Below are 56723 nucleotides of genomic sequence, written 5' to 3'. Positions count from 1 at the left end.
GCGGTGCCCAGGTTCACCCGCGCGCAGCCCGTGGACAGCGCCCGCTCCAACGAGGCGTCGTCGCGGATGCCGCCCGACAGCTCCACCGCCACGTCGAGCTCGCCGACCACCCCGGCCAGCAGCTCGGCGTTGGAGCCCCGCCCGAACGCGGCGTCGAGGTCGACCAGGTGGATCCACTCGGCGCCGTCGCGCTGCCACTGCAGCGCCGCCTCGCGGGGGGCGCCGTAACCGGTCTCGGTGCCGGCCTCGCCCTGCACCAGCCGGACGGCCTGGCCGTCGGCGACGTCGACGGCGGGAAGCAGCGTGAAACTCACAGGTAGAGCCTACAGAGCGTACGCAGGGAGTTTCGCGGCGCGGCGGGCAGCGGAGCGTTCGCGCTGGACGAGCGGCACACCCGTACGTACCTATCGGACAAGGGTGCCGTTCGTCCGATGCGGACGGCTACCCGACGACGTCGCGCAGCCAGTTGCGCAGCACCGTGGCGCCCGCGTCGCCGGACTTCTCCGGGTGGAACTGGGTGGCCGCGAGCGCGCCGTTCTCGACCGCCGCCACGAAGTCCTCCCCGTGGTGGGCCCAGGTGACGAGCGGTGGCTTCAGCACGTCCGACTCGTCGAGCTCCCAGCGCCGCACGCCGAACGAGTGCACGAAGTAGAAGCGCGCGTCGGCGTCGAGCCCGGCGAACAGGGTGGTGCCGGCCGGGGCGCGCACGGTGTTCCAGCCCATGTGCGGGAGCACGTCGGCCTTGATCTGCTCCACCGTGCCCGGCCACTGCCCGCACCCCTCGGTGCGCTCGCCCCACTCCACGCCCAGGTCGAAGAGCACCTGCATGCCCACGCAGATGCCCAGCACCGGGCGCCCGCCCGCGAGGCGGCGCTCGATCAGGCGCGGGCCGTCGACCGCCTTCAGCCCGGCCATGCAGGCGGCGAAGGCACCCACCCCGGGGACGACGAGCCCGTCGGCCTCCAGCGCGGCATGCGGATCAGCCGTGACCGTGACGTCGGCACCCACGCGCTGCAGCGCACGCTCCGCGGAGCGCAGGTTGCCCGATCCGTAGTCCAGCACGACGATCCTCGACACGCCGTCCAGGGTACGGCGTGCCCGCCCCCGGTTCAGGAACGCCACGTTCCTGTCCTGCAGGTTCAGGAACGTGGCGTTCCTGAACCCGGCGAGCGGGACCAGAGCTGCACCGGGTCGCCGCCCGGCCGGAAGCCGCAGTCGCGCGCCACCCGCGCCGCATCCGCGAAGCCGTTGGCCAGGTCGCGGGGGCGGTGGGCGTCGCTGCCGAACGAGACCGCGTCACCCCCGGCGTCGGCCCACCACCGCACCAGCTCGGGCGCGAGCGGCACCTTGGTGTTGATCTCCAGTGCCCGGCCGCCCGCCGCGAGCACCCTGAGGACCTCACGGAACTCCTCGGCGAAGTCGGCCGGCCGGAACGGGCGGGCGCGGCGAGGCCAGTGCCGCACCGGGTAGTCGATGTGGGCGAGCACCGCGAACGGGGCGTCCGAGGCGGCCATCGCCGCGGCCTCCGCCAGGTAGGCGCGCACGACGTCGGCGGCCGCGGTGTCGCGCATCGCGTGGTCGACCAGGCGCGGCTCGGCCCGCCCGCCCACCGAGTGCACCGACCCGAGGACCCGGTGGAACCGGCCCCGCGCCAGCAGGGCCGCCGTCTCCTCCGGGTGCCAGTGCGGCTCCGACAGCTCCACCCCCGACAGCACCTGCAGCCCCGGGTACCGCGCGCGGCAGCGCTCCAGGCAATCCAGGTAGCCCTCGACGTCGAGCGGCCGCGGCGCCACCCGCCCGTCCGGGCCCAGCCAGCGCTCCAGCACCTCCGACATCGTGTCGCCGGGCCGCACCACCCACGGCGTCAGGTCGGCGTGCTCGGTGAACGCCACCGACGGCAGCCGCAGCTGCTCCGCCCGGGCGCACGTGGCGTCCATCGCGCCCTCGACGGCGTCCCAGGACCACTCGGTGTGGACGTGGTTGTCGCCGGGGAGACCTGCTGCCTCGCTCAGAGCGTGCCCTTCGTCGACGCGATCCCGGTGATCCGGGTGTCCGGCTCCACGGCGGCCCGCAGCGCCCGCGCGATCGCCTTGAACTCGGCCTCGGTGACGTGGTGCGGGTCGCGCCCGTCGGCGACGCGCACGTGCAGCGCGAGGTGGCCGTGGAACGCGAGCGACTCGAACACGTGCCGGTTGAGCACCGTGGGGTAGTGCCCGCCCACCACGAAGCCCTGCATGACGTCCGGCTCGCCGGTGTGCACCGTGTACGGGCGGCCCGATACGTCGACGACGGCCTGGGCGAGCGCCTCGTCCATCGGGATCCAGGCGTCGCCGAAGCGGCGGATGCCCTTCTTCTCCCCCAGCGCCTGCCGGAGCGCCTGCCCGAGCACGATCGCGACGTCCTCGACGGTGTGGTGCACGTCGACCTCGACGTCGCCCTCGGCGCGCACCGTGAGGTCGAACGCCCCGTGCTTGCCGAAGGCGTCGAGCATGTGGTCGTAGAACGGCACGCCCGTGGCGATCTCGGTGGTGCCGGTGCCGTCGAGGTCGATCTCGACGAGCACCTTCGACTCCTTGGTGATCCGCTCCACGCGCCCGACTCGGGTCATCGGCTCAGCTCCTGCTCAACCACGTCCGCTGCGATCTGCAGGAACGCGTCGTTCTCCTCCGGCGTGCCGATCGTGACACGCAGGTGTTCCGGGATCCCGACGTCGCGGATCAGCACTCCGCGGTCGAGGAAGGCCCGCCACGCGCGCGGCGCGTCGGCGAAGCGGCCGAACAGCACGAAGTTGGAGTCGCTCGGCACCACCGAGTAGCCGGCGGCGGCCAGTGCGGGCACCACGCGGTCGCGTTCGGCCCGCAGCAGCGCAACCGAGCCGAGCGTGGCGTCGGCGTGCCGCAGCGCCGCGCGCGCCGCGGCCTGCGTGAGCGCCGACAGGTGGTAGGGCAGCCGAACCAGCTGCAGCGCGTCGACCACGGCGGGCGCGGCCGCGAGGTAGCCCAGGCGCCCTCCCGCGAACGCGAACGCCTTGCTCATCGTGCGGCAGACCACGAGCTTGTGGCCGTGGGTGGCGAGCAGCGAGATCGCGCTGGACCGGTCGGAGAACTCGGCGTACGCCTCGTCGACCACCACCATCCCCGGCGCGGCGTCGACGAGCAGCGCGAGCTCGTCGGGCTCGATGCTCTGCCCGGTGGGGTTGTTGGGGCTGGTCAGGAACGTCAGGTCCGGGCTGTGCTCACGCAGCACCGATGCGGCCTCGCGGACGTCGAGCGAGAAGTCCGACCGCCGCGGCGCGGGCAGCCACTCCGTGCGCGTGCCCGCCGCGATGATCGGGTGCATGGAGTAGGACGGCTCGAACCCGACCGCGACCCGCCCCGGCCCGCCGAACGCCTGCATCAGCTGCTGCAGTACCTCGTTGGAACCGTTGGCGGCCCACACGTTCGCGCAGGTGAGCGGCACCCCGGTGGAGCCGCTCAGGTACGCGGCGAGGTCGGTGCGCAGCCCCACCGCGTTGCGGTCCGGGTAGCGGTGCAGCTCCTCGGCGGCCGTGTGCACGGCCCTGGTGATGTCAGCGACGAGCTCGGGCGGCGGCGGGTAGGGGTTCTCGTTGGTGTTGAGCCGCACCGGCACGTCCAGCTGCGGCGCGCCGTACGGGCTGCGGCCGCGCAGGTCCTCGCGCAGCGGCAGGTCGTCGAGGGAGACCCCACCGCCGACCACGTCGTTCTGCACCGCCGTCATCGGGCGAACCTCGCCGAGACCGCCTCGCCGTGCGCAGGCAGGTCCTCCGCCCCGGCGAGCGTGACCACCTGGTCGGCCACCTCCCGCAGCGCCTCCTCCGAGTACTCGACCACGTGCACGCCCTTCAGGAACGTCTGCACCGACAGGCCCGCGGAGTGGTGCGCGCAGCCGCCGGTGGGCAGCACGTGGTTGGAACCGGCGCAGTAGTCGCCCAGCGACACCGGGGCGTACGGGCCCACGAAGATCGCGCCCGCGTTGCGGACGCGCAGGGCGGTGTCCCGCGCGTCGCGGGTCTGGATCTCCAGGTGCTCGGCGGCGTACGCGTCGACCACGGCGAGCCCGGCGTCGATGTCGTCGACGAGCACGGCGCCCGACTGCGGCCCGGTGAGCGCGGTGCGGATGCGCTCGCTGTGCTTGGTGGCCCCGACGCGCACCTCGAGCTCCCGCTCCACCGCCTCGACGAGCTCCTCGGACGTGGTGACCAGCACCGACGCCGCGGCCGTGTCGTGCTCGGCCTGGCTGATCAGGTCGACGGCGACGTGGGCGGGGTCGGCGGTGTCGTCGGCGAGCACGGCGATCTCGGTGGGCCCGGCCTCGGCGTCGATCCCGATCAGGCCGCGCAGCAGCCGCTTGGCGGCCGTGACGTAGATGTTGCCGGGCCCGGTGACCATGTCCACCGGCTCCAGCTCGGCGCCGTCGGTGTCGGTGCCGCCGTACGCGAGCAACGCGACGGCCTGCGCGCCCCCGACGGCCCACACCTCCTCGACGCCCAGCAGCGCGGCCGCCGCCAGCACCGTGGGGTGGGGCAGGCCGCCGTGCTCGGCCTGCGGCGGCGAGGCCAGCACGATCGACTCGACACCCGCGGCCTGCGCGGGCACCACGTTCATCACCACGCTCGACGGGTAGACCGCCAGCCCGCCCGGGGCGTAGAGGCCCACCCGCTGCACCGGCAGGAACCGCTCCGTGACCGTGCCGCCCGGCGACACCCGGGTGACGATGTCGCTGCGCCGCTGGTCGGCGTGCACGAGGCGGGCCCGCTCGATCGACGTCTCCAGGGCCGCCCGCACGGCCGGGTCGAGCGCGGCCAGCGCACCCTGGAGCGTCTGCGCCGGCACCCGCACGGCGCTCGGGCGCACCCGCTCGAACCGCTCCGCGAACTCCAACGCGGCCTCCGCCCCGCGCTCGCGCACCGCGTCGACGATCGGCCGCACCTGGTGCAGCGCCGCGTCGACGTCCTGCTCGGCCCGCGGCAGCAGGGAGCGCAGCGAAGCGGTCCGGGGCAGGGGTGCACCACGCAGGTCGAGTCGCCGAAGCATGGGTACCAGCGTAATCCGGCGCCGCTACCGGGCCGTGCCGACGTGCGCGCGCGCACGTCCGGCTACGCGACCGGCATCCCGAGCGCTGCGGCTGAGCCGCCTCCGAAGTTCAGGAAAGCCACATTCAGGGCCGTAGAGGCCTTGAAAGTGGCTTTCCTGAACTCCCCGCCGGGGCTGCACGTTCCGTGGCGCGCCGGTCGGGTACGTAGGCGTCATGAAGGCGATGGCGTACCGGCGGTACGGCGGCCCGGAGGTGCTCGAGCCCATGGAGCTCCCCGAACCGAAGGTCGGCCCGGACTGGGTGCTGATCCGCGCGAAGGCGGCCTCGATCAACCCGGTGGACTGGAAGGCCCGCCGGGGCGGGCTCGACGCCCTCATCCCGGCGGACTTCCCGGTGATCCCGGGCTGGGACGTCGCCGGGGTCGTCGAGCGGGTCGGTCCCGCGGTGACGGGGGTGCGGCCGGGCGAGGAGGTGATCGCCTACAACCGCCAGGACCACCTGCAGTGGGGGACCTACGCCGAGCTGGTGGCTGCGCCGCTGCGCACGGTGGGCCCTTCGCCGTCGGCGGCCACGTGGGAGCAGGCGGGGGCGCTCCCGCTGGCCGGCCTCACCGCCTACCAGGCACTCGTCGAGCGACTCGAGGTGCGGCCCGGCGAGACCGTGCTCGTGCACGCCGCGTCCGGCGGCGTCGGGCGGATGGCGGTGCAGATCGCGCGCGTCCTCGGCGCCGAGGTGATCGGGACGGCCGGTGAGCGCAACCACGAACGGCTGCGCGAGCTGGGCGCCACCCCGGTGACGTACGGCGACGGCCTCGTCGACCGCGTGCGGGCGCTGAGTCCCGGCGGCGTGGACGCCGTGCTCGACCTCGCAGGCGGCCAGGCCCTCGACGACAGCCCGGAGCTGGTGCGCGACCGCTTCCGGATCACCTCGATCGTCGATCCGCGCGTGCTCGAGATGGGCGGGCAGTACCTGTTCGTGCGACCCGACCGCGAGCACCTGACCCGGCTGGCCGGCTGGGTCGACGAGGGCCGCCTGGAGCTCGACGTCGGCGCCGCCCTCCCGCTCGCCGAGGCCGCGGAGGCGCAGCGGAGGCAGGAGGCGGGCGAGGTGCCGGGCAAGATCGTGCTGACGATCTGAGCGCAGCTCCGCAGGTTCAGGAAAGCCACATTCAGGGCTCTACAGGCCCTGAATGTGGCTTTCCTGAACTTCCCCGGAGCCCCGGCCGCGCCCTCAGCCGGCCTGCAGGTCCAAGCCCAGGTCCAGCGCGCGCACGGAGTGCGTGAGCGCGCCGACCGACAGGTAGTCCACCCCCGTCTCGGCGTAGGCGCGGGCGTTGGCCAGCGCCAGCCCGCCGGATGACTCCAGCAGCGTCGGCCGCTCCCCCCGCCGCCGCACGGCCTCGCGCGTGCGCTCGACGTCGAAGTTGTCCAGCAGCACCAGCTCGGCCCCGAGCTCGAGCACCTCGTCGAGCTGCTCGAGGGTGTCGACCTCCACCTCGTAGGGGAGGTCGGGCGCGGCCGCCCGGGCGGCGGCGAGCGCGGCGCCCACCGAGCCGGCGGCGGCCACGTGGTTGTCCTTGATCAGGACGGCGTCGCCGAGGCCGAGCCGGTGGTTGACGCCGCCGCCGCAGCGCACGGCGTACTTCTCCAGGAGCCGCAGGCCGGGCAGGGTCTTGCGGGTGTCGCGGATGCGGGCGCCGGTGCCGGCCACCGCGTCCACCCACGCCGCGGTCGCGGTGGCGACGCCGGAGAGGTGGCAGAGCAGGTTGAGCGCGGTGCGTTCGGCGGTGAGCAGCCCGCGCACCGGGGCGCGGACGGTCAGCGCGGCTTCGCCCGCGGCGAGCCGGTCGCCGTCGGCGCGGGAGTCGAGCACCTCGTGGTCGGCCACCACCGCGTCGAGCACGGCGCGCACCGCGGGCAGGCCGGCCAGCACGCCCGGCTCGCGGGCGGCGAAGACGGCCACGGCCACGGCGTCGGCGGGCACGGTGGCCGCGGTGGTGGCGTCCGGGCCGTAGCGCAGGTCCTCCTCCAGGGCGGTGGCCACGACCCGCCGCAGGTCGGCGAGGTCGGGTCCGAGCAGGGTCCTGGTCATGCCGCCACCGCCGTTCCGGTCCGCACGACCGGCTGTCCGGTCGCGTCGAGGGTGATCTCCAGGCCGGCGCGCTGCCAGCGGTCGTCGCGCTCGGGGAAGTCGGTGCGCACGTGGCAGCCGCGGGTCTCGGTGCGGTTGCCCGCCGCGGCGAGCACGGCCTGGGCGAGCAGGGTGAGCGCGGCGTCCTCGACGCCGGCGCGGCCCGTGGGCACCGCCACCGCGGTGGCGCACTCGATCCGGTCGGACGCGGCGGCGAGTCCCGCGGCGTCGCGGCCGATCCCCGCCGCGGCGGTCATCGCGCGCTGCACGACGTCGCGGGGCGCGAGCGGCACGGCGGGCGACGCGGCGAGCGGTTCCCCCGCCGCCGGCCGGAGCGCCTCCCGGTCGGCCGCGGCGGCGCGGGCCGCCCTGGCCCCGAGCACGAGCCCCTCGAGCAGCGAGTTTGACGCGAGGCGGTTGGCGCCGTGCAGCCCCGTGCGGGCCACCTCGCCCGCGGCGTAGAGGCCGGGGACGCCGGTGCGCCCGTGCAGGTCGGTGACCACGCCGCCGCACGCGTAGTGGGCGGCGGGCGTGACCGGGATGGGCTCGCGCGCCGGGTCGATCCCGGCCTCGCGGCACGCGGCGTGCACGGTGGGGAACCGGCGGGCGAAGCCGGTGATCGACGTGGCGTCGAGGTGCACGCAGTCGGCGCCGGTGGCGGCGAGGGTGCGGGTGATGGCCGCGGCCACGACGTCGCGCGGGGCGAGGTCGGCGAGCGGGTGCACGCCGGTCATGAACCGGCGGCCGGCCCGGTCGAGCAGCACCGCGCCCTCCCCCCGCACGGCCTCGGTGACGAGCGGGCGTTGCCCCACCGCCGGCCCGGTGTAGAGGACCGTGGGGTGGAACTGCACGAATTCCAGGTCGGCCGCGGCAGCGCCCGCGCGCAGCGCGAGCGCCACGCCGTCGCCGGTGGCGGTGGCCGGGTTGGTGGTGCTCGCGTACAGCTGCCCGTAGCCGCCGCTGGCCAGGAGCACCGCGGGCGCGCGCAGCACCCCGGGCCGACCCGCGTCGTCGAGCAAGGCGAGGCCCGCGACGGCCCCGGCCTCGTCGCGCAGCACGTCGGTGGCGACGTGGCCGGCGAGCAGCGGGAGCCGCCGGTCGGTGGCCGCGACGACGAGGGCGCGCTCGACCTCGGCCCCGGTGGCGTCGCCGCCCGCGTGCACCACCCGGAACGCCGAGTGGCCGCCCTCGCGCGCCCGCTGCGGCCTGCCGTCGGGCGCGAGGTCGAAGGCGGCCCCGCGGGCCCGCAGCCGCGCCACCGCGGCGGGTCCCTCCTCGAGGATCGCGGCCACGGCGACCGGATCGGACAGGCCTGCACCCGCGGTGAGCGTGTCGGCCACGTGCGCGTCGACGCTGTCGCCCGCCACGTCGCCCAGCACCACGGCGACGCCGCCCTGCGCGTAGCGGGTGGAGCCGGAGTCGACGTCCTCCTTGGTGACGACGACGACGCGCAGGCCGAGCTCGGCGGCGTCGAGCGCCGCGGTGAGCCCGGCGACCCCGGACCCGACGACGACGAGGTCGGCCCGTGCCTCCCAGAGCGCGCTCACTCGCCACCTCCGGGCTTCCCGATCTCGATCATCCGCTGGACGGCGGCGCGGCCGCGGGCGGCGAGTTCGGGGTCGACGTGCACCTCGTCGCGGCCCTCGCGCAGCGCGCGCAGCAGCTTCTCCGGCGTGATCATCTTCATGTAGCGGCAGGACGCGCGGTCGTTCACCGCGCGGAAGTCGATCTCGGGCGCGGCCCGCCGGAGCTGGTGCAGCATGCCCACCTCGGTGGCGACGAGCACCGACGAGGCGCGCGACTCGCGGGCGGCGTCCAGCATCCCGCCGGTCGAGAGGATCTTGACCCGGTCGGCGGGCACCGCGCCCGAGCCGGCGAGGTAGAGCGCGGAGGTGGCGCAGCCGCACTCCGGGTGGACGAAGAGCTCGGCGTCCGGGTTGGCCTGCGCCTGCGCGGTGAGGGTGGCGCCGTTGATGCCGGCGTGCACGTGGCACTCCCCGGCCCAGACGTGCATGTTCTCCCGGCCCAGGACGCGGCGGACGTGCGCGCCGAGGAACTGGTCGGGCAGGAACAGCACCTCCCGTTCCTCCGGGATCGAGGCCACGACCTCGACCGCGTTGGAGGAGGTGCAGCAGATGTCGGTCTCCGCCTTGACCGCGGCGGTGGTGTTCACGTAGGAGACGACCACAGCGTCGGCGTGTTCCGCCTTCCAGGCCCGCAGCTGGTCGACGGTGATCGAGTCGGCAAGGGAGCACCCAGCGGCGGCGTCCGGGATCAGCACGGTCTTGTCCGGGCTGAGGATCTTCGCGGTCTCCGCCATGAAGTGCACGCCGCAGAACACGATCGTCGAGGCCTGCGACTCGGCGGCGATCCGCGAGAGCGCCAGCGAGTCGCCGGTGTGGTCGGCGACGTCCTGGATCTCCGGCAGCTGGTAGTTGTGCGCGAGCAGCACGGCGTCGCGGCGGCGGGCCAGCGCGCGCACCTCGTCCGCCCATCCGGGTTCGAGCGGCTCGCAGGGTCGGTCCCCGGCGAGCATCGGGCTTGCGGTCATGACCCCTCCTGGTTTTCGACTATGAGTCGGAAACAGGATGGATCGTAACAGGCGAACGGCGCGGCGAACCCTGCTCGTGACCGGGACCTCACCCCGGCGCAACCCGGCGTTCACGCCGGGTGCCGGGGCCGACACCCTACGATCCGAATCATGGCGAGCCCGACCGAACACGAGGTGCTCGCCGCCGTGCTCCAGATCCGGGGCGGCACCCTCCAGGTGCTCGCCTGGCAGCGGGCGCTCCCGCCCGACTCGGGCCGCTGGGCACTCCCCGGCGGGCTCCTCGGCGACGACGAGGACGTCGAGCAGTCGGTGCGCCGCCAGCTCGCGGAGAAGGTCGACCTGCGCGAGGTCACCCACGTCGAGCAGCTCGGCGTGTTCAGCCGGCCGGACCGCGTGCCCGGCGTGCGCCGGATCGCCACCGCGTTCCTCGGCCTCGTGCCCTCCGACGCCGACCCCGCGGTGCCCCCGGACACGCACTGGCACGTCCTCGCCGCGCCCGCACCGGTGCTCGCGAACGCGGCGTTCGACCACGCCGACATCGTCGCCGCGGCCCGCGACCGCCTGCGCGCGAAGCTCTCCTACACCAACCTCGGGTTCGCGCTCGCGCCACGCGAGTTCACGATCTCGGCGCTGCGCGACCTGTACGTCGCCGCACTCGGCCACCCCGTCTCGGCCACCAACCTCCAGCGCGTGCTCACCCGCCGCGCCGTGCTCGAACCCACCGGCGCGGTGGCCCCACCCGGGCCCGCGGGGGGACGTCCGGCGGCACTGTTCCGCTTCACCGACCGCACCCTGCGCGTCACCGACGCCTCGGCGGTGCTGAGAGCTCCCAGCGGATCACCCGGCGAAGGAACCCGCGGCGCCGTACCGTAACGGCGTGGCCGAGACGCTCCCGCTGTTCCCCCTGAACACGGTGTTACTCCCTGGAGCCACGCTGCCACTGCACGTCTTCGAACCTCGGTACCGGCAGCTCACCGTCGACCTCGTCACGGGCGCGGTGCCGGACCGCGAGTTCGGGGTGGTCGCGGTCCGCGAGGGCTGGGCGCCCGACGACGACGGCATCGCCGGGCTGCACACCGTGGGCTGCACCGCGGTGCTGCGCGACGTCCAGCGGCTGCCCGACGGCCGCTTCGACCTCGTCACGCGCGGCGCGCGCCGGTTCCGGCTGATCGACCTGGACGCCGACTCGAAGCCCTACCTGGTGGGCTCGATCGAGCCGCTGCCCGACGCCCCGGAGGGCGACGCCGCGGCGGCCGAGGTCGTCCGCATGCTGTCCGCCGCCGCCCGCGCGGCCCACCGCCGCTACTGCGCCGCGGCGTGGAAGGCGGGCGAGTGGGCCGAGCCGGAGGCCGACGTCGAGCCGGGCCAGCTGCCGCACGTCCTCGCCTCCGACTGCCTGCTCCCCATCGCCGACCGCCAGCGGCTGCTGGAGCTCACCTCACCGGTCGAGCGGCTGCGCCTCGTGCGCGCGCTGCTGGCCCGCGAGACCGGGCTGCTCTCCGAGCTCGGGGCCGTGCCCGCCCCCATCACGACCTACGCGGTGGACCACAGCGTCAACTGAGGCCACGTCGCCGGGCGTGCCGACGTCGACGAGCGTGCCGACGCCGGTCACTCAGTGGTCGAGCCGGTCGTCGCCGAAGATCGCGTCGTCCGCCTCACGATCACGGCGCCACTGCTCCACGTCGATCGGCGGCAGCTCGCGTGCCATCTCCTGGAATTCCCGCACGGTCGTGCGCCGTCGCGGTGTGCGCGAGCTGCTCGCGAGCTCCCCGTGCCGGCTGCAGCGGGCCGTCCAGCCGGTGGGCGTCACCTGCACCACCATGCGCCGGGCGCAGTCGACGCAGAACCGCGGAGGTTCGAGCGTGCGCCGGTCGGCGCACCGCGCGTGCTCACCCTCCGCCGCGGGCTTCCCGCACTGGTCGCAGAACACGGCTCAGATCGTCTCGTTCAGTGCCTTGATCGGCATCTGCAGCTCGCCGAGCAGATCGATGTCCGACTCCGCAGGGCGGCCGAGCGTGGTGAGGTAGTTCCCGACGATCACGGCGTTGATCCCGCCGAGCAGGCCCTGCCGCGCGCCGAGGTCGCCGAGGGTGATCTCCCGCCCGCCCGCGAACCGCAGCACGGTGCGGGGCAGGGCCAGCCGGAAGGCGGCCACCGCGCGCAGCGCGTCGCGCGCGTCGAGGGGCTCCAGGTCGCCGAAGGGCGTGCCCGGGCGCGGGTTCAGGAAGTTCAGCGGCACCTCGTCCGGGGTGAGCGCGGCGAGCTGGGCGGCGAACTCCGCGCGCTGCTCCACGGTCTCCCCCATGCCGAGGATCCCGCCGCAGCAGACCTCCATGCCGGCCTCGCGCACGAGCCGCAGCGTCTCCCAGCGCTCCTCCCACGTGTGCGTGGTGACGACGTTCGGGAAGTGTGAGCGGGCGGTCTCGAGGTTGTGGTTGTAGCGGTGCACGCCCATGGCCGCGAGTTGCTCGACCTGCTCGGGCGTGAGCATGCCGAGCGAGCAGGCGATGTTGATGTCGACCTCGTCCTTGATGGCGGCGATGCCGGCCGCCACCTGCGCCATCAGCCGCTCGTTGGGGCCGCGGACGGCCGCGACGATGCAGAACTCGGTGGCCCCGGTCTTCGCGGTCTGCTTGGCCGCCTCCACCAGCGACGGCACGTCCAGCCACGCCGAGCGCACCGGCGAGTCGAACAGGCCCGACTGCGAGCAGAAGTGGCAGTCCTCGGGGCAGCCGCCGGTCTTGAGCGAGATGATCCCCTCGACCTCGACCTCCGGCCCGCACCAGCGCATCCGCACCTCGTGGGCCAGCTCGAGCAGGGGTTCGAGCGCGTCGTCGGGGAGCCCCAGCACCTCGAGCGCCTGCTCCTGCGTGAGGCCGACGCCCTCCTCCAGGACCTGGGCGCGGGCGATGTCGAGGATGGAGAACTGCGTCGTCGTCACGCGTCGGGAGTCTGCCACCCGCCGCCCAGTTCGGCCGCCAGACTGTGACGCGCGACCGTGACGAACTCTCCGGGCGCGAGCGCGCCCGCCCCCTCCGGCACAGCGCCGAGCAGCCGGGCCCCGGTGACGACGGGCAGGTCGTGGAGGTTGCAGCGCTCCGCGAGACCGGGCTCGGCGGGCCAGCTGCCGACCACGAAGCCGAGGCAGTCCAGCCCGCGTCGGGCCAGCGCCTCGGCGGTCAGCTCGGAGGTGTTGAGCGTGCCCAGGCCCGCGGCCGTCACGACGAGCACCGGCGCGCGCAGCGCCGCGGCGACGTCGGCAAGGGTGTCGCCGTCGTCGGTGAACCGCACCAGCAGCCCGCCCGCCCCTTCGACGAGCACGAGGTCGGCGTCGGCCTCGAGTTCCCGCGCTGCCGCGGCGGCGGCGGCGGCGCAGACCGGTGCCGCGCCGGCCCGGCGCGCCGCCGTGGCCGGGGCGAGCGGGTCGGGGAAGCGCCCCAGCTCGCGGGTCGCGACCCCCGGGACGAGCCGGGTGACGTCGGCGAGGTCGCCGGGCTCGTCCGGGCCGACGCCGGTCTGCGCGGGCTTCAGCACGGCCACCCGCGCGCCGCCGGCCGCGGCCAGCGCGGCGACGGCCGCCGTGACGACGGTCTTGCCGACATCGGTCCCCGTACCGGTGACGACCAGGATCATGCGGTGACCGGTGCGAGCACGTCGGCCAGCACGGCCCGGACGTGCGCGAGCTGCGCGTCGGTGATGGTGGCCCGCGCGGTGAGCCGCAGGCGGCTGGTGCCCTCGGGCACCGAGGGTGGACGGAAGCACCCGACGCGCAGGCCCCGCTCGGCGCACCGGCGCGCCGCGGCCACGGCGACGTCGGGCTCACCGAGCACGACGGCCACCACCGCGGAGGGCGGCGCGGGCACCCCGGCGGCATCGGCGAGCGCGGCCGCGACCCGCAGCACGGCGGCGGGCCGGTCCGGCTCGGCGCGCAGCACGTCGAGGGCCGCCCGTGCCGCGCCGACGGCCGACGGCGCGAGCCCGGTGTCGAAGATGAACGTGCGGGCGGTGTCCACCAGGTGCGCGGTGACCGCGGCCGGCCCGAGCACCGCCCCGCCCTGCGACCCGAGCGACTTGGACAAGGTGGCGGTGACCACGACGTCGTCGGCACCGGCCAGCCCGGCGTCCGCGAGCAGGCCGCGCCCGCCCGGGCCCACCACGCCGATCCCGTGTGCCTCGTCCACCACGAGCAGCGCGCCGCGGCGGCGGCAGACCTCATGGAGGCGCGCGAGCGGGGCGAGCCCGCCGTCCACGCTGTTCACGCTCTCGGTGACGACGATCGCGCGCTGCTGCGTGCGGGCGGCGAGCACGGCGTCCACCGCCTCGGGGTCGTCGTGGGGCACGATCTCGACGTGCGCACGGGAGAGGCGGGAGGCGTCCACGAGCGAGGCGTGGTTGGCCGCGTCGGACACCACGAGCGTGTCCCGGCCGGAGAGCGCCGTGACCACGCCCAGGTTGGCGGCGTACCCCGAGGAGAACACGAGCGCGGACTCGGTGCCGCAGAACGCCGCGAGCTCCGCCTCCAGTTCGGCGTGCAGCGCGGTGGTGCCGCTCACCAGCCGCGAGCCGGTGGAGCCCGCCCCCCAGGTCCGCAGCGCCCGCACGCCCCCCTCGACCACCCGCGGGTCGCAGGCGAGCCCGAGGTAGTCGTTGCCTGCGAGGTCGAGCAGCGGCTCGTCCGGGGTGCGCGGGCGCAGCTCGCGGCGCAGCCCCTGCGCACGCCTGCGGGCTGCGTGCGGTTCGAGCCAGGCGAGCGGGTGCACGGGGTCGGGGGACGTCACGAGGGCAGACCGTAACCCGCGGACCAGGATGATCGGGACGAAGGGAGAGCACGATGACAGCGATCCGCCGGGTGGCCCCGCAGGGGGTCCGGCCGTGAACGCGCAGCCGGGGATCTTCGCGCTGGGCACCCCGGAGCACGGCTACCTGGAGTTCGACCTCGCGCCCGGCGCCGAGCCGGTGGACCTCGTCGCTGCGGCGGCGGGGCTCGTCGGCCCGCTGTCGACCACCGGCGGGGTGAACCTCGTCGTCGGGTTCCGGCCGCAGCTGTGGGCCCGGGTCGCCGACCCGGCCGACGTGCCCGCGTCGGCCCGCGGATTCGACGAGCCCCTCGTCGGTGCGGACGGCTGGACGATGCCCGCCACGCAGCACGACGCGTGGCTGTGGGTGGCGGGCGGCGACCGCACGGCCGTGTTCGACAACGGGCGCGCCGTCGTGGCGGGCCTCGCGCCGGTGGCGCGCCTGCGCCGGGAGATGACCGGGTGGCTGTACCGCCACGACCGTGACCTCACCGGCTTCATCGACGGCACCGAGAACCCGTCGCTGCTGGAGGCGCCGGAGGTGGCGCTCGTGCCCGCGGGCGAGCCGGGCGCGGGCAGCAGCGTGGTGCTGGTCCAGATGTGGGACCACGACGGCGACGCCTGGGAGGGCCTCTCCACGCAGGCGCAGGAGCTGGTCATGGGGCGCACCAAGCCCGACAGCGTGGAGCTGGACGACGCCACCAAGCCCCCCGACAGCCACGTGGCCCGCACCGCGCTCGAGGTCGACCGAGGTGAGGGAGAACGCGAGGAGCTGCCGATCTTCCGCCGCAACGTGGCCTTCGGCGGGGTGGCGCACCACGGCACCGCGTTCGTGGGCTTCAGCCGCGACCAGTGGCGGCTGGAGGAGATGCTGCGGCGGATGGCCGGGGTGGGCGACGGCGTGCGCGACGCGCTGACCCGCTACACCCGGCCGGTGACGGGCGCCTACTACACCGTGCCCTCCGTCGACGCGCTGGCCCGCTTCGCGCCGCCCGAGGAGGACTGAGCGTCCAGGCTGCGGAACTCCTGGGCCTCCTCGTCGAGCACGAGCACCCGCGCCGCCGGGATGTCGAAGAACAGGCCGGTCAGCGCGGCGCCGACGCCCTGGTGGCGCAGCGCCACGAGCTGCTCGGCCACGTTGACCATCGCCAGTGCCTCGACCTCGCCGTACCCGGCCGCGAGCGCGGCCCGGCCCACGGGGTGCCCGGCCCGCAGCGCCTCCAGGCTGGGCACGCCCGCGGCGAGCCAGTCGCCGAGCGGGTCGCCGGGCTGCTGCACACCGTCGAGCAGGCCGCGCATGGCACCGCACCCCGAGTGGCCGCACACCGCGATGAGCGGCACGCGCAGCACCTCGGTGGCGTAGTGCAGCGCGGCGCGCATCGACGTGCCGGCCACCAGGTTCCCGACGTTCTGCACGGTGAACAGGTCGCCCGGCCCGCTGCGGGTGATCAGGCCGGGCTGCACCCGGGAGTCGGCGCAGCACAGCAGCAGCCCCCGGGGTGCCTGGCCGTGGGCGAGCTCCTGCAGCGTCGGGCGGATCAGCTCGGCGGCCTGGGCGTGGAAGGCGGCCACCCCGGCGAGCAGCGGGGCGTGCGGCCCGTGGTCGCCGTCGTGCCCCGGCGTGCGCTGCCACTGCGACCAGGTCGCGTAGCCGTGCCGGGGCCGGTCGCCGTGCACCCGCGCGCCCGGCTCGGTGACGACGACCTCGGCGCCCGTGGCCCGCCGCATCGCGGTCCACCCGTCGAGGTGGTCGAATGCGGTGTGGTCGAGGTAGTCGACCACCAGCTCGAGCCGCACCGGCTTCCCCGGGGGCACGGTGGCGAGGGTGCGGGAGAGCGCGGGCACGGCGAGGAAGCTCAGCGTGCCCTCGACGACGACGCGCCACGGTCCGGCGGGGGCGGGGCCGTCGGGTTCCACCACCCGCACCCGGGCGCGCACGGCGCGGCGCAGCATCACGAGGCCCGCGAGCACGAGGCCGATGGCCACACCCTCGAGGAGGTTCAGCACGAGGACGCCCGCGACCGTGCCCGCGTAGACGAGGTGCTCGCCGTGCGAGCGGGCCGCGCGGATGTCGGCGGGCCGCACCAGCTGCGACCCGACCACCACGAGCAGCCCGGCGAGCGCGGCGAGCGGGATCATCTCGACGACGCCGACCAGCGCGATCCCGAACACGGCGACCCACAGGCCGTGCAGCACCGCCGCCGCCCGCGTGCGCGCCCCGGCCTCGACGTTGGCGGAGCTGCGCACGATGACGCCGGTGATCGGCAGCCCGCCGAGCAGGCCGGAGATCGTGTTCGCGGCTCCCTGGCCGATCAGCTCGCGGTCGGGGTTCGACCGCGCGGCGCCGCGGCGCATGCGGTCGACCGCCACCGCCGAGAGCAGGCTCTCGACGCTCGCCACCAGCGCGATCGTCAGCACGCCCCCGGCGATCCCCGCCCAGGGCAGGTCGGGCAGCACCGTCGGCAGGGTGATCGCCTGGAGGAGGTTGCCGGGCAGCTCCACCCGTGGGACGGCGGGCAGCAGCAGCGCGAGCAGGGTGGCGGTGATGACGGCGACGAGCGCGCCCGGCAGCACGCGCACCCGGCGCGGCAGCCGCGGCCAGAGCAGCAGCAGGCCCACGGTGGCGGCGCCGACGAGCACGGCGTCCGGGTGTGCCTGGGCCACCCGCCCGGGGAGTTCGACGAGCGCGTTCACCGCCCCGGAGGGCGGGCTCCCGCCGAGCACGACGTGCAGCTGCGAGAGCGCGATCGTGATGCCGATGCCGGCGAGCATCCCGTGCACGACGGCCGGCGGGATGGCCTGGCTGAACCGCGCCACGCGGGCGCAGCCGAACGCGATCTGCACCAGGCCGGCGCCCGCGGTGATGAGGCACGTGGTCTGCCAGCCGAAGCGGCCCACCAGCTCGGCCACCACCACGGTGAGCCCGGCGGCGGGCCCGCTGACCTGCAGCGGGGCACCGCCGAGCAGGCCGGCCACCACGCCGCCCACGACCGCGGCCACCAGGCCGGCCATGAGCGGGGCGCCCGAGGCGAGGGCGATGCCCAACGAGAGGGGCACCGCGACGAGGAAGACGACGAGGGAGGCCGGCACGTCGGCGCGCAGGGCGCTCCGGCGGCGAGCCGGGGTGTGCGCGGCGGAACAGGACGGGGACGTGGTCACTACGGGTCTCCGGGTGGTCGACGTCGGGCAGTGCAGCGACGGGGATCGGCGGTCGGGGAACGACCTCCTCCTGGTGTCCGTTCCGCCGGTTTCGTCCGGTCGGAGACCGCACGGCCCGGCTTAACCCGGCATTCATGTTCATCTGCAGGCGCCTGCTCCATACTGGTCAGGGACTCGCCCGTTCGGACCACTCGACGCCTGTTTTGCCCCATTCAGGCGAATTGCCGGTCCATCCGATGAGGTGATCCCACGCCGCGCTGCGCGGCTGGGCCCGACCGGATCGGCCCCATTACCCTCGGCCGCCATGAGCACCACCGCCGACACCGGTCATCCGGCGCTCTCGCGGCGCCGCGAGCTGGGCGCCACCAGCGCCCGCTCGCTGCTGCTCACCGTGCTCGGCGAGTTCGTGCTCCCCCGCGCCGACGCCGTCTGGACGCAGACGCTCATCGACGTGCTCGGGCAGCTCGACATCGAGGCCAAGTCGGCCCGCCAGGCCCTCGCCCGCACCGCGGCGGAGGGCCTGCTCGTGTCCGACCGCGCAGGCAGGCGGGTGCGCTGGTCGCTCACCGAGCAGGGCCGCAGGCTGCTGTCCGACGGCGCCGCCCGCATCTACGGCTTCGGCCACCCCGTGCCCCCCTGGGACGGGCGCTGGCTCGTGCTGCTCGTCAGCGTGCCGGAGGCCCGCCGCCAGCTGCGCCACCGGCTGCGCACCCGGCTCGCCTGGGCCGGCCTCGGCTCCCCCGCGCCCGGCGTCTGGCTCACCCCGGACCCGGGCAAGCAGGAGGAGGCCGCCGAAGTGATCGCCGACCTCGGTCTCACCGCAGCCACCAGCTCCTTCGTCGGCCCGTTCGGGGAGATCGGCACCCCGCGGCAGGTGGTGGAGCAGGCCTGGGACCTCGCCGAGGTGGAGGCCGCCTACGAGGAGTTCCTCGCCACGTTCGCCGACGCCGCCCCCGACGGGCCGGCCGAGGTCCTCGCCCACCAGATCCACCTCGTGCACGCGTGGCGCCGGTTCCCGTTCCTCGACCCGAAGCTGCCCGGCGAGCTCCTCCCCGAGGAGTGGGCCGGAGCCCGGGCCGCTGCGCTCTTCGAACGGTTGCACGAGAAGTGGGGCCCCGTGGCGCAGCAGGAGTGGATCCGCCTGACGGGCACGTGACCCGCGACGCCGTACCCGCACGTCATTAGCAAGGCTAAGGTCGGGGGCGTCCCGGCACCCGACCACGGAGCGCCCGCGCATGACGTCAGCACCCGGCACCACCGCGGCCGCGGACGCCCGCCGCTGGGTGATCCTGGCGATCGGGGTGTGCGCGCAGACCTCGGCCTGCGCGTACGTCTACGGCGCCCCGTTCCTCGTGCCGCAGCTGCGCGACACGCTGGGGCTCTCGCTCGCCACCGTCGGCCGGTACGTCGCGGCGCCCGTCGTCGGGCTGCTGCTCGCGCTCGTGGCCTGGGGCGCGGCGGCCGACCGGTTCGGCGAGCGCCGCGTGATGTCCACCGGGCTGCTGCTCGGCTCGGTGGCGATGGGCGTGGCGGCGCTCGCCCCGGTGGGCCACTCCACCCTGCGGCTGGTCCTGCTCGCGCTCGGCGGCGCGCTGGCGGCGTCGGTGTTCGCGGCCAGCGGGCGGCTGGTCATGGGCTGGTTCCCCCGCCACGAGCGCGGCGTCGCGATGGGCGTGCGGCAGACAGCGCAGCCACTGGGCGTCGCCCTCGCCGGGTTCACGCTGCCCTCGCTCGCGGCGACGGCCGGGACATTCGCCGCGCTGGCGCTCCCGGCCGCGCTCTGCCTGGTGATGGGCGTGCTCGTCGCGGCGTTCGCCGCCGACCCCCCGCGTGCACAGCTCACCGGCACGGCCGCCACCGGGTCGCCGTACCGCGCGGCTCTGCTGTGGCGCGTGCACGCGGCGAGCGCGCTGCTGGTGATGCCCCAGTTCGCGGTCAGCGCCTTCAGCGTGGAGTACCTGGTGCGCGAGCGCGGGTTCACCGCGGCCGCCGCCGGGCTGCTCGTGGGCGCGGTGCAGTTCGTCGGCGCCGCGGGCCGGATCGGCGTCGGCTGGTGGTCCGACCGCGTGGGCTCGCGCATGCGCCCGATGCGCCAGGTCTCCGTGGCCACCGTGGTCGTGCTGGTCGCGTTCGCCGTCGGCGACCTGTACGCGCCCTGGCTCGCCGTCGCGGCGCTGGTGGCGGGCGGGCTCGTCACGGTGGCGCACAACGGGCTGGGCTACACGGCCACGGCCGAGATCGCGGGACCCGCCTGGTCGGGCCGGGCGCTGGGCGTGCAGAACACCGGCCAGAACGTGGTCTCCGCGCTCACGCCGCCCGTGCTCGGGGCCGTGATCGGCACGGTCGGCTACGCCGCGGGGTTCCTGCTCGCCACGGTCGCGCCCGTGGTCGCGGTGCTGGTGACGCCCGTGCGCCAGGAGCCCTCGTCGCGCTGGTAGTCCTTGCCAACAGGATTGTGAACAATCTGGTGAACGGTTAGGCTCCCTACGCGACCCGTTCCACGGCCACCGGGGTCGTCCCGTACAGCGCGGTATCGGACATCCAGCGAGGTCGCGTGCACACCTCCGCCAGCACCTCCCAAGCCCTGCGGGCGCTCGCCGGGGCGCTCCTGCTGGCCATCGCGGCCTGCGGCACAGCGGGCCCGGCGGGCGGGGAGGCGCCCACCCCGCTCGACGTCTCGCAGCCGTTCGGCGGCGACCCCGCCACCGAGGGCACCCCCGTCCCCGGCGGCACGCTGCGGGTCGGGATGTACACCGAGGCGCGCTCGTTCGACCCGACGATAGGGTCGAACCTCATCGCCTCCGCCGTCTACGACTCGCTGCTGAAGATGGACGCGGCCGGCGAGCCGCAGCCCCACCTCGCGGCGTCGATGACCACGCCCGACGGCGGCACCACCTGGCTCCTGGGCCTGCGCCCGGGCGTCACCTTCCACGACGGCACGCCGCTGGACGCGGAGGCGGTGCTGTTCAACGTCGCCCGCCAGCGCGACGACCCCACCGCGCTCGGGCACCTCTACACCGAGCCGATCGCCGCGATGCGCGCGCTCGACCCGCTCACCGTCGAGTTCGCGCTGAAGCGGCCCACCGGGTCGTTCCCGGTGGCCTTCGCGCTGCCGTTCTCCTCCGGCAACCTCGGCACGATCGCCTCCCCTACCGCCGTGCGGCAGTGGGGTGGGGACTACGGGCGCCACCCGGTGGGTGCCGGGCCGTTCGCGTTCGTCGAGTGGATCCCGAACAACAAGATCGTGGTGAAGCGGTTCGACCGCTACTGGCAGCAGGGCATGCCCTACCTCGACGGCATCGAGTTCCGTCCCCTCCCCGACACCGAGACCCGCTACGCGTCCGTGGCGAACGGCGACGTCGACCTCGACATCGCCGGGTTCCACACCGAGGTGCACCGCTCCTCGCAGGACCCCGGCCTCGCCACCTACTACGGCCCCGGCGGCGACGGCGAGTTCCTCTACCTCAACGTCACCCGCCCGCCGTTCGACGACCCGCGGATGCGCGAGGCCGTGATCCGCGCGATCGACCCGGCCGCGTTGTCCGCCACGCAGTACCGGGGCGCGATGGACGGGGCGCGGACCGCGTTCGCCGAGGGCGACCCCCACTACAGCGCCGAGGCGGCGCAGATCTACCCCTCGCACGACCCCGAGCGGGCCCGGCAGCTGATCGCCGGGTACCGCGCCTCCGGCGGCGACCCGACGTTCACCTTCCACGACGCCAACGCCCCCAACAACATCCAGTACGCCACGTTCCTGCAGGCGCAGTGGGCGGCGGTCGGCCTGGACGTGCAACTGCGGTTCGACGACATCGCCACCCTCATCACCCAGGTCGTGCAGGGCGGTGACTTCCAGGCGCTGCACTGGATCAGCGGGCCGTACGAGAACCCCTACCCGTTCATGTACAACCAGTTCCACACGGGCGGGATCAACAACTACGGCCGCTACTCCGACCCGCAGGTGGACGCCGCTCTCGACGAGGCCGCGAGCACCACCGACCCGGCCCGGCGCACCGCCGCCTACCAGCGCGCCCAGGTGCTGCTCAACCAGGACCGCGCCGTCGTCTGGCTGGCCCGCGCCGCGAAAGCCGCCATCGCCCGCCCGCACGTCAAGGGCGTCTCCCGGTACCTGTCCAGCGAGCTGTTCTGGGGAGGCACCTGGATCGCCCGCTGACCCCCGTCCCCGCCCGGTCACCTCGAGGAGAAATGTGGACCCTTCGACGGACAAGGTCTACCCGTCGCCCGCCGACGCCGTCGCCGACATCCCCGACGGCGCGAGCGTCGCGATCTCCGGGTTCGGCGTCACCCACCGGTTCCCGTCCAGCCTGATCACCGCCCTGCGCGACCAGGGCGCCAAGGGCCTCACGGTCTACTGCAACGGGCTCGGGCAGCCCGGGCACCCCACCGCCCAGATGCTGGCGGAGAACAACCAGATCGCGCGGCTCGTGGCCTCGTTCTCGTCGCGGCCGGGCCCGCCCACCATCTCCGAGGAGCAGATCCTGGCCGGCACGCTGGAGTTCGAGATCGTGCCGCAGGGCACGCTCGTCGAGCGGATGCGGGCGGGCGGCGCCGGCATCGCGGCGTTCTACACCCCGGTGGGGGCGGGCACGGCGGTCGGCGACGGCAAGGAGGTGCGGGAGTTCGACGGGGTCCCGCACATCCTCGAGCACGGCATCCGCACCGACTACGCCCTCCTGCGGGCACACCGGGCCGACCGGGCGGGCAACGTGTCGTTCCGCGGGGCGAGCCGCAACTTCAACGACAGCTTTGCGAAGGCGGCGCGGGTGGCGATCGTCGAGGTCGACGAGATCGTGGAGGTCGGCGAGATCGCGCCGGAGGACGTCGACCTGCCGGCCGCGTTCGTGGCCCGCCTCGCGCCGAGCACGGTGCACATCGACGTCGCCTCCCTCCCCCGCCGCGCTGCCCGCCCGGCCGACACGGGCCGCGAGTACGGGGGCAAGCCCGCGCTCACCCGCCAGGAGATCGGCCGCCGCGTGGCGATGCTGCTGCCGACCGGCGGGCTCGTGAACCTCGGCGCGGGCCTGCCCAACCTCGCCGCCAACTTCCTGGGCGGGCGCGGCGTCGTGCTGCACGGCGAGAACGGCGTGCTGGGCTACGGCGGCTTCGTCACCGACGGCGAGCGCGACCCCGACCTGCACGACGCGGGCGGCAACTTCATCGCGCTGGAGCCGGGCGCCTCGTTCTTCGACAGCGTCACCTCCTTCGAGATCGCGCGCGGCGGGCGGCTCGACGCCGTGGTGCTGGGCGCCTACCAGGTGGGCGGGAGCGGCGACCTCGCGAACTGGTCGGTGCCCGGGCGCCCCGGCGGGGGTATCGGCGGCGCCATGGACCTCGCGGTCGGCGCCAAGCAGGTGATCGCGATGCTGGAGCACCTCGACAGCGCCGGGCGCCCCAAGCTCGTCGAGACCTGCAGCTACCCGATCACCGCGCCGGGCTGCGTCGACGTCGTCGTCACCGACCTCGCGCTGCTGCGGCGCACCCCGCAGGGCCGCTTCCGGCTCGACGAGGTGGCGCGCGGTTTCACCCCGGAGGAGGTGCTGGCGCTCACCGACATGCGGGTGGAGGTGGCCGAGCACGTCGCAACGATGCAGGAGGCCTGGTGAACGGCACGACCGAACACGGCGAGGTCCGGTTCATCGACACCACGTTCCGCGACGGCTCGCAGAGCCTGTGGGCGATGGGGATCCGTCACGGGATGATGGAGGCCCTGGGCGGTGACCTCGACCGGGCCGGCTTCGACGTGATCGAGGTGCCGGCCAACCCGATCTTCTTCAAGAAGATGGTGCGGGACCTCAAGGAGGACCCGTGGGAGACCATGCGCATGCTCGCGCGCACGATCACCCGCACGCCGACGACGTGCATGGGCGGGGCGGGCGGCAGCCTCAACGGGTTCGGCACCCCGACGCCCCCCGTGCTGAACCGGCTGTACTCGCGGCGCCTCGCCGAGATCGGCGTGATCAACCGGGCCCAGCTCATGGCCAACACCGGCGACCAGATCACCCGGATGCTGCCCACCGCCGTGCCGTTCGCGCGGGAGCTCGGGCTGAGGGTCGCGATCGCCGTGGCCTACACGATCTCCCCGCGCCACACCGACGCGCACTTCGCCGAGACCACCCGGCAGTGCAGGCAGTTCCGGCCCGACTCCATCTACCTCAAGGACCAGGGCGGGCTGCTCACCGTCGACCGGCTCCGCACGCTGCTGCCCGCGATGCTCGAGGCCGCCGGGGACATCCCGGTGGAGCTGCACTCGCACTGCACCACCGGCCTCGCCCCGCTCGTCTACCTGGAGGCGCTGGAGCTGGGCGTGCGCACCGTGCACTGCGGCGTGCCGCCGCTGGCCAACGGCTCGGCCCAGCCGTCCGTGCTGGAGGTGGCGCGCAACGCGCGGCTGATGGGCTTCACCCCGCTCGTCGACGAGGAGCTGCTCGCGTCGGTGTCGCAGCGCCTCGCCGGGTTCGCCGCCGCCGACGGCCTGCCCGTGGGCGCACCGCTCCCCCACGACCTCGACCACTACCGCCACCAGATCCCCGGCGGCGTGATCTCCAACCTGCGGTTCCAGCTCGCCGAGATCCGCATGGAGCACCGCCTCGCCGAGGTGCTCGAGGAGTGCGTGCAGGTGCGGGCCGACCTGGGCTACCCGATCATGATCACGCCGTACTCGCAGTACGTGGCCACGCAGGCCGCGCTCAACGTCGCGTCCGGGCAGCGGTACGGCGTGGTGATCGACGAGCTCATCCGCCTCGCCCGCGGCTTCTACGGCGAGGACTCCGGCTACACGTGGATGGACCAGAACCTGCGCGACCGGTTCCTGTCCCTGCCGCGGGCCCGGGAGCTGGAGGAGCTCGACCGGCGCGGGGTCGACGACATGACGCTCGAGCAGGCCCGGCAGGTCTACGGCGCCCCCGGCATCAGCGACGACGAGCTGCTGCTGCGGGCGATCATGCAGGGCACCAGCGAGATCGACACGATGCGCGCGGCCGGACCGCCGCGCCGCTACAGCTCGGCCGGGATCCCGCTGCTCACCCTCGTGGAGCGGCTACGGGAGACCTCGGCGATCCGGTACGTGCGCGTGCAGCGCGGCAACGACTCGGTGCTCGTGGGCAACCGGGCCGCGACGACAGGGGGCAGCTGACATGACCGACCCGACCGCAGCGACGACGGCAGCGACCAACGGCGCCGTGCACGGCGCGCTGAGCGATGCCGACGTCGAGCAGGTGATCCGTCTCGTCGAGAGCCTCGACCGCTCCGGCTTCGACTTCCTGGAGGTGCAGGTCGGGGAGCTGAAGGTGACGATCGGCAAGGGCGACCCGCCCGGGCCGGCCACCGCGGCCCCCGCGGCCGGCGCTCCGCCCGCAGCGGTGCCCGCGCCGCAGGTGGCGCCCGCACCCGCGCCTACGGCCGTCCCGCAGCAGGTCGCGCCGGCGCCCACCCCGCCGCCTCCCGCACCGGAACCCGCGGCCGTCGAGCTGGTGGAGATCACCTCCCCGACGATGGGGATCTACTACGCCCAGCCGGAACCGGGGAAGCCCACCTTCGTGACCCTCGGGGCACCGGTCGAGGAGTCGACGACCGTGGCCCTCGTGGAGGTCATGAAGACCTTCCACGCGGTGGCCGCAGGCGTGCGCGGCACCATCGTCGAGATCTGCGTGGACGACACCGACCTCGTCGAGCAGGGGCAGGTGCTCTTCCGCGTGGAGCCGCAGCCCGGGGACTGACCCCGGGGCCGGGGCCGCCTGGGGTCAGCCCAGGCAGCCCGGCCCCAGCAGCGCCTTCAGATCGCCCATCAGCGCCGACGAGTGGGTGACCTTGAGCCCGTCGTCGAGCTTCCACGTGGTGGTCTTGCTGCCGTAGACGAGGTTGAGGTGCACCTCGGACGTGCCCGGGTGGTGGGTGAGCACCTCCTTGAGCTTCGACACCCGCTGCGGGGTGACGAGCTCGGTGCGGATGCTCACCTTCACCGGGGCGCCGGCGCCCCCCGCACCCGCCGACAGGTCGGGCACCGCGAGGTCGTTGACGATCAGCGAGACGCGGTCGTCGCGCTTGTTGACCCGCGCCTTCACCAGCACGATCGCGTCCTCGGCCACGTCGACCCCGACCACCTGGTAGCACCGCGGGAAGAACAGCACCTCGATGCCACCCGCGAGGTCCTCCAGCTGCGCCGACGCCCACGGCTCGCCGTTCTTGTTCACCCGCCGGTTCACGCCCGTGAGGATGCCGCCGATGGTGACCTGGTGGCCGTCGGAGATCCGCCCGTCGGAGGCACCCTCCAGGATCGCCGAGATCGACATGTCGGACTTCGACAGCAGCACCTGCTCCAGCCCCTGCAGCGGGTGGCCGGACACGTACAGGCCCAGCATCTCCCGCTCGACGGCCAGCCGGTGCTTCTTGTCCCACTCGTCGTCGGGCACCTTGACGTCGAACACCGCGTCGAGCTCCGAGGGCGCCGACCCGTCCATCGACCCGAACAGGTCGAACTGCCCCATCGAGGCGGCCTTCTTCGTGGTCATCACCGCGTCGATGGCGTCGGCGTGCACCAGCAGCAGGCCCTTGCGCGGGTGGCCGAGCGAGTCGAACGCCCCCGCCTTGATCAGCGATTCGATGACCTTCTTGTTGCAGACGACGGCGTCGACCTTGCGCAGGAAGTCGGAGAAGTCGGTGAACGCCCCCTTCTCCCGGCGGGCCGACACGATCGCGTCGACCACGTTCTCGCCGACGTTGCGGATGCCGCCCAGGCCGAACCGGATGTCGTCGCCGACCGGCGCGAAGTTGCGCACCGAGTCGTTGACGTCCGGCGGCAGCACCGTGATGCCCATACGACGGCACTCGGCCAGGTAGACGGCGGCCTTGTCCTTGTCGTCGCGCACGGACGTGAGCACCGCGGCCATGTACTCGGCCGGGTAGTTGGCCTTGAGGTACGCCGTCCAGTACGACACCACCCCGTACGCGGCGGAGTGGGCGCGGTTGAACGCGTAGTCGGAGAACGGCAGCAGGATGTCCCACAGCGTCTTGACCGCGGCGGCCGAGTAGCCGTGGTCCTTCATGCCCTGGGCGAAACCCTCGTACTCCTTGTCGAGGATCTCCTTCTTCTTCTTGCCCATCGCGCGGCGCAGCAGGTCGGCCTTGCCGAGCGTGTAGCCCGCGAGCTTCTGGGCGATCGCCATGACCTGTTCCTGGTAGACGATCAGGCCGTACGTCTCGCCGAGGATGTCCTTGAGCGGCTCCGCCAGCTCCGGGTGGATGGGCGTGACCTCTTGCCGCCCGTTCTTGCGGTCGGCGTAGTCGTTGTGGGCGTTGGCACCCATCGGGCCCGGCCGGTACAGCGCGCCGACCGCGGAGATGTCGTCGAACTCGGTGGGCGCCATCCGGCGCAGCAGGTCGCGCATCGGCCCGCCGTCGAGCTGGAACACCCCGAGCGTGTCGCCGCGGCCCAGCAGCTCGTACGTCTTCGGGTCGTCGAGCGGGACCGACTCGATCTCGAGCTTCGGCTTGCCGTTGAGCTCGATGTTCTCCAGCGCGTCGTCGATGATCGTGAGGTTGCGCAGGCCGAGGAAGTCCATCTTCAGCAGCCCGAGCGTCTCGCAGGCGCCCATGTCGAACTGCGTGATGATGGCGCCGTCGGCCTCGCGGCGCTGGATCGGGATGACGTCGATCAGCGGCTTGCTCGACATGATCACGCCGGCGGCGTGCACGCCCCACTGCCGCTTGAGGCCCTCCAGCCCCCGCGCGGTGTCGATGATCTCCTTGACCTGCGGGTCGGCCTCGTACAGCGCCCGCACCTCGGTGGCCTCGGAGTAGCGCTTGTGGGACGGGTCGAAGATGCCCGACAGCGGGATGTCCTTGCCCATCACCGCGGGCGGCATCGCCTTGGAGATGCGGTCGGCCACCGCGTAGCCCGGCTGCCCGTACAGCACCCGCGCCGAGTCCTTGATCGCGGCCTTCGCCTTGATCGTGGAGTACGTGATGATCTGCGCGATCCGGTCCTCACCGTACTTCTCGGTGGTGTAGCGGATCATCTCGCCGCGCCGACGTTCGTCGAAGTCCATGTCGATGTCGGGCATCGAGATGCGCTCGGGGTTGAGGAACCGCTCGAAGATCAGCTTGTGCTCGATCGGGTCGAGGTCGGTGATCCCCAGGACGTACGCCACCAGCGAGCCCGCCGCCGAACCACGGCCGGGGCCGCACCGGATGCCGACCGACTTCGCGTGCTGGATGAGGTCGGCCACCACGAGGAAGTAGCCGGGGAACCCCATCTGGATGATGACGCCGACCTCGTACTCCGCCTGCTTGCGGTACCGGTCGGTGACACCGTTGGGGAACCGCCGGTGCAGGCCCCGCTCGACCTCCTTGACCAGCCAGCTCTCCTCCGTCTCCCCCTCGGGGACGGGCGCGCGCGGCATGAGGTCCTGGCCCTCGGTGAACCCGACGTCCACCCGCTCGGCCACCAGCAGCGTGTTGTCGCAGGCCTCGGGGAACTGCGGGTCCCACTGGGCGCGCATCTCCGCGGCCGACTTGAGGTAGAAGTCCTGCGCGTCGAACTTGAACCGGCCCGGGTCGGCCAGCGTCTTGCCCGTCTGCACGCACAGCAGCACCTCGTGCGGCTTGGAGTCCTCCGCGTAGGTGTAGTGCAGGTCGTTGGTGGCCAGGCCCGGCAGGTCGAGCAGCTTCTTCAGCCGGAAGAGGTCCTCCTGGACCTGCTTCTCGATCGCGATGCCGTGGTCCATCAGCTCGCAGAAGAAGTTGTCCTTGCCGAAGATGTCGCGGTAGTCGCTCGCGGCCTGCACGGCGTCGTCGAAACGGTCCTGCTGCAGCAGCCGCTGCACCTCACCGGACGGGCATCCCGTGGTGGCGATGATCCCCTTGCCGTAGGTCTCCAGCAGCTCCCGGTCCATGCGGGGCTTGTAGTAGTAGCCCTCGAGCGACGCGAGCGACGACAGCCGGAAGAGGTTGTGCATCCCCTCCGTGTTCTCCGCCAGCAACGTCATGTGGGTGTACATCTCACCCGGGTTGTCGTCGCTGACCTGCTGCCCGCCCAGCGTGGCGCGCTTGCGCTCGTGGCGCGACCCCGGCGAGAGGTAGCCCTCCATGCCGATGATCGGCTTGACCCCGGCCGCCTTCGCCTTCTTCCAGAACTCGTAGGCGCCGTAGACGTTGCCGTGGTCGGTCATCGCCAGCGCCGGCATCCCCATCCGCGCCGCTTCCTTGAACAGGTCGTCCAGCCGCGCCGCCCCGTCGAGCATCGAGAACTCGGTGTGGGTGTGCAGGTGGACGAAGCTGTCGGTGCTGCTGGCCGCCATGGGGTGGGGATCTCCCTCCTGGCACCACCTCGGGGGTGGCGCGCGAACATGCAGAACCTGACCTTCGCCGCCGACCGGTGCGGGCCCGGCCGGGCGACAAGGGTGCTCGGGACGGCTCAGATTAGCTCCGGCCACCGACAGTTCCGCGAACCCGGTCCCGGGCGCGCCGAACCCGCTGCTCACCTCGCCGACCGGCGTGTCGGGCGCTCCCACGTGATCTCCGTACCAACGGCACCTCCGTACAGGTCTATCGGACGAAGGTGCCGTTCGTACGGGTGGGTGCTGCAGGCCTCCGGGGCTCTCCGAGCCCGGAGGCCATCCAGTGCCGGGCCGCCGGGCGCGCACCGCATCGTGCGGGTGGCCATCCACAGCACGCCCTCCGGATGCACCCCTGCCATCACCGGGCCGCCCGTCCACCGACCTCCGGGTGCGCCTCGGCTATCACGAGGCGTCCCAGGCCTCGAGTGGCGCCGCGCATCGTGCGGGCCCGCTCCTCCCGGGCATCACGTGGGCAGGCAAGGCCTGCCCTCTTGGCGCGCGGCGCCCCCCGAGGGGGTCTCCCCTGCAAGATCACTGTCGGCGACTCCGCGATCAAGGCGAAATGATCGCTCCCGAAGATCAAGTAACGACCATTTCCCCTTGGTCAACATCCCCCGGCCCGCGAGCAGCACCACACCGCTGCCTCAGCTACCCCCAGGTGCGCCTCGCGCGGGACCGCCACCTCCCCGTACGAACGGCACATCCGTACGCACCTATCGGACGAAGGTGCCGCTCGTACCGCGGGCCGGGCGGGGAGGGGCCCTCCTTAGACTCGTCTCGATGTCCGCCTCGCCCTACGCCGATCTCGTCGCGCGCGTTCCCGTGCGCACCGAGGAGTTCGCGTTGCGGGGCGGGTGCACGCGCGCCTGGGTGTACGGCTCGGACGAGGCCGCCCAGCGGATCGTGTTCGTCCACGGCCTGCGCGGCGATCATCACGGGCTGGAGCCGATCGTGGCCCACCTCTCTGGTGTGCGGGTGATCGTGCCGGACCTGCCCGGGTTCGGGGCGTCCCCGCCGCTGCCCGCTGATCGCCACGACGTCGCCGGCTACGCCGCCTGGACGCGCGACCTGCTCGCGGCCGTCGCGCCGGCGGGCGACGCGGTGCTGGCGGGCCACTCCTTCGGCTCGATCGTCGCGTCCGCCGCGGTGGCGGGTGGGGCGGACGTGCGCGGGCTGGTGCTCGTGAACCCGATCGCGGCGTCGGCGCTCGCCGGGCCACGCCGGTTCCTCACCGGGCTCGCGGTGCTCTACCACCGGTTCGCCGGTGCGCTCCCCGAGCGCGCGGGCACCTGGCTGCTGCGCCACCCGCTCATGACGCGGATCGCGAGCGTCGCCATGGCCACCACCCCGGATGCCGCACTGCGCCGCTGGATCCACGCCGAGCACGGCCGGTACTTCTCCACGTTCGCCGACCGCCGCTCGCTCCTGGAGGCGTTCCACGCATCGGTGCGCCACGACGTCGGGGAATCGGCGGCGGGCGTCGGGGTGCCGACGTTGCTCGTGGCCGCCGAACGCGACGACATCGCGCCGCTCCCGGCCCAGCGCGCGCTCGCGGAGCGGTTCGCCGATGCCCGCCTCGCCGTGGTGCCCACCACCGGGCACCTCGCCCACTACGAGGCGCCAGCGGTCGTCGCCCGTGAGGTCGGGGCCTTCCTCGCGGCGCTGCCGTGAGGATCCTGCTCGACTGCCGGTACGTCCGCACCGGCCACCACGACGGCATCAGTCGTTACACCGTGGGCCTGGCCCGGGAGCTCGCGGCGCTGCACCCGGGCGTCGAGCTGCTCGTGAGCGACGAGCGCCAACTCGCCGCGCTGCCGGACGTGCCGTGGCACCGGGTGAGCGCGCCGACGAGCATCCGCGAGCCGCTCGTGGCGCGGCAGGTGCGCCGGATCGGGGCGGACGTGGTGTTCTCCCCGATGCAGACGATGGGCAGCTGGGGCCGCGACTACGCGCTGGTCCTCACGCTCCACGACCTCATCTACTACCGCAATCCCACCCCACCCCCGGAGTTCGCGCTGCCGATCCGGCTGCTGTGGCGGCTGTTCCACCTCGCGTGGTGGCCGCAGCGGGCGCTGCTGAACCGCGCCGACGCCGTCGTCACGGTGTCCGAGACCACGGCGGCTCTCATCGCGCGACACCGCCTCACCCGCCGCCCGGTCACGGTGGTGCCGAACGCGCCCGACCCGGTGCCGGACCTCCCGCGCCTGCCGCGCACCGGGGCGCTGGTCTACATGGGCTCCTTCATGCCCTACAAGAACGTCGGCACCCTCGCGGGCGCCATGCCGGCGCTCCCCCGCCACGAGCTGCACCTCATGAGCAGGATCGGCCCCGACGAGCGGGCCCGGCTCACCGCGCTCGCACCCGGCGGCCGGATCGTGTTCCACGACGGCGCCACCGACGAGACGTACCGGGACGTCCTGCGCGGCGCCACCGCGCTCGTCTCGGCCTCGCGCGACGAGGGCTTCGGCATCCCGCTGGTCGAGGCGATGGCGCTGGGCACGCCGCTGGTGGTCAGCGACATCCCGGTGTTCCGCGAAGTGGGTGGCGACGCCGCGACGTACGTCGACCCCGACGACGTGCACGGCTTCGTCCGCGCCGTGCAGGAGCTCGACGACCCGCAGGTGTGGGAGCGCCGCTCCGCAACTGCCCGGGCCCGTGCCGAGCACTACAGCTGGGAGGCCTCGGCCCGCATCCTGCTGGCGCTGCTGGAGCGGGTGGCGGCCGGCCGCCCCTGAGGAGGTTCAGGAACGCCACGTTGCTGTCCTGCAGGTTCAGGAACGTGGCGTTCCTGAACTTCCGCCGGTGGTCCCGCGAGCAGCCCGCCTCAGGCGGCCCGGCCCATCCCCACCGGCTCGCGGCCGAGCACCTGCTCGTAGATGCCCTCGAAGCGGTCGAGGGTGGCCTCGGCCCCGTGGGCGGCGACGATCTCGCGGCTCGTGGCCCCCATCCGGCGCCGGGTGGCGGCGTCGCCGAGGAGCGCGGCGAGCCGGGTGGTGAGCTCCGGGACGTCGCCGGGGGTGTAGAGCCAGCCGTTGCGGCCGGGGTGCACGAGGTGGGGCAGCGCCATCGCGTCGGCGGCCACCACCGGCAGGCCCGCGGCCATCGCCTCCAGCGTGACGAGGCTCTGCAGCTCCGCGATGCCGGGCATGCAGAACAGGTCGGCGCCCGCGTAGGCCTCGAGCAGCTCCTGCTCGGAGACGAACCCGCGGAAGCGCACCCGCTCGCCCAGGCCGAGGCCCGCGGCCAGCGCGCTCCACTCCTCTCGCCGCGCGCCGTCGCCGACGATGTCCAGCCGCGCCGGCATCCCGTCCGGCAGCGCGGCGAACGCCTTGATCAGCTCGTCGACGCGCTTCTCCTGGTCGAGCCGGCCGACGAACAGCACCGTGGGGACGGGCCCGGTGGTGCGGGGAACGGACCGGTAGCGGTCGGCGTCGATGCCGCAGGACACGGGGAACGCGTGGCCGAGGCCGGCGTGGCGCACGAGCAGCTCCACCGCGCGGGGGGTGGGCGCCGTGACGACCTGGGCCTTGCCGAAGACCCGGCCGAGATCACGCCACGCCCACCGGTTGAACGTGCGCCGCAGCGGCCGCGGGATCGGGCTGTAGCCGATGAGGTTCTCCGGCATGAGGTGGTTGGTGGCCACGAGCGGGCGGCCGGTGCGGTGGGCCGCCCGCACGACTCCCCGCCCGACCACCATGTGCGCGTTGGTGTGCACGACGTCGGGGTCGATCTCGTCCATCAGCGCGGCCGTGGCCGGGAACGCCTCCCACGGCATGCAGACCTGGAAGCCCTCGTGCTGGTAGTAGCGGTGCGAGCGCACCCCGTGGACGACGACGCCGTCGCGGAACTCCCGCGAGGCGGGCCCGGTGGGCGACGGGGCCACCACGTGGATCTCGTGCCCCCGCCGGGCGAGTCCGGTGGCGAGGCGCTCGACGAACCGGGCGGCCCCGTTGACGTCGGGCGGGTAGGTCTCCGCGCCGATCATGATCCGAAGCGGCTTCACAGGCATGTGTCCTCTCGATCGGCACCGGGTGCTGGGGATCACCGGCGGTGCACGGGGTCGGCCGGGCGCGCGGACGCGTCCGGCGGGGAGGTCGGGTGCGATGGGGCCGGCAGCGGCGATGCCGCGGCCCCCGGGCCGAGACGCGCGGCGCGCGCGGCCGCAGCGTCGGGGTGGTGGCGGGCGAGGGCGATCACGCCGGCGGTGGCGGTGATCGCGGCGCCGGCCAGGAGGAACCACGTCTCGGCCGGGGTGGCCACGCCCTCGCCCAGCAGCACGGCGCCGAGCAGGACGGCGACGATCGGGTCGACCACGGTGAGGCAGGCGATGACCACCTCGGGCGGCCCGGATGCGAACGCCTGCTGCACGAGCCACCCCCCGACGAGCACCGCGGCGGCGATCCCGCACACCGCCGCGAGCACCGGGAGTTCGAGCGGCCCGACGTCCCCCGCGACGACGGACTGCGACACCGCCCGCACCAGCGCCGACACCAGGCCGAACGCGGCGGCCCCCGCCATCGCGCAGGCCACGCACCGGAGCCAGCCGGAGCGGGCGAACCCGAGCGCGGCGAGCGCAAGGACCACGCCGGCGACGATGAGGCTCGCGATGAGCGTGGCCTGGTCGGGCGGGGGTGAGCTGACGGCCGTGCCGGCCGCCGCGCCGACGAAGACGGCGACCCCCGCCACGGTGAGCAGGACGCCCACCACCACACCCGGCGCCGGCCTGCGGTCGGTGCGCACGGCGGTGAACAGCACCGCGAGCGGGACGGCCAGCACGCCCAGCGGCTGCACCACCGACAGCGGCGCGAGCACGAGCGCCGTGGCGTGCAGCATCGAGCCACCGCCCGCGAGGGCGAGCCCGGCGAGCCAGCCCGGGCGGCGGGTGATCTCGCGCAGGCCGCGCAACGACAGCACCTTGCCGGGCTGGTCGTCCTCCTCCCGGCGCGAACCCGCGGAGACGGCGCTGTGCTGCAGCACCGCGGCCCCGGCGAAACAGCCCGCGCCCATGAGGGCGAGGACGATGGCGAGACCCGGTCCGGCCAGGTCGGCGATCATGCGGATCACGCGGCCCCCCGCAACCCGGGTGTGGCCGGCAGCTCGGCCGTGTCGTGGACGCGCTCGGCCGCGAGCCGGGTGGCCCGCGCCGTCATCACCAAAACCACCATCACCGCCGCATAGAGAACACGCTGCAGGGCGCCGATGTGGGGGAGAAACGGTGAACCGGCGATAACGATCGGAACATGATTCAGCAGGAAGACGGCGCTGATCACGCCCGAGATCGCGGCTGCCACGGCGAGCGGCCGGGCGGCGGGCCGCCACGCGGGCACCGACCGTGCACGCCGGGCCACCAGCCACGCGGCCAGCGGCAGCACCGCGAACACCCAGCCCCCGGCGGCGCGGTGCACCGTGGAGACCAGCCCCGGTGTGGTGCCGGGGGTGTGGGTGGGGAACACCGCCACGAGCACGAGCCCCACCGCGGCGCTGACGAACAGCACCGCGGGCGGCCGGGAGCGGGGCAGGTCGGCCCGGCGCATGCCGCACGCGAGCGCGACGCAGGCCACGGCCGAGCTGATGGCGGCGCCACCCAGCAGCGCGTAGCCGCCGGGCAGGAAGACGTAGTCGCTGATCACGGTGGTGCTCGGGTCGAGCGACCCGATGCTGCTCACGTGCAGGAACCCGAGGGGAAGGAGGGCGACGGTGACGGCCGCCGTGACGATGGCCTCCCCGGCGCGCGCCACTCCCGCGGGCTCACGCCCACTCCCCCCGGTCGACGTCATGGGAACACCGTGCCAGGCCGGCGTTGAGACGGACATCAGGATCTCCACCGAGTCCATCCGGGGGAATTCCCCCGTTCGCCGGTGGGGCTGCGTCCCGGGCGCGGCCTCATGACGGCACCGCGCCGTCGTCCGGGAGCGGGTCGGCGCGCTCGACCTGCTCGGGGAGCAGGGGGGCCACGGCGAGCTCGCGCGGGGTGACGCCGGCCGGTGCCGCGTGCACCGCACGCACGCCGGGCCGGGCGGCCACCGCGTCCAGCCCGGCCCGCTCGGCGCGGACGACCACCGCGAGCAGGCTCGGCGCACCCGGGTCGGCGAGGACGCGCGCCTCCGCGGCGGCCACCTCCCCCGCCCGCCCGGTCTGGCGCTGGGCGTCGGCCGCGGCCGACTGCCGGGCCCGCAGGCGGGCGGCGTCCAGCGCGGCGGGCACCGGTGCGCCCGGGTCGAGCTGCTCGAACCGCAGGGCCGTCTGCACGCGGGGCAGCGGCACCCTCAGCACGGCCGTGACCGGCTGCGTGCCCGCGAGGACGGGCACCGCGGCCGTGCCGGGCAGCTCGGCGGCGAACTGGACGAGCGCGAGCGCCTCCACGCCGGGCGGGGGCAGCTCCACGGGCAGCCGCCCCCGGTACGCGGCCACGTCCTCCCCCGGCTCGGGCCCCAGCCGCACCGATCCCGGGGCCGGCTGCGGGGCGGGATCCGGGAAGCGCGAACCGGCGTACCAGGCCGTGAGCAGCACGACGGCGGCGCAGGCGAGCACCACCACCGTCCTGGCCCGCCCGGTCACGTTCCACCCCCTGATCCCGACGCCGCCGGCCCCCCAGTGTCCGACGTCGGCGCCGCGGCGGTGCCCCCGGGGGGTCAGTCGCGCAGCAGATCGAGGGCCTTCTCCAGGTCGGCGGGGTACGGGCTGGCGAACTCCACCCAGCGACCGTCGCCCGGGTGCTCGAACCCCAGCGACCGGGCGTGCAGCCACTGCCGCTGCAGCCCGAGGCGCTTCGCGAGCACCGGGTCGGCCCCGTAGGTGAGGTCGCCGACGCAGGGGTGCCGCAGCGCGGCGAGGTGCACCCGGATCTGGTGGGTGCGCCCGGTCTCCAGCCGCACGTCCAGCAGCGACGCCGCGCGGAACGCCTCGATGGTGTCGTAGTGCGTGACGCTGGGCTTGCCGCCCGCGACCACCGCGAACTTGTAGTCGTGGCGCGGGTGCCGGTCGATGGGGGCGTCGATCGTGCCGCTGGACGGGTCGGGGTGGCCCTGTGCCACCGCGTGGTAGCGCTTGTCGACCGTGCGCTCCTTGAACGCGCGCTTGAGCAGCGTGTACGCGTGCTCGGCCGCCGCCACGACCATCACCCCGGTGGTGCCGACGTCGAGCCGGTGGACGATGCCCTGGCGCTCCGCGGCCCCCGACGTGGACACCCGGTACCCGAGCGCGGCGAGCCCGCCGAGCACGGTGGGGCCGGTCCACCCGGGGCTCGGGTGCGCGGCCACGCCCACCGGCTTGTCGACCACGATGATCTCGTCGTCGGCGTGCAGCACGGTGAGCCCGGCCACCACCTCCTCCGGGCCGGTGATGGGCGTGGCCGGCTCCGGGTCGGGCAGCTGCACCTCGAGCCACGAGCCCGCGGTGAGCCGGTCGGACTTGCCGGCCGCACGCCCGTCGACGGCCACGCGACCGTCCTCGGTGAGCGCAGCCACCACGGTGCGCGACAGGCCGAGCAGGCGGGACAGGCCCGCGTCGACGCGCATGCCGTCGAGTCCGTCGGGCACGGGCAGCTGGCGGGTGTCACTCACCGGTGGCCTCCTCCTCCCGCTCGCGCCGATCCGCCCGCCGCGGCGCGCGCGTGCCGTCCAGCTCCCGGCCCAGCAGGGCCAGCAGCACGAGCAGCACGCCGCCGGAGACGATCGAGGAGTCGGCGAGGTTGAACACCGGCCACACCCGCCCGTCCGGCGCGAGCAGGGACACGACGTCGACGACGTGGCCGTGCAGCGGGCCGGGCGCGCGGAAGAGGCGGTCGACGAGGTTGCCCAGCGCGCCGCCGAGGACGAGGCCCAGCGCCACCGCCCAGCCCGTGGACCGCAGCCGCCGCGCCACCCGCACGATCACCACGACCACGCCGATCGCGACGATCGTGAGGACCCAGGTGTAACCGGTGGCGAGGGAGAACGCGGCGCCCGGGTTGCGCACGAGCTGCAGGTAGACCAGACCGCCGAGGATCTCGACCGGCTCCCGGTCCTCCAGCTGCGCCACCGCGAGGACCTTCGTGACGACGTCGAGCACGAGCACCGCGGCCGCGATCGCGGAGAGCAGCCGGACCCTCGGTGCGGGGTGCGGTGGCGCCGCGTCCGCGGAACTCCTCGGGCCGGCGTCCTGGCTCTCCTCGCTCACCCCACCATCATCCCCCACCGTCCGCCGGCTCCCGACCGGCCTGCCACCGGGCGAGGCGTCCGTGCTGGTCGACGGCCCGGATCCGCTCCTCCGCGGCCTGGCGCGCCCCGGCCGTGGTGACGACGAGCAGCTGGTCGTGCTCCCGGAACCGGGTGTCCTCGGTGGGGGTGAAGCCCTTGCCGTTGCGCACGACGAGGCTCACCACGGCCCCCCGTGGCAACCGCAGCTCGCGCAGGTACACCCCGCGCAGCCGCGAGCCGGCCGGTACGTGGACCTGCAACAGGTCGGCGGCGAGCTCGTCGAGCGGGGCGGCGTCCACCGAGATCTCCCGCGGCTGGGCCGCCCGCGACACCTGCAGCTTGCGCGCCACCCAGGGCAGCGTCGGCCCCTGGAGCAGGGTGAGCACGACGACCAGCACGAACACGACGTCCACCAGGGCATCCCCGCTCGGTGCCCCCTCGGTCAGCGCCACCAGCGCGAACACGATGGGGACCGCCCCGCGCAGGCCGGCCCAGGACAGGAACGCCTGCTCGCGCCATGGCACCCGGAACGGGGCGGCCGCCGCGATCACCGACAGCGGGCGGGCGACCAGGAGGAGCACCGCCCCGGCCACCAGCGCCGGGACGACCGCGTCGACGAGGCGGGGCGGCGACACGAACAACCCGAGCAGCACGAAGACACCGATCTGCGCCAGCCAGCCCATCCCCTCGGCGAACGAGCGGACGTCGCCGCGGTGCGGGAGGTCGGCGTTGCCGAGCACCAGTGCTGCGACGTAGACGGCGAGCAGGCCGGACGCGTGGACGAGCTGGCCCGCCGAGTAGGCGAGCACGCACACCGCCAGCGTGGCGAGCGGGTACAGGCCGGTGGCGGGCAGGGCCGCGCGGCGCAGCGCCCACGCCCCGGCGAGCCCGAAGAGCCCGCCGATGACGCCGCCCGCGGCCAGCTCGTAGGTGACGAGCACCGGGGTGAGCCAGGTGATCGGGTCGGTGGAGGCGAGCAGGATCACCGCCAGCACCACGGGTGCGTCGTTGGCGCCGGACTCGAGCTCGAGCATGCCGGCCACCCGCCGCGAGACGCCCACCCCGCGCAGCACCGAGAAGACCGCGGCCGCGTCGGTGGACGACAGCACCGCACCCCACAGGAACGCGGCCCGCCAGTCCAGGCCCAGCAGCAGGTGCAGGCCCACCCCGACCACCGCGATGCTGACGGCCACCCCGACCGTCGCCAGCGCGATCCCCACCCCCAGCGACGGCCGCACCGCCGACCAGCGCGTGGTGAGCCCGCCCTCCGCGAGGATCAGGACCAGCGCGGCCCAGCCGATCGACTCGGTGAGCTGCGCGTCGGAGAACTGGATGCCCAGCACGGACTCCCCGAGCAGCACCCCGATGCCGAGGTAGAGCAACAGCGACGGCAGCCCGAGACCCACGGAGACGCGCACGGCGAACACGCCGAGCAGCACGACGGCGGCAGCGAACCCGAGCGCAACCTCAAGGCTTGCCATGCCCACCTCCGCATCCACACCGTATCGGCGCAGGTGGCGGGGCCCATCACAACCCGCCCCAACCGCGCGGAACCGGACGCCGGCGACCGAGCGGACACCGAACGCGCAACACGCCCACCCGAACGCGAGACTCGCCCCCTGGTTGGGCGAGTCCCCCATCTCGGCGCGCGAGTCGCCCATCTCGACACGCGTGTCCCGCACCATCGATCGCGCGAGTCCCCCGTCTCGGCACGCGAGTGGCGCGTTCCGGGCGGGACCGGGGGGCTAGCCCCACCCCGCGGCGGGGACGAACAGGATGGCACCGCACGGGCGCGGCTCCTTAACCTGCACACATGGTCATCGCGCCGCCCGCGGAGGGCGCCACCGCCGCCCGCCCACCGCACCGCGACCCGATCCGGGCGCTGGTGGCGCCGTCCACCTGGCTTGCGGCCGCCCACCTGCTGATCGACGCGGTCGCCGGGATGGTCACGGCGTTCGTGCTGGGTATGGGCCTCCTCTTCAGCGTCGTGCTGCTGCCGTTGGCGCTCGCCGGCGTGCCGGTGTGGATCGCCACCACGTGGGTGAGCGCCGGCATGGCGCAGGTGGAACGTGCGCGTTACCGCCTCCTGCTCGGCGTCGGGATCGACGCGCAGCCGATCCCGCCGTTCCAGCCCCACCCGCTGCGCTACGCCGGCGTGCTGTGGCGCGACCCGGGCGTGCGCCGCCGGGCCGCCCACCAGCTGCTCGCCGCGCCGCTGGGCCTGCTCACCGGCGGCGTCACCTACGCGCTGCTGACGGGTGCGGTGGCGTTGCTCTGCACGCCGCTGCTCGGCCTCGCGACGGGACCCGGTGCCGCCACGCGGTACGACGTCCCGTTCGTCGACAGCGCGAGCGGTCGCGCCCTGCTCGCGGGGATCGGCCTGGTCCTGCTGCTCGCCGCCCCCGCGGTGCTGCGCGCGCTCGTGTCGCTCGACGTCGCGGTGGCGCGTTCCCTGTTGGGACCGGTGCCCGAGGTGCTCGCGGCGCGGGTGCACGAACTGGAGCGCAGCCGCGCCCGGGTCGTGGACGCCGGCGAGGCGGAGCGGCGCAGGCTGGAGCGCGACCTGCACGACGGCACGCAGCAGCGCCTCGTCGCGCTGGGGATGACGCTGGGCCGGGCGAAGGCGCGGTACAAGCAGGACCCCACGGCGGTCGGCGACCTGCTCGACGACGCCCACCAGCAGGCCAAGGACACCGTCACCGAGCTGCGCGGGCTCATCCGCGGCCTGCACCCGCCGGTGCTCACCGACCGCGGGCTCGACGCCGCCCTCTCCGCGATCGCCGTGCGCTGCCCGGTGCCGGTGCAGCTCACCGTCGAGCTCGAGGAGCGGCCCGCCGCCACCGTGGAGGCGATCGGCTACTTCGTGGTGGCCGAGGCGCTCACCAACGTGGCCCGCCACTCGCGCGCCGCCCACGCGTCGGTCACGGTGCGCCGCGAGGGGCACGGCCCGGTCTGGATCAGCGTCGTCGACGACGGGGTGGGCGGCGCCGACCCCGACCGTGGCACCGGGCTGCGCGGTCTCGCCGACCGCGTGTCCGGGGTCGACGGCCAGCTGAGCGTCGACTCGCCCGTCGGCGGGCCCACGGTGCTCACCGTGGAGCTCCCGACGGCCACGGCGGAGCCGGCCCGATGACGGCTGCGACCGCGGCCCGGGTCACCGTCGCCGAGGATTCGGTGCTGCTGCGCGAAGGGCTCTCGCGGCTGCTCGCCGAAGCCGGGTTCGAGGTGGTCGACGCCGTCGGCGACGGCGAGTCGCTGCTGCGTTCGGTCGCCGCGCAGCAGCCCGACGTGGTGGTGGCCGACGTCCGGATGCCGCCCACCCACTCCGACGAGGGCCTGCGCGCGGCGCTGGTGATCCGGTCCCGCTGGCCCGGGGTGGCGGTGCTCGTGCTGTCGCAGTACGTCGAGGAGCGCTACGCCACCGAGTTGCTCGCGGGCGACACCCGCGGCGTGGGCTACCTGCTGAAGGACCGCGTCGCCGACGTCGAGACGTTCGTCGAGGCCCTGCACCGCGTCCGCACCGGTGGCACCGCGCTCGACCCCGAGGTCGTCTCGCAGATCTTCGCCCGCTCGCGCCGGGCGGCGCCGCTCGCCGCGCTCACCCCGCGGGAACGCGACGTCCTCGCGCTGATGGCCGAGGGCCGGTCCAACGCGGGCATCGCCGCCGAGCTCGTGGTCAGTGAGGGCGCGGTCGAGAAGCACATCAGCGGGATCTTCGGCAAGCTCGCGCTCCCCTCGGCGTCCACCGACCACCGGCGGGTGCTCGCCGTGCTCAAGTACCTGGAGGACTGATGCCCGCCCCCGCCGCGCCCGCACAGGCGCACCCGGCCGTCGTGGCCGCCGCCGTGCTGCTGGTGGTGCTCGTCTGCGGCACCGGGGCGTTCGGGCTGCTGTCCGAGGTCGTCACCCGCACCGTGGAGCGCACCGACACGTTCACCCCGACGGCCGGCCGGGTCACGATCGACGCCGACGGCGACGTCTCCCTCGAACCGAGCCCCGACGGGCAGGTCCACGTGCGCACCGTGGTGCGGACCGGCCTGGACGAGCCGCGGGTGGTCCACGAGTCCAGGGCCTCCGGGATCCGCCTGTCCGCCACGTGCCGCGAGTTCCTCGCCGTCCGGTGCGACGCCAGGCACGAGCTGCTGGTGCCGTCCGCCATCGACGTGGTGGTGGACGGCGGGTGGGGCGACGTCGTGGCGAGCGGGCTGCGCGGCCCGCTCAGCGTGCAGCGCGACACCGGCGACATCACGGTCGTCGACCACATAGGACCCCTCGACCTGCGGTCGCGGCTGGGCGAGATCACCGGCGACGACCTGCGCGCCGACGTGCTCCGGGTCGAGTCGCAGGCCGATGACGTGCGGGTGGAGCTGCTGAACGCGCCGCGGTCGGCCGACGTCACCTCGGACTTCGGGGAGGTGGACGTCGCCGTGCCCGCAGACACCGCCTACCGGATCGACGCGGCCTCCGACGTCGGCGAGGAGCGCGTGCTCGTGCCGACCGACCCCGCCTCCCCGCACACCCTGCGCGCCGTCAGCGACACCGGCGACGTCACCGTGCGCTCCACCCGCTGACGGTCAGCCCGCCGACCACGACAGCGTGGCGGCCAGGCGCGGCCGCCGCAGGCGCTCCAGCGCGTCGGCCACCTCCGGCACGGTGTCCTCGGGCAGGCACAGCCGCCGGGTGACCCAGGCCGGGTCCTGCCGGGGCGGCACCACCCGCTCCCAGTGTCGCACCACCGGCTCGACGCCGATCTCGCGCAGCACGGCCACGGCGTCGTCGGTGGTGGCGGGGCGGGGGCGGTGCAGGTCGTGGAACCGCACCCAGAGCGGGTCGAGCCACGCCATCGGGTGCTCGGCCATCATCTCGACCACCACACCGCGGCGCGCGGCCGCCGTGAGCGCCTCGAGGAAGGGCACGAGGTCGACCACGTTGTGCAGCACGTGGTGGCAGACCACCACGTCGACGGTTCCCGCCGCGGACGCGGCAGCGGGCCAGCGGCCCAGCACTGTGCGGTGCGGTATCCCGCGGGCGCGGGCCTCGGCCGCGAACGCGTCGAGCATGTCCTGCTGCTGGTCGACCCCGGTGAGGTGACCGGTCCGGTCGACGAGGGCGAAGGACGCGGCCCCGCCCCCGCAGCCGACGTCGAGCACGCTGCCGCCGTCGGGCAGCAGCGCCTGCGCGGCCCGGCGGGACGGCGTGTCGAGCGGCTCGGCCGGGGGTGTGAAGAAGGTGACCTCGTGGCGCCACGGGTCGGCGCGCGCCCGGGCGAGGATGTCCGGCGGGATCCCACGCCCCTCCTGGAGCTCGGCCCACCTCGTGGCCGCCGGTCCCCCCATGGATGACGAGTATGCCCGCCTGCCGCCGTCGGGGCAGCCCGATCAGGTGAGCAGTTCCGCCAGTCGGGCCGACAGGCGCGCCGGGTCGCCACGCACGGCGACCAGCTTGTCCCGCCCCCGGGCCCCCGTGACGATCTCGACGTCGCCACGACGCGCCCCGAATGCGGCGGCGAGCGCGGCCACGACGGCGGCGTTCGCCGCGCCCTCGACGGCCCGCGCCCGCACGGCCACGACGAGCGCGGGCCCGCGCGGGCCCTCCCACGTGCCGCCGACCTCGTCCCGGCGCGCCCCGGGCCGGACGCGCACGGCGAACCGCACCCCGTCCGAGGCCGCCGTCACCGCCGCCCCCTCACCGGACGCGCAACTCCCCCGCCGAAACGGGGGACTCGCACCCCTTGGTGGAACGAGGGACACGGCCGTCCCCACGCGGAATTCGGCCTCCGAGACGCGACACTCGGCCGCCGAGACGGGGGACTCGCGCCCCCTTACGGCGAGTCTCCCGCCCCAGCGCGCGAGTCCCCCGTTTCGGGGCGCGAGTCCCGCGTTCCGGGGCGGGAGCCGCCGGGGCCGTCACACGCGGGCGACCAGCGCGGCGAGCTCGGCGCTGGCGCCGTCCGGGGCGGAGACGGTGCCGCGCAGGGTCGGCTCCGGCGTCGGCGTGTAGGCCACCGACTCCGCGAGCACCTCCCCGGCCACGAACTCCTGGTGGGCGCGCACGGCGTCGAGCACCCCGGCGGGGCCGTCGAGGGTGAGCGCGATCCGGTCGGAGACGTCGAGGCCGGCGTCGCGGCGGGCCTGCTGCACCACCCGCACGACGTCGCGCGCGGTGCCCTCGGCGGCGAGCTCCGGCGTGAGCGTGGTGTCGAGAACCACCAGCCCGGTGGAGCCCGGCAGCGCCGCGGTGGACTCCGGGTCGGCGGCCACGAGCTTCTCGGTGAACTCGCCCTCGAGCAGCTCGATCCCGCCCGCGACGACGGTGCCGCCGTCGCCCCGCGACCACTCCCCGGCCTTCACCGCGCGGATGACCTTCTGGGTGTCGCCGCCCAGCCGGGGCCCGCAGGCGCGGGCGTTGACGGCCACCTCGAACCGCCCGTGGGCGGCGACGTCGGTGGTGAGCGTGATCTCCTTGACGTTCACCTCGTCGCGCAGGATGTCGGCGAACGGGGCGAGCGACTCGGCGTCGGCGGCGGCCACCGTGAGCCGGGCGAGCGGCAGCCGCACCCGCAGCCCCCGCGCCTTGCGCAGCGACAGCGCTGCCGAGGCCACCTGGCGCACCCGCTCCATGGCCGTGACGAGGGCGTCGTCGTGGGGCAGCTCGTCGGACGACGGCCAGTCGGCCAGGTGCACCGACCGCTCCCCGGTGAGCCCCTGCCAGATCCGCTCGGTGGTGAGCGGCAGCAGCGGGGCGGCCACCCGGCAGGTCACCTCCAGCACGGTGTGCAGGGTGTCGATGGCGTCCTCGTCGCCCGCCCAGAACCGGTCGCGCGAGCGCCGGACGTACCAGTTGGTGAGCGTCTCGGCGTGGTCGCGCACCCGCTCGCACGCGCCCGCGATGTCGTAGACGTCCAGCGCCGCGGTGAGCTCGTCGACGAGCGCCGCGGTGCGGGCGAGGACGTACCGGTCGAGCACGTGCGCCGAGTCGGTGCGCCGCACACCGCGCCGCCCCGCGTAGAGCGACAGGAAGTACCAGGTGTTCCAGAGCGGGAGGATCGCCTGCCGGACGCCCTCGCGGATGCCCTGCTCGGTGACGACGAGGTTGCCGCCGCGCAGGATCGGCGAGGCCATGAGGAACCAGCGCATGGCGTCGGAGCCGTCGCGCTCGAACACCTCGTTGACGTCGGGGTAGTTCTTGCGCGACTTGGACATCTTCTGCCCGTCGTCGCCCAGCACGATCCCGTGCGCCACGCACGAGCGGAACGCGGGCCGGTCGAACAGGGCCGTGGCCAGCACGTGGAGGGTGTAGAACCAGCCGCGGGTCTGCCCGTTGTACTCGACGATGAAGTCGCCGGGGTAGTGGTGCTCGAACCAGTCGGCGTTCTCGAACGGGTAGTGCACCTGCGCGAACGGCATCGAGCCCGACTCGAACCAGCAGTCGAGCACCTCCGGGACCCGGCGCATCACCGACTTCCCGGTGGGGTCGTCCGGGTTGGGCCGGGTCAGGTCGTCGATGTGGGGGCGGTGCAGGTCCGTGGGCCGCACGCCGAAGTCGCGCTCCAGCTCGTCGAGCGAGCCGTAGACGTCCACGCGCGGGTAGTTGGGGTCGTCGCTCATCCAGACCGGGATCGGCGAGCCCCAGTACCGGTTGCGGGAGATCGACCAGTCGATGGCGTTCTCCAGCCACTTGCCGAACTGGCCGTCCCTGATGTGGGCGGGCACCCAGGTGATCTGCTTGTTCAGCTCCACCATCCGGTCGCGGAACTCGGTGACCTTCACGAACCAGGAGTCGACCGCGCGCTGGATGAGCGGGTTGCCGCAGCGCCAGCAGTGCGGGTACGGGTGGTCGTAGGTCTCGTGGCGCAGCAACACGCCCTTCGCGTGCGGGGCGCCGTGCTTGAGGTCGGCGATGATGTGCGGGTTGGCGTCGAACACCTGCATGCCCGCGTACGGGGCCACGCGCTCGTCGAACTCGCCCTTGCTGTCGACGGGCACGACGACCGCGATGCCCGCGGCGTCGGTGACGACCTTGTCCTCCTCACCGAACGCGGGAGCGATGTGGACGAGCCCGGTGCCGTCCTCGGTGGTGACGTAGTCAGCCGCGAGCACGCGGTGGGCGTTCTCCCAGCCGACGAAGAAGTCGAAGGGGGGCGTGTAGGTCAGGCCGAGCAGCTCGGAGCCGCGGAACGTCCGCAGGACCTCCGGCTCCTCTCCGAGCTCGCGCGCGTAGGCGCCGAGCCGGGCGGACGCGAGAACGTACCGCTCCCCGTTCGCCGCGACGAGGGCGTACTCGACCTCGGGGTGCACGGCCATCGCGAGGTTGGACGGCAGCGTCCAGGGCGTGGTGGTCCAGACCAGCGCGAGAGCGCCGTCGAGGTCGGTGCCGGGGGCGGACAGCCGCAGCCCCACCGTGACCGCAGGGTCCTGCCGGTCGAGGTAGACGTCGTCCATCTTGGTCTCGGTGGCCGACAGCGGCGTGCCGTCGTGCCAGCAGTACCAGAGGACGCGGAAGCCCTGGTAGATCAGCCCCTTGTCCCACAGGGACTTGAAGGCCCACATGACGCTCTCCATGTAGTCCAGGTCGAGCGTCTTGTAGTCGTTGTCGAAGTCGACCCAGCGGGCCTGGCGGGTGACGTATTCGCGCCACTCGCCGGTGTAGCGCAGCACGGAGGCGCGGCAGGCCTCGTTGAACGCGGCCACGCCCATCTCGTCGATCTCGGCCTTGCTCTTCAGGCCCAGCTGGCGCTCCGCCTCCACCTCAGCGGGCAGACCGTGGGTGTCCCAGCCGAACCGGCGCTCCACGTGCTTGCCGCGCATCGTCTGGTAGCGCGGCACGACGTCCTTGACGTAGCCGGTGAGCAGGTGGCCGTAGTGCGGCAGGCCGTTGGCGAACGGCGGCCCGTCGTAGAAGACGAACTCGTTGCTGCCGTTCTCCCCGACGGGGCGGGCGGCCACCGAGGCGCGGAACGTGTCGTCGCGCTCCCAGTGGTCCAGGACCTCGCGCTCGAGCGCGGGGAACGACGGGTGCGCGGGGACGGACGGGTACCGCTCGGTCATCTCGGTGGTGCTCCTCGTGCGTGGCTCGTGGCACTGCCTGCACGGGGACGACGCCTCGCGAGCGCCGCGGTACCACCCCGCTTGCCGCCCCGTGGCGGGACGGCCTCTCGTTGGACGGCTGTGACGGGCCGCTCCCGTCCGGTTCTACTCCGCCCCGCTCGCGCCGGGCGTTTCTTCCGGAGGCTCCCCGGTGATGGCCGGATCGATGCCTGTGTGTCAAGGGTAGCGCTCGGGATCCACCCGGTATTCCGCCGGCCCGATCCGCGGCTCCGAACTGGGATTCCGGGTGTCCGCGGCGCTAGACTGCCGCCTTCCCGGGGACCGGCCGGACGAGGCGGTGGTCGGCGATGGCGACCGGCATGAGCAGCACGGGCGTGGACGAGCACGCACTCCGCGCGCAGGTGCGGGCGAAGTACCGGGACGTGGCCCGCTTCCCCACGCGCGAGTTCCACTTCCACACCGGTCGTGCCCTCGCGGAGCGGCTCGGCTACGACGAGGCGCTGCTCGCGACCCTGCCCGCCGGGGCCGTCGAGTCGTTCGCCGGTGTCGGCAACCCGTTCTCGCTGCACCCGCTCCGGGCGGGTGAGCGCGTGGTGGACGTCGGTTCGGGGGCAGGGCTCGACACCCTCGTCGCCGCCTCCCACGTCGGGCCGAGCGGCGCGGTGATCGGCGTCGACATGACCCCGGAGATGCTCGAGAAGGCCCGCGCGGCAGCTGCCGAGGTGGGCCTGCGGAACGTCGAGTTCCGCGAGGCTCTCGCCGAGGCGCTGCCGGTCGAGGACGGCTGGGCCGACGTGGTGATCTCCAACGGCGCCCTCAACCTGTGCCCGGACAAGAGCACGGTCTTCGCGGAGATCCGGCGGGTGCTGCGCCCCGGCGGGCGGGTGCAGTTCGCCGACATCGTCACCGGGCGGCCGATCCCGCAGGCCGCCGTGCAGAACATCGATCTCTGGGCCGCCTGAATCGCCGGTGGGCTGCCCAGGCTGGGCTGGCTCCGGATGCTCGAGGACAGCGGGTTCGTCGACGTGCGCGTCGGCGAACCGGTCGACACCTTCGCGGGGGCTCCCGGCGAGGCGGGTGCCCGGACCTACGGGGTCTCCGGCCAGGCGTTCCTCGCCCGTCTCCCCGAGAAGGGCTGACCGGCGGAGGGCTGACCGGGCCCCTACCGCGTGGCGTGCTCCTGCGCGGCCAGCGTGCGGACCGGCGAGCACCAGCCGCACGGGGTGAAGCCCAGCTCCACGGCTTCGCGCGCCGGCAGCGGGATCGTGGCCTTGCCGGTGAGGGCGCGGCAGGAGCTGACGTGGTAGCGCGGCTGCTCGTCGATCACGAGCACCTCGGCCTCCAGCCCGGCGACGACCGCGGCGGCCGCGGGGTCGCGCTGCTCCTCCGGCGGCTCGCCGTCGGCCGCGGGCGGCGCGGCCTCGCCGGTGTCGCCGCCGGCTCCGGTCTCGCTCCCCGCACCGGATGCGGCAGCCGTGCCGGCGGCGGCCGCGGCGGTGGCCGTGGCGTCGGTGCCGCCCTGCTGGTCGGGCGCGCTCTCCGCCGGCTTCTCCGCGGCGTCGGGCTCGGCCGTGTCGGCACCCGAGCCCGGGGTGTCGGCCGCGGGGGTGTCCTCCCCCGTCTTCGCGGCCTCGTCGGCGACCTCCGGAGTGCCCGTCTCGTCCGCCTTGTCGTCGGCTCCCTCGGGCGCGCGGGCGGCGGTGACCGCGGTGGTGGCACTCCCGTCGTCGGCGGCGTCGTCGGCGGCGCCGTTGGCGACGGCCTCGGTGGGCGGAGCGGCACCGCTCGCCGACACCGTGGTGGGCGGCGCGGCGTCGGCGCCGGAGCCCTCCTCGCCCGTGGCCGTCGAAGGGGTGGCCGCAGTAGCCGGGGAACCCGATTTGGTGACGCTGAGTGACGAATCACCGCTCGACGCGGTGGTATCGCGGGAAGCGCCGGACGGTCGCTCCGTAGAGGCGGACGGTTGAACCACGGGCATCACGACGGTCTTCGTGCTGTCCGAGGAGTCGTCGAACCGGTTACCGGCGGGCACCTCAGCGGGCCGACCAGCACCTTCCGACGACCGCGGGATGACCGGGAGCACCTCGGTGACCGGCTCCGGTTCCTGCGGACGCGCGCGCGGCAGCGGCTCCGCGACGGCGGCCGCGCTCGCCTCTGCGCCCGCCCGGACCGCGCTCCGTCGCTGCAGCCAGTCGATGAGCAACACCGCCGCGGCGGCGACGCTCACACCGACGGATACCCAGGCCCACAGGACGCTGCCGGACAGCAGCGCCACGACCAGCAGGCCGAAGGCGATCAGAACGAGGATCAGGACCAGCAGCAGCACGTCTCACTCCGTCTTGCGGAAGTGCGGCGTCGCGGCCGCACCACCCGGGGTCGCGGTCGAGGTCAGCTCCCGGCGTCGGCCCGCTGGCCGTAGCCGGTGGAGGCGTATCCGCCGTTCGAGCTGGACCGGCTGTCGGACGGAGCGGCGGAGCCGCGTTCCCCGAGGTCGCGAAGCTGCGACTCCAGGTAGGTCTTGAGCCGGGTGCGGTACTCACGCTCGAACGTGCGCAGTTCGTCGATCTTCTTCTCGAGGACCGACTTGTCGCGCGTGATGGTGCCGATGATCTCGGCCTGCTTGCGCTCGGCGTCTCCGACCAGCGTGGCGGCCTTGTCGCGCGACTGGCGCTCCAGGGTCTCGGCCCGGGTGCGCGCGTCGTTGAGCATCGTCTCGGCCCGCGCACGGGCGTCGTTGACGAGGCCGTCGGACTTGGCGCGAGCCTCCGACAGCAGCTGCTCGGACTTGGTGCGGGCGTCGCTGAGCATCGCATCGGCCTCGGACTTGGCCTCGGCGGTGAGCCGCTCGGCCATCTCCTGGGCCATGCTCAGGACCTTCGCGACCTGGACGTGGCTGTCGCCACCCTCCGCGGCGTCGGCGAACGCAGCACGCTGCGGTTCGGCCTGGCGCAGCGGTGGCTCCTGCCGCTGGATCTGCTGCGTCGGCGGGGACACCGCGGCGGCAGCAGGCCGTGAGCGGGCCTCCTCCAGATCGGCCTGTGCGTTCCCGAGGCGCTGCTCGAGCTGAGAAACCTGCTCGCGCAGGTCCTCGTTCTCCTCGATCAGGCGAGCCAGCTCGGCCTCGACCAGGTCCAGGAACGCGTCGACCTCGTCCTCGTTGTACCCCCGCTTCCCGATCGGGGGCTTGCTGAACGCGACGTTGTGGACGTCGGCGGGCGTCAGCGGCATCGGATCACCTCATGCAGTCCTCGGCGGCGGCACCGTGTGACTGGGGCTCACTACGGCGTCGGCTGGGCAACGTTCATCAGTATGAACACCACCAGCAGTAGAACCATAATCGACAGGTCCAGTCCCACGCCGCCGATCCGGAGGACGGGGATCACTCTCCGCAACAACTTCACAGGCGGGTCGGTCGCTGTGAAGATCAGTTCGAGGGCGACGGCACTGGGCCCCACGGGCACCCACTGGCGCGCAAAGCTGCGCACGAGCTCCACCACGATCCGGCCCACGAGCAGCAGCCAGAAGAAGAACAGCAGGTAGTAGAGGACGAACTGGATGACGAGGGGCACGTCGCCGATCCTAGCCGCGGCCCCCGTCCTCACTCCCCCCGGAAGCCCCGGTCGGCGTCGGAAATCCCCCCGGAGACGCTGCGCTGGGCCAGGATCCGCGCGTCGTCCGCCGACACCTCGACGTCGGCGGGCGTGAGCAGGAAGACCCGGTTGGTGACCTTGTCGAACCCGCCGTGCAGGGCGAACACGAGGCCCGCCGCGAAGTCGACGAGGCGCTTCGCCTCCGCGGCCTCGAGCTCGGTGAGGTTCATGATCACCGGCACGCCGCTGCGGTAGCGCTCCCCGATCGTGCGGGCGTCGCGGTAGCTGCGCGGCTGCAGCGTGGTGATGCGGCTCAGGGCGGCGGCACCCGTGGCCACGCGGTCGCGCTGCTCGGGCACGGCGGCGGCCGGCTTCGGCGCCGGACGGGCCGGTTCCTGCAGGTCAGGGTCCATGGCGAGGGCTCCTCGCACCGGGGAGCCGACGCCGGAGAGACCGCGGGCACCGGCCCGGTCGACGGAGACGGGACGCGCCGGGCGGCGGTCCCACTCGTCGTCGTAGCGGTCGCGGCGACCCGGCTCGGAGTCGTCCTCGTAGGTGAACCGGTCGTCCCAGCGCTCGTTGGCGTAGTCGCGCGCGCGCTCGCGGCGGGGCTCCGGGTAGCGGTCGGCGAGGGCGTCGTCGGCGTACTCGCCCATCTCCTCGGCGGGCACCATGCCGAAGTAGGCCTTGAGCCGGTACATCGCGCCCATCCGCGCTCCCATCATCGACTGCCCCGACGGCCGGTCGCTGCGCGAGCGCCCGGCGATCACCGCGAGGTTAACGGTCGGTCCCCCACGAGAGCCGTTCCGACACGCACGAGTACCGATCCGTGCCGGATCGCGGCCTCCAGATCGGCACTCATCCCGGCCGAGAGGACCGTGGCCTGCGGAAACCGCTCGCGCAGCTCGGCGGCCGCCGCGGCGACGTCCTCGAACGCGGCATCCGGGTCGGCACCGAGCGGGGCCACGGCCATCAGTCCGGCGAGCTGCAGCCCGGCGCACGTGGAGACGTGTTCGGCGAGAGCCAGGAGGCCCTCCCGGGGTACGCCTCCTCGCAGTGGGTCACCGTCGACGCTGTACTGCAGCAGAATCGGTAACCGATCGGTGCGCCCACCGGTCTCCTGTTGGCGCCGTACGGCCGCATCCAATGCGTCCGCAAGGCGGGTGGAATCCACCGACTCCACCCGATCGGCCCAGCGCACCGCCGACCTGGCCTTGTTCCGCTGCAGGCTCCCCACGAGATGCCACCGTGGGCGCGCGTCCGGGCGCAGCTTCGCGACGGCCTCGACCTTCGCCTCGGCCTCCTGCACGCGGTTCTCCCCGAAGGCGGTGAGCCCGAGATCCAGCAGCGTGGCGACGTCCTGCGCCGGCACGGTCTTGGTGACGGCGAGCAGCTCCACGGAGTCCGGGTCGCGCCCCGCCGCGACGCAGGCGCGATGGATCCGCTCGCGGAGGGCGGCGAGCCGCCTCGCGAGCTCCTCCCGTCGATCAGCGCTCACGGACAAGGCTCCTGGTCGTACCAACGGCACACCCGTACCGCTCTATCGGACGAAGGTGCCGTTCGTCCAGGGTGGGCCGCGCAGCTCACCGCGGGTCGAGCCACGTGATCGCGGCCTGCCGGCCGCTGCGCGGCTCCCGGCGGTGGCTGTAGAGGTCCTTGTCCTCGCGCGTGCACCGCGGATCACCCCCGATCCGCGCGACGCCGAGCTCGGTGAGCTGGTGGTAGAGCCCGGCCCGCAGGTCCAGGCCGGGCGTGCCGCGCCGGGTGCGCACCGCGCTGCCGGGCAGCCGCGCGTCGACCTCGGCGCGCATGGCCTCGGGCACCTCGTAGCAGCCGCCGCAGATCGCGGGGCCCAGCAGCACCTCCATCGCCGTGCGCCGCGCGCCGAGCGCCTCCATCGCCTCGACGGTGGCCGGGAGCACCCCCGCCGCGGCGCCGACCCGCCCGGCGTGGGCGGCGCCGACGACACCGGCGGCCGGGTCGGCCAGCAGCACCGGCACGCAGTCGGCCGCGAGCACCGCGAGCCCCACCCCGGGCAGGGCGGTGACGGCCGCGTCGGTGCCCGGGACGTCCGGTGCGTCGGCGGCGGGCGCCGCGTCGACCGTGACGACCCGGGTGCCGTGCACCTGCTCCAGGAACACCACCGGCACGCCGAGCTCGCGGCGCAGGCGCGCGCGGTTGGCGGCGACGGCCGCGGGGTCGTCGCCGACGGACGCGGAGAGGTTGAAGGAGGCGAAGCCGCCGCGGGAACGCCCGCCCGCGCGGGTGCTCACCACCCGCCGGACGCGGGCGCTCACCTCTTCATGAACGGTGGCACGTCCACGTCGTCGTCGAGGTCAGCGACGTCCACCGGCTGCGTGTAGAGGGGCGACGCGGCGCGCTGTTCGGTGGCCTGCGGGCGCTGGGGCTCCGCCGCCTGCTCGTAGCCGGTCTCCCGGCGCGGGTCGGCCTGCCGCTGCGCCGGCGTGTAGCCCGTGGCCGACGGAGCGGCCGGGGGCAGCGTGCCGGTCTGGTTGGGTGTGACCTGCGGCGCGGCGGGCGGGGCCGGCTGGCTCGGGGTGGCCGGCTGGCTCGGCGCGGCGGGCACGCGCGCGGTGGCGTACCCAGCCGGCTGCACGGCGCTGCCGTTGCCGTTGGCGGCGCCGTTCCCGGCGGCGGTGCCGTTGCCGTTGGTGGTGCCGTTGCCGGACGCCGGCGTGGTGGGCGACGCCGGCGGGGCGGCGGGCGCGCTCGGGTGCGCGGCGGCGGCCGGAGCCGCGCCGTTGCCACCCGCGGGCGCCGTGGTGCCGGCCGTGCCGCTGTCGCCCGAGGCGATCACCCCGGAGGCCTGCTGCTTCTCCTGCGACTTGAACGCGGTGGGTTCCAGCTTCTTGTGCGTGGGCCCGCCCGCCTCGAACCCGGCGGCGATGACGGTGACGCGCACCTCGTCGCCCAGCGAGTCGTCGATCACGGTGCCGAAGATGATGTTGGCTTCGGGGTGCGCCGCCTCCTGCACGAGCGACGCGGCCTCGTTGATCTCGAACAGACCGAGGTCGGAGCCACCGGCGATCGACAGCAGCACGCCCTGCGCACCGTCCATCGACGCCTCCAGCAGCGGCGAGTTGATCGCCTTGCCCGCGGCCTGCACGGCTCTGCCCTCCCCGCGGGAGGACCCGATGCCCATCAGCGCACTGCCCGCGCCCGACATGACGGACTTGACGTCGGCGAAGTCGAGGTTGATCAGACCCGGCGTGGTGATCAGGTTCGTGATGCCCTGGACACCGGAGAGCAGCACCTCGTCGGCCGAGCGGAACGCGTCCATGAGGGAGACGCCCACGTCGCCGAGCTGCAGCAGCCGGTCGTTGGGGATGACGATGAGCGTGTCGCACTCGTTGCGCAGCGACTGGATGCCCTCTTCGGCCTGCCCCGCGCGGCGCCTGCCCTCGAACGTGAACGGCCGGGTGACGACGCCGATCGTGAGCGCGCCGAGCTTGCGCGCGATCGACGCGACCACCGGCGCGCCGCCGGTGCCGGTGCCGCCGCCCTCGCCCGCGGTGACGAAGACCATGTCGGCCCCCTTGAGGACCTCCTCGATCTCCTCGCGGTGGTCCTCGGCGGCCTTGCGGCCCACCTCGGGATTGGCGCCCGCGCCGAGGCCGCGCGTGAGCTCCCGGCCGATGTCGAGCTTGACATCGGCGTCGGACATCAGCAGGGCCTGCGCGTCCGTGTTCACCGCGATGAACTCGACGCCCTTCAGGCCGACCTCGATCATGCGGTTGACGGCATTGACGCCGCCGCCACCGATGCCGACGACCTTTATCACGGCCAGGTAGTTGTGCGGGGGCGTCATAAGGGCGCACCTTCCAGTCAAGCTCGGGTCCGTTCCCGGGGGTCCGGGCCATCCCGGGGAGAACGCTAGGTCTCGTCCCGGTCTCGGTCCAGCAGGCGCGCCGCAGGCGCGCCAGCCCCCAAAGGGGTTGATCTTCGAGACTGATCTTCCCCTCCGGCCCGCGAGAACGGGCGCGCGGGGGCCGGGGCTCACCATAGCGGGCGACCCGGCGCCACCCGATCAGCGCGAACGCGCGCGTCCGGGCCCCGTTCGCGCGGGTCAGCGGCGGATCGTGGGCAGGTCTGGGCTCGACACGTCGAAGACCGTGCCGGGCTCGGTGAGCAGCGCGGCGAGCACGGCGGCCTTCTCCGCGGCGCGGTCCGGGGTGCCCCACCGGACCTCCCGGTCCTCCACCAGCCGCAGCGTCACCTGGCCCGGGGCGCCCGGCGCGGCGACGGCGGCGCCCGCGGTCTCGACCTGGGCGCGCAGGTCGTCGGGCAGTGAGCCGAGCACCTCGACGGCGGCGAGCGTGGCCGGGTCGCCGGGGCGCGGCGAGGTGGTGAGCCGGGGCAGGCCCTCGGTGGGCGCGCCCCGGTAGACGACGCCGGTGCGGTCGACGAGGGCGGGGCCCTGAGCGGTGGACACCGTGGCCACCGGCACCCGCTCCGTGACCGTCACGACGATCGTGTGCGGCCACGAGCGCGCGACGTGCACCGACGCCACGGGAGGCAGGCCGGCCACCCGCGAGGCCACCGCGTGGGTGTCGACGGCGGCGAGCGGCACCCCAGCGGGCACGGCCGCCGCGGAGCGCACGTCGCCCTCGGGCACCGTGACCGCGCCCGCGACCTCCACCTGCTCGACGTCGAACAGGCCGGCGTCGTAGAGCAGCACCCGCACGCCGAAGCCGATCCCGACGAGCAGCAACACCCCGGCGAGCAGGGCGGCGAGGCGGCGGCGCCGGTAGCGCTCCTTCGACACCGGACGGGGCGGGAAGCGGTCGGGATCCCGGGGTGGCCGGGCGGCCGGGCGCTCGGCGAGCGCGCGGTCGCCGCCACGGCCCCCGCGCGGGCGCCGGGTCATCCCCGCTCCTCCCGCTCCAGCTCGAGCAGGATCTCCGGGGCCAGCACGGTGACGTCACCGGCGCCCATCGTGATCACCAGGTCGCCCGCGGCCGCGACCCCGGCCACGACGGACGGCACGTCCTCCCACCGGGGCACGAACCGCACGCGGTCGGGGGGCAGCGGCACGGCGTCGGCGATGAGGGCGCCGCTCACGCCGGGCTGCGGGTCCTCCCGGGCGCCGTAGACGTCGAGGACGACCACCTCGTCGGCGATCCCGAGCGCCCCGCCGAACTCGGCGGCGAACTGGCGGGTGCGGGAGTAGAGGTGCGGCTGGAACGCCACCACGACGCGGCCGCGGCCGTCGACGACCTGGCGCGCGGCCCGCAGCTGGGCGGCCACCTTGCTCGGGTGGTGGGCGTAGTCGTCGTACACGGCCACGCCCGCGGCGCGGCCGCGGAACTCGAAGCGCCGCCGCACGCCGTCGAACGCGGCGAGCCCGGCGAGCAACCCGTCGGCGTCCGCGCCGAGCTCGACGCCCGCGAGCAGCGCACCGAGCGCGTTGAGGGCCATGTGCTCCCCGGGCACGGCGAGGCGCAGCAGGTGCTCGTGGCCGCGGTAGGACAGCGCGACCCGGGCGCCGGTGCCGTCCGGGCGGAAGTCGACGAGCCGCGCGTCCGCCGCGGTGGTGCGCCCGTAACCGCGGACGCGGATGCCGCGCTCCCGGGCGCGGTCGGCGAGCGCGGCGGCGCCGGGGTCGTCCAGGCACGTGACGAGCACGCCGCCGGGCACGATCCGGCCCAGGAACTCGTCGAACGCCGCCACGTACGCCTCGGGGCTGCCGTAGTGGTCGAGGTGGTCGGCCTCGACGTTGGTCACCACGGCGACGGTGGGCGAGAACGCGAGGAACGAGGCGTCGCTCTCGTCGGCCTCGGCGACGAACACGTCGCCGCTGCCCTCGTGGGCGCCCGACCCGGACGCGGCGAGGTCGCCGCCGATCGCGAACGACGGGTCGAGGCCGCAGTGCTGCAGCGCGACGGTGAGCATCGACGTGGTGGAGGTCTTCCCCGCGGTGCCCGTGACGGCGGCGAGGCGACGCCCCGCGGTGAGCGCGGCGAGCGCCTGGGCGCGGTGCACCACCGGCAGGCCGCGTTCGCGGGCGGCGGCGAGCTCCGGGTTGGTCTCGCGGATCGCGGACGACACCACCACGGTGGCAGGCGGCACCGGCAGGTGCGCGGGGTCGTGCCCGACGGCGACGTCGGCGCCCAACGCGCGCAGCGCCAGCACGGTGCGGGAGTCCTTGGCGTCCGACCCGGACACCGCGGCCCCCCTGGCCAGCAGGATCCGGGCGATGCCGCTCATCCCGGCACCACCGATCCCGATCAGGTGCACGCGCTTCTCGAGCGTCGGTTCGGTCATCGGTCCCTCCACGGGGGCAGCACCTGCGTGGCAGGTTCGGGAGTGGCTCCGACCAGCTCCAGGACCAGGCGGGCGAGCGTATCGGCGGCGTCGGCGTGCCCCGACGAGCGGGCTGCCGCCCCGGCCTCGGCGAGCCGCCGCGGGTCGTGCAGGAGCGGCACGAGCTCGGCGACCACGCGCTGCCCCGTGAGGTCGGAGTCGTCCACCAGCACCCCGCCACCCGCGGCCACCACCGGGCGGGCGTTGAGCGACTGCTCGCCGTTGCCGTGCGGCAGCGGCACGTAGACGGCGGGCAGGCCCACGGCCGACACCTCCGCCACCGTGGTGGCGCCCGCCCGGCAGAGCACGGCGTCGGCGGCGGCGTAGGCCAGGTCCATGCGCTCGATGTAGGGCACGCCGATGTAGCCGGGGGCAGGCGGGGCGGGCTCGCCGCCCTTCCCGTGCGCGTGCAGCACGGCGACCCCGGCGCGCAGCAGCTCGGGCAGCGCGGCCGTGACGGCGGAGTTGAGCGTGCGGGCCCCGAGCGAGCCGCCGAAGACGAGCAGCACCGGCCCCTGCGGCGGCAGGCCGAAGAACTGCCTG

The 56723-nt window shown here is 74.4% G+C and carries 52 protein-coding genes (2 of these 52 cut by a window edge); 17 read left to right on the top strand and 35 right to left on the bottom strand.

Annotated features, from left to right (window positions below; all coding sequences use genetic code 11):
- The 6 genes from priA to hisD all read right to left on the bottom strand — a co-directional run.
- Positions 1 to 314, bottom strand: partial view of a bifunctional 1-(5-phosphoribosyl)-5-((5-phosphoribosylamino)methylideneamino)imidazole-4-carboxamide isomerase/phosphoribosylanthranilate isomerase PriA gene (gene priA / locus ACFPL3_RS20800; RefSeq protein WP_343945990.1) — the start only. 454 nt of this gene lie to the left of the window's left edge; the window shows 314 of its 768 coding nt (coding positions 1-314); its start codon is at positions 312 to 314; its stop codon lies off the left edge, out of view.
- A gap of 127 nt (positions 315 to 441) precedes the next feature.
- A complete protein-coding gene (gene hisH / locus ACFPL3_RS20795) occupies positions 442 to 1077 on the bottom strand; it encodes an imidazole glycerol phosphate synthase subunit HisH (protein WP_343945989.1) in 636 nt (211 codons plus the stop codon).
- A 62-nt stretch (positions 1078 to 1139) separates the two neighbouring features.
- On the bottom strand, positions 1140 to 2012 hold the full coding sequence (locus ACFPL3_RS20790) for a PHP domain-containing protein (protein ID WP_343946008.1): 873 nt from the start codon (positions 2010 to 2012) through the stop codon (positions 1140 to 1142).
- Entirely contained in the window at positions 2009 to 2608 is a 600-nt protein-coding gene (gene hisB, locus ACFPL3_RS20785) for an imidazoleglycerol-phosphate dehydratase HisB (protein ID WP_343945988.1), read from the bottom strand. Before hisB ends, ACFPL3_RS20790 begins: the two co-directional genes overlap by 4 nt.
- Positions 2605 to 3738 (bottom strand): histidinol-phosphate transaminase, encoded by a 1134-nt coding sequence (locus ACFPL3_RS20780; RefSeq protein WP_343945987.1) that lies wholly within the window; start codon positions 3736 to 3738, stop codon positions 2605 to 2607. Before ACFPL3_RS20780 ends, hisB begins: the two co-directional genes overlap by 4 nt.
- A complete protein-coding gene (gene hisD, locus ACFPL3_RS20775) occupies positions 3735 to 5054 on the bottom strand; it encodes a histidinol dehydrogenase (RefSeq protein ID WP_343945986.1) in 1320 nt (439 codons plus the stop codon). The genes ACFPL3_RS20780 and hisD overlap by 4 nt, the downstream gene beginning before the upstream one ends.
- Before the next feature lie 214 nt (positions 5055 to 5268).
- Between hisD and ACFPL3_RS20770 the strand changes: the two genes are divergently transcribed.
- A complete protein-coding gene (locus ACFPL3_RS20770; RefSeq protein ID WP_343945985.1) occupies positions 5269 to 6192 on the top strand; it encodes an NADP-dependent oxidoreductase in 924 nt (307 codons plus the stop codon).
- Positions 6193 to 6285: 93 nt separating this feature from the next.
- Here the strand turns inward: ACFPL3_RS20770 and nadC are convergent, their stop codons facing one another.
- The 3 genes from nadC to nadA are packed head-to-tail and all read right to left on the bottom strand — an operon-like array spanning position 6286 to position 9736.
- Positions 6286 to 7146, bottom strand: coding sequence for a carboxylating nicotinate-nucleotide diphosphorylase (gene nadC, locus ACFPL3_RS20765; protein ID WP_343945984.1), 861 nt, complete (start codon positions 7144 to 7146; stop codon positions 6286 to 6288).
- Entirely contained in the window at positions 7143 to 8732 is a 1590-nt protein-coding gene (locus ACFPL3_RS20760; RefSeq protein ID WP_379589565.1) for an L-aspartate oxidase, read from the bottom strand. Before ACFPL3_RS20760 ends, nadC begins: the two co-directional genes overlap by 4 nt.
- A complete protein-coding gene (gene nadA, locus ACFPL3_RS20755) occupies positions 8729 to 9736 on the bottom strand; it encodes a quinolinate synthase NadA (protein WP_343940845.1) in 1008 nt (335 codons plus the stop codon). Before nadA ends, ACFPL3_RS20760 begins: the two co-directional genes overlap by 4 nt.
- Positions 9737 to 9886: 150 nt before the next feature.
- Between nadA and ACFPL3_RS20750 the strand changes: the two genes are divergently transcribed.
- On the top strand, positions 9887 to 10609 hold the full coding sequence (locus tag ACFPL3_RS20750; protein WP_343940846.1) for an NUDIX hydrolase: 723 nt from the start codon (positions 9887 to 9889) through the stop codon (positions 10607 to 10609).
- 4 nt (positions 10610 to 10613) lie between these two features.
- The gene (locus ACFPL3_RS20745) at positions 10614 to 11297 is read left to right on the top strand and encodes an LON peptidase substrate-binding domain-containing protein (RefSeq protein ID WP_343940847.1); all 684 of its coding nucleotides are present in this window, start codon (positions 10614 to 10616) and stop codon (positions 11295 to 11297) included.
- 51 nt (positions 11298 to 11348) lie between these two features.
- On the opposite strand, the gene bsaP is transcribed toward ACFPL3_RS20745, so the two are convergent.
- Genes bsaP through ACFPL3_RS20725 form a run of 4 tightly spaced genes read right to left on the bottom strand, consistent with a single transcriptional unit; the run spans position 11349 to position 14514 of the window.
- Complete coding sequence (bsaP, locus tag ACFPL3_RS20740) at positions 11349 to 11666, bottom strand: biotin synthase auxiliary protein BsaP (RefSeq protein WP_343940852.1); 318 nt, start codon at positions 11664 to 11666, stop codon at positions 11349 to 11351.
- Positions 11667 to 11669: 3 nt separating this feature from the next.
- Positions 11670 to 12677, bottom strand: coding sequence for a biotin synthase BioB (gene bioB, locus ACFPL3_RS20735; protein ID WP_343940848.1), 1008 nt, complete (start codon positions 12675 to 12677; stop codon positions 11670 to 11672).
- Positions 12674 to 13369: a dethiobiotin synthase gene (bioD, locus tag ACFPL3_RS20730; protein ID WP_379589564.1), complete on the bottom strand. Its 696-nt coding sequence runs from the start codon at positions 13367 to 13369 to the stop codon at positions 12674 to 12676. Before bioD ends, bioB begins: the two co-directional genes overlap by 4 nt.
- Positions 13366 to 14514, bottom strand: coding sequence for an 8-amino-7-oxononanoate synthase (locus ACFPL3_RS20725; protein ID WP_379589563.1), 1149 nt, complete (start codon positions 14512 to 14514; stop codon positions 13366 to 13368). The genes bioD and ACFPL3_RS20725 overlap by 4 nt, the downstream gene beginning before the upstream one ends.
- A gap of 94 nt (positions 14515 to 14608) precedes the next feature.
- On the opposite strand from ACFPL3_RS20725, the gene ACFPL3_RS20720 reads away from it, so the two are divergent.
- Entirely contained in the window at positions 14609 to 15538 is a 930-nt protein-coding gene (locus ACFPL3_RS20720; protein ID WP_343944854.1) for a Dyp-type peroxidase, read from the top strand.
- Here ACFPL3_RS20720 and ACFPL3_RS20715 read toward each other — a convergent pair.
- Positions 15481 to 17691 carry a SulP family inorganic anion transporter gene (locus tag ACFPL3_RS20715; protein ID WP_343944853.1) on the bottom strand — a complete coding sequence of 737 codons (2211 nt, stop codon included), beginning with the start codon at positions 17689 to 17691 and terminating at the stop codon, positions 15481 to 15483. The two genes, ACFPL3_RS20720 and ACFPL3_RS20715, sit on opposite strands and share 58 nt — an antisense overlap.
- Before the next feature lie 304 nt (positions 17692 to 17995).
- Here ACFPL3_RS20715 and ACFPL3_RS20710 point away from each other — a divergent pair, with 304 nt between their 5' ends.
- From ACFPL3_RS20710 to ACFPL3_RS20685, 6 genes are all read left to right on the top strand, one after another.
- Positions 17996 to 18847 carry a PaaX family transcriptional regulator gene (locus ACFPL3_RS20710; protein WP_343944852.1) on the top strand — a complete coding sequence of 284 codons (852 nt, stop codon included), beginning with the start codon at positions 17996 to 17998 and terminating at the stop codon, positions 18845 to 18847.
- A 79-nt stretch (positions 18848 to 18926) separates the two neighbouring features.
- The gene (locus ACFPL3_RS20705) at positions 18927 to 20129 is read left to right on the top strand and encodes an MFS transporter (protein ID WP_343944851.1); all 1203 of its coding nucleotides are present in this window, start codon (positions 18927 to 18929) and stop codon (positions 20127 to 20129) included.
- A gap of 116 nt (positions 20130 to 20245) precedes the next feature.
- Positions 20246 to 21862 (top strand): ABC transporter substrate-binding protein, encoded by a 1617-nt coding sequence (locus ACFPL3_RS20700; RefSeq protein WP_343944850.1) that lies wholly within the window; start codon positions 20246 to 20248, stop codon positions 21860 to 21862.
- Positions 21863 to 21896: 34 nt separating this feature from the next.
- Positions 21897 to 23312 (top strand): 3-oxoacid CoA-transferase, encoded by a 1416-nt coding sequence (locus tag ACFPL3_RS20695; RefSeq protein WP_343944849.1) that lies wholly within the window; start codon positions 21897 to 21899, stop codon positions 23310 to 23312.
- A complete protein-coding gene (locus ACFPL3_RS20690; RefSeq protein WP_343944848.1) occupies positions 23309 to 24841 on the top strand; it encodes a hypothetical protein in 1533 nt (510 codons plus the stop codon). The genes ACFPL3_RS20695 and ACFPL3_RS20690 overlap by 4 nt, the downstream gene beginning before the upstream one ends.
- Before the next feature lies 1 nt (position 24842).
- Complete coding sequence (locus ACFPL3_RS20685) at positions 24843 to 25424, top strand: acetyl-CoA carboxylase biotin carboxyl carrier protein (protein ID WP_379589562.1); 582 nt, start codon at positions 24843 to 24845, stop codon at positions 25422 to 25424.
- Positions 25425 to 25448: 24 nt separating this feature from the next.
- Here the strand turns inward: ACFPL3_RS20685 and dnaE are convergent, their stop codons facing one another.
- Positions 25449 to 29003: a DNA polymerase III subunit alpha gene (gene dnaE / locus ACFPL3_RS20680; protein ID WP_343944161.1), complete on the bottom strand. Its 3555-nt coding sequence runs from the start codon at positions 29001 to 29003 to the stop codon at positions 25449 to 25451.
- 819 nt (positions 29004 to 29822) lie between these two features.
- On the opposite strand from dnaE, the gene ACFPL3_RS20675 reads away from it, so the two are divergent.
- Together ACFPL3_RS20675 and ACFPL3_RS20670 are read left to right on the top strand one after the other, a co-directional pair.
- Positions 29823 to 30713, top strand: coding sequence for an alpha/beta fold hydrolase (locus tag ACFPL3_RS20675; protein WP_343944162.1), 891 nt, complete (start codon positions 29823 to 29825; stop codon positions 30711 to 30713).
- The gene (locus tag ACFPL3_RS20670) at positions 30710 to 31777 is read left to right on the top strand and encodes a glycosyltransferase family 4 protein (RefSeq protein WP_343944163.1); all 1068 of its coding nucleotides are present in this window, start codon (positions 30710 to 30712) and stop codon (positions 31775 to 31777) included. Before ACFPL3_RS20675 ends, ACFPL3_RS20670 begins: the two co-directional genes overlap by 4 nt.
- A gap of 89 nt (positions 31778 to 31866) precedes the next feature.
- Here ACFPL3_RS20670 and ACFPL3_RS20665 read toward each other — a convergent pair whose 3' ends face one another.
- From ACFPL3_RS20665 to ACFPL3_RS20635, 7 genes are all read right to left on the bottom strand, one after another.
- The gene (locus ACFPL3_RS20665; RefSeq protein WP_343944164.1) at positions 31867 to 33045 is read right to left on the bottom strand and encodes a glycosyltransferase; all 1179 of its coding nucleotides are present in this window, start codon (positions 33043 to 33045) and stop codon (positions 31867 to 31869) included.
- A 38-nt stretch (positions 33046 to 33083) separates the two neighbouring features.
- Complete coding sequence (locus ACFPL3_RS20660) at positions 33084 to 34106, bottom strand: DMT family protein (RefSeq protein WP_379589561.1); 1023 nt, start codon at positions 34104 to 34106, stop codon at positions 33084 to 33086.
- Positions 34103 to 34819 (bottom strand): DUF998 domain-containing protein, encoded by a 717-nt coding sequence (locus ACFPL3_RS20655; RefSeq protein WP_343944166.1) that lies wholly within the window; start codon positions 34817 to 34819, stop codon positions 34103 to 34105. The genes ACFPL3_RS20660 and ACFPL3_RS20655 overlap by 4 nt, the downstream gene beginning before the upstream one ends.
- A gap of 106 nt (positions 34820 to 34925) precedes the next feature.
- Positions 34926 to 35600 carry a hypothetical protein gene (locus ACFPL3_RS20650; protein WP_379589560.1) on the bottom strand — a complete coding sequence of 225 codons (675 nt, stop codon included), beginning with the start codon at positions 35598 to 35600 and terminating at the stop codon, positions 34926 to 34928.
- 74 nt (positions 35601 to 35674) lie between these two features.
- On the bottom strand, positions 35675 to 36559 hold the full coding sequence (locus tag ACFPL3_RS20645; RefSeq protein ID WP_343945891.1) for an RluA family pseudouridine synthase: 885 nt from the start codon (positions 36557 to 36559) through the stop codon (positions 35675 to 35677).
- A gap of 37 nt (positions 36560 to 36596) precedes the next feature.
- Entirely contained in the window at positions 36597 to 37199 is a 603-nt protein-coding gene (lspA, locus tag ACFPL3_RS20640) for a signal peptidase II (protein ID WP_379589559.1), read from the bottom strand.
- 7 nt (positions 37200 to 37206) lie between these two features.
- A complete protein-coding gene (locus ACFPL3_RS20635) occupies positions 37207 to 38700 on the bottom strand; it encodes a potassium/proton antiporter (RefSeq protein ID WP_343945889.1) in 1494 nt (497 codons plus the stop codon).
- Between the two features lie 332 nt (positions 38701 to 39032).
- Here ACFPL3_RS20635 and ACFPL3_RS20630 point away from each other — a divergent pair, with 332 nt between their 5' ends.
- The 3 genes from ACFPL3_RS20630 to ACFPL3_RS20620 are packed head-to-tail and all read left to right on the top strand — an operon-like array spanning position 39033 to position 41790.
- The gene (locus ACFPL3_RS20630) at positions 39033 to 40352 is read left to right on the top strand and encodes a sensor histidine kinase (RefSeq protein ID WP_343945888.1); all 1320 of its coding nucleotides are present in this window, start codon (positions 39033 to 39035) and stop codon (positions 40350 to 40352) included.
- Positions 40349 to 41011 carry a response regulator transcription factor gene (locus ACFPL3_RS20625; RefSeq protein WP_343945887.1) on the top strand — a complete coding sequence of 221 codons (663 nt, stop codon included), beginning with the start codon at positions 40349 to 40351 and terminating at the stop codon, positions 41009 to 41011. Before ACFPL3_RS20630 ends, ACFPL3_RS20625 begins: the two co-directional genes overlap by 4 nt.
- A complete protein-coding gene (locus tag ACFPL3_RS20620) occupies positions 41011 to 41790 on the top strand; it encodes a DUF4097 family beta strand repeat-containing protein (RefSeq protein ID WP_343945886.1) in 780 nt (259 codons plus the stop codon). Before ACFPL3_RS20625 ends, ACFPL3_RS20620 begins: the two co-directional genes overlap by 1 nt.
- Positions 41791 to 41793: 3 nt before the next feature.
- On the opposite strand, the gene ACFPL3_RS20615 is transcribed toward ACFPL3_RS20620, so the two are convergent.
- From ACFPL3_RS20615 to ileS, 3 genes are all read right to left on the bottom strand, one after another.
- Positions 41794 to 42555, bottom strand: coding sequence for a class I SAM-dependent methyltransferase (locus tag ACFPL3_RS20615; protein WP_343945885.1), 762 nt, complete (start codon positions 42553 to 42555; stop codon positions 41794 to 41796).
- A gap of 42 nt (positions 42556 to 42597) precedes the next feature.
- Entirely contained in the window at positions 42598 to 42873 is a 276-nt protein-coding gene (locus tag ACFPL3_RS20610) for a DUF167 family protein (RefSeq protein ID WP_417715112.1), read from the bottom strand.
- Positions 42874 to 43125: 252 nt separating this feature from the next.
- Positions 43126 to 46266: an isoleucine--tRNA ligase gene (gene ileS, locus ACFPL3_RS20605; RefSeq protein WP_343945883.1), complete on the bottom strand. Its 3141-nt coding sequence runs from the start codon at positions 46264 to 46266 to the stop codon at positions 43126 to 43128.
- Between the two features lie 359 nt (positions 46267 to 46625).
- On the opposite strand from ileS, the gene ACFPL3_RS20600 reads away from it, so the two are divergent.
- On the top strand, positions 46626 to 47228 hold the full coding sequence (locus ACFPL3_RS20600; protein ID WP_343945882.1) for a methyltransferase domain-containing protein: 603 nt from the start codon (positions 46626 to 46628) through the stop codon (positions 47226 to 47228).
- 36 nt (positions 47229 to 47264) lie between these two features.
- A complete protein-coding gene (locus ACFPL3_RS42080) occupies positions 47265 to 47405 on the top strand; it encodes a hypothetical protein (RefSeq protein WP_343945881.1) in 141 nt (46 codons plus the stop codon).
- A 23-nt stretch (positions 47406 to 47428) separates the two neighbouring features.
- On the opposite strand, the gene ACFPL3_RS20590 is transcribed toward ACFPL3_RS42080, so the two are convergent.
- The 10 genes from ACFPL3_RS20590 to murG all read right to left on the bottom strand — a co-directional run.
- Entirely contained in the window at positions 47429 to 48592 is a 1164-nt protein-coding gene (locus ACFPL3_RS20590) for an ICP22 family protein (RefSeq protein ID WP_379589558.1), read from the bottom strand.
- Between the two features lie 62 nt (positions 48593 to 48654).
- The gene (gene wag31, locus ACFPL3_RS20585; protein WP_343937410.1) at positions 48655 to 49494 is read right to left on the bottom strand and encodes a DivIVA-like cell division protein Wag31; all 840 of its coding nucleotides are present in this window, start codon (positions 49492 to 49494) and stop codon (positions 48655 to 48657) included.
- Positions 49495 to 49544: 50 nt separating this feature from the next.
- Entirely contained in the window at positions 49545 to 49835 is a 291-nt protein-coding gene (locus tag ACFPL3_RS20580) for a YggT family protein (protein ID WP_343937412.1), read from the bottom strand.
- Positions 49836 to 49864: 29 nt separating this feature from the next.
- Positions 49865 to 50566, bottom strand: a complete 702-nt coding sequence (locus ACFPL3_RS20575) for a cell division protein SepF (RefSeq protein WP_343937418.1) — start codon at positions 50564 to 50566, stop codon at positions 49865 to 49867.
- A 56-nt stretch (positions 50567 to 50622) separates the two neighbouring features.
- Entirely contained in the window at positions 50623 to 51354 is a 732-nt protein-coding gene (locus ACFPL3_RS20570) for a YggS family pyridoxal phosphate-dependent enzyme (RefSeq protein ID WP_343937414.1), read from the bottom strand.
- Positions 51355 to 51439: 85 nt separating this feature from the next.
- Entirely contained in the window at positions 51440 to 52153 is a 714-nt protein-coding gene (gene pgeF, locus ACFPL3_RS20565; RefSeq protein WP_379589557.1) for a peptidoglycan editing factor PgeF, read from the bottom strand.
- Complete coding sequence (gene ftsZ, locus ACFPL3_RS20560; RefSeq protein ID WP_379589556.1) at positions 52150 to 53685, bottom strand: cell division protein FtsZ; 1536 nt, start codon at positions 53683 to 53685, stop codon at positions 52150 to 52152. Before ftsZ ends, pgeF begins: the two co-directional genes overlap by 4 nt.
- A gap of 258 nt (positions 53686 to 53943) precedes the next feature.
- On the bottom strand, positions 53944 to 54744 hold the full coding sequence (locus ACFPL3_RS20555) for a cell division protein FtsQ/DivIB (protein ID WP_343946795.1): 801 nt from the start codon (positions 54742 to 54744) through the stop codon (positions 53944 to 53946).
- Positions 54741 to 56141: a UDP-N-acetylmuramate--L-alanine ligase gene (gene murC, locus ACFPL3_RS20550; protein ID WP_343946796.1), complete on the bottom strand. Its 1401-nt coding sequence runs from the start codon at positions 56139 to 56141 to the stop codon at positions 54741 to 54743. The genes ACFPL3_RS20555 and murC overlap by 4 nt, the downstream gene beginning before the upstream one ends.
- Positions 56138 to 56723, bottom strand: partial view of an undecaprenyldiphospho-muramoylpentapeptide beta-N-acetylglucosaminyltransferase gene (gene murG / locus ACFPL3_RS20545; protein WP_343946797.1) — the 3' portion only. It continues 533 nt past the right edge of the window; only the last 586 of its 1119 coding nucleotides appear in the window; the start codon falls outside the window, past its right edge; it ends in the stop codon at positions 56138 to 56140. Before murG ends, murC begins: the two co-directional genes overlap by 4 nt.

Origin of the sequence: Pseudonocardia zijingensis, from assembly GCF_042657305.1 — a bacterium.
Classification (GTDB): domain Bacteria; phylum Actinomycetota; class Actinomycetes; order Mycobacteriales; family Pseudonocardiaceae; genus Pseudonocardia; species Pseudonocardia zijingensis.
The sequence above is the reverse complement of the archived record's forward strand: the minus strand, read 5'-3'. Positions and strand labels throughout refer to the sequence as shown.

Excerpts from the sequence above, each read along its gene's own strand:
- hisB (WP_343945988.1), bottom strand. The coding sequence starts at position 2,608 with ATGACCCGAGTCGGGCGCGTGGAGCGGATCACCAAGGAGTCGAAGGTG.
- ACFPL3_RS20780 (WP_343945987.1), bottom strand. The coding sequence starts at position 3,738 with ATGACGGCGGTGCAGAACGACGTGGTCGGCGGTGGGGTCTCCCTCGAC.
- hisD (WP_343945986.1), bottom strand. The coding sequence starts at position 5,054 with ATGCTTCGGCGACTCGACCTGCGTGGTGCACCCCTGCCCCGGACCGCT.
- ACFPL3_RS20770 (WP_343945985.1), top strand. The coding sequence starts at position 5,269 with ATGAAGGCGATGGCGTACCGGCGGTACGGCGGCCCGGAGGTGCTCGAG.
- nadC (WP_343945984.1), bottom strand. The coding sequence starts at position 7,146 with ATGACCAGGACCCTGCTCGGACCCGACCTCGCCGACCTGCGGCGGGTC.
- nadA (WP_343940845.1), bottom strand. The coding sequence starts at position 9,736 with ATGACCGCAAGCCCGATGCTCGCCGGGGACCGACCCTGCGAGCCGCTC.
- ACFPL3_RS20750 (WP_343940846.1), top strand. The coding sequence starts at position 9,887 with ATGGCGAGCCCGACCGAACACGAGGTGCTCGCCGCCGTGCTCCAGATC.
- bioD (WP_379589564.1), bottom strand. The coding sequence starts at position 13,369 with ATGATCCTGGTCGTCACCGGTACGGGGACCGATGTCGGCAAGACCGTC.
- ACFPL3_RS20710 (WP_343944852.1), top strand. The coding sequence starts at position 17,996 with ATGAGCACCACCGCCGACACCGGTCATCCGGCGCTCTCGCGGCGCCGC.
- ACFPL3_RS20705 (WP_343944851.1), top strand. The coding sequence starts at position 18,927 with ATGACGTCAGCACCCGGCACCACCGCGGCCGCGGACGCCCGCCGCTGG.
- ACFPL3_RS20685 (WP_379589562.1), top strand. The coding sequence starts at position 24,843 with ATGACCGACCCGACCGCAGCGACGACGGCAGCGACCAACGGCGCCGTG.
- dnaE (WP_343944161.1), bottom strand. The coding sequence starts at position 29,003 with ATGGCGGCCAGCAGCACCGACAGCTTCGTCCACCTGCACACCCACACC.
- ACFPL3_RS20675 (WP_343944162.1), top strand. The coding sequence starts at position 29,823 with ATGTCCGCCTCGCCCTACGCCGATCTCGTCGCGCGCGTTCCCGTGCGC.
- ACFPL3_RS20655 (WP_343944166.1), bottom strand. The coding sequence starts at position 34,819 with ATGACGTCGACCGGGGGGAGTGGGCGTGAGCCCGCGGGAGTGGCGCGC.
- ACFPL3_RS20645 (WP_343945891.1), bottom strand. The coding sequence starts at position 36,559 with ATGCGCGTCGACGCGGGCCTGTCCCGCCTGCTCGGCCTGTCGCGCACC.
- ACFPL3_RS20635 (WP_343945889.1), bottom strand. The coding sequence starts at position 38,700 with ATGGCAAGCCTTGAGGTTGCGCTCGGGTTCGCTGCCGCCGTCGTGCTG.
- ACFPL3_RS20630 (WP_343945888.1), top strand. The coding sequence starts at position 39,033 with ATGGTCATCGCGCCGCCCGCGGAGGGCGCCACCGCCGCCCGCCCACCG.
- ACFPL3_RS20625 (WP_343945887.1), top strand. The coding sequence starts at position 40,349 with ATGACGGCTGCGACCGCGGCCCGGGTCACCGTCGCCGAGGATTCGGTG.
- ACFPL3_RS20620 (WP_343945886.1), top strand. The coding sequence starts at position 41,011 with ATGCCCGCCCCCGCCGCGCCCGCACAGGCGCACCCGGCCGTCGTGGCC.
- ACFPL3_RS20615 (WP_343945885.1), bottom strand. The coding sequence starts at position 42,555 with ATGGGGGGACCGGCGGCCACGAGGTGGGCCGAGCTCCAGGAGGGGCGT.
- ileS (WP_343945883.1), bottom strand. The coding sequence starts at position 46,266 with ATGACCGAGCGGTACCCGTCCGTCCCCGCGCACCCGTCGTTCCCCGCG.
- ACFPL3_RS20600 (WP_343945882.1), top strand. The coding sequence starts at position 46,626 with ATGAGCAGCACGGGCGTGGACGAGCACGCACTCCGCGCGCAGGTGCGG.
- ACFPL3_RS42080 (WP_343945881.1), top strand. The coding sequence starts at position 47,265 with ATGCTCGAGGACAGCGGGTTCGTCGACGTGCGCGTCGGCGAACCGGTC.
- wag31 (WP_343937410.1), bottom strand. The coding sequence starts at position 49,494 with ATGCCGCTGACGCCCGCCGACGTCCACAACGTCGCGTTCAGCAAGCCC.
- ACFPL3_RS20575 (WP_343937418.1), bottom strand. The coding sequence starts at position 50,566 with ATGGGCGCGATGTACCGGCTCAAGGCCTACTTCGGCATGGTGCCCGCC.
- ftsZ (WP_379589556.1), bottom strand. The coding sequence starts at position 53,685 with ATGACGCCCCCGCACAACTACCTGGCCGTGATAAAGGTCGTCGGCATC.
- ACFPL3_RS20555 (WP_343946795.1), bottom strand. The coding sequence starts at position 54,744 with ATGACCCGGCGCCCGCGCGGGGGCCGTGGCGGCGACCGCGCGCTCGCC.
- murC (WP_343946796.1), bottom strand. The coding sequence starts at position 56,141 with ATGACCGAACCGACGCTCGAGAAGCGCGTGCACCTGATCGGGATCGGT.